The organism is Neobacillus sp. SuZ13 (genome assembly GCF_030123365.1).
GTDB lineage: Bacteria > Bacillota > Bacilli > Bacillales > Cytobacillaceae > Neobacillus.
The window spans coordinates 300,172-355,000 of record NZ_CP126107.1; the positions used below are offsets into that span (position 1 = coordinate 300,172).

At 40.9% G+C, this 54,829-nt stretch carries 39 protein-coding genes, 4 rRNA genes and 2 riboswitches (2 of these 45 running past the window's edge); all 43 genes read left to right on the top strand.

Annotation, left to right across the window (positions count from 1 at the left end):
- Window positions 1–289, top strand: the final stretch of a protein-coding gene (gene celB, locus QNH17_RS01590; protein ID WP_283877083.1) for a PTS cellobiose transporter subunit IIC. The gene continues 1,052 nt to the left of window position 1, outside the view; only the last 289 of its 1,341 coding nucleotides appear in the window; its start codon lies off the left edge, out of view; its stop codon occupies window positions 287–289.
- 95 nt (window positions 290–384) lie between these two features.
- Window positions 385–705: a PTS sugar transporter subunit IIA gene (locus tag QNH17_RS01595; RefSeq protein ID WP_283877084.1), complete on the top strand. Its 321-nt coding sequence runs from the start codon at window positions 385–387 to the stop codon at window positions 703–705.
- 207 nt (window positions 706–912) lie between these two features.
- Window positions 913–2,406 (top strand): family 1 glycosylhydrolase, encoded by a 1,494-nt coding sequence (locus tag QNH17_RS01600; protein WP_283877085.1) that lies wholly within the window; start codon window positions 913–915, stop codon window positions 2,404–2,406.
- A 169-nt stretch (window positions 2,407–2,575) separates the two neighbouring features.
- Window positions 2,576–3,571 (top strand): LacI family DNA-binding transcriptional regulator, encoded by a 996-nt coding sequence (locus tag QNH17_RS01605; protein WP_283877086.1) that lies wholly within the window; start codon window positions 2,576–2,578, stop codon window positions 3,569–3,571.
- Between the two features lie 182 nt (window positions 3,572–3,753).
- The gene (locus QNH17_RS01610; protein WP_283877087.1) at window positions 3,754–5,205 is read left to right on the top strand and encodes a sucrose-specific PTS transporter subunit IIBC; all 1,452 of its coding nucleotides are present in this window, start codon (window positions 3,754–3,756) and stop codon (window positions 5,203–5,205) included.
- A gap of 58 nt (window positions 5,206–5,263) precedes the next feature.
- Window positions 5,264–6,739 (top strand): glycoside hydrolase family 32 protein, encoded by a 1,476-nt coding sequence (locus tag QNH17_RS01615; RefSeq protein ID WP_283877088.1) that lies wholly within the window; start codon window positions 5,264–5,266, stop codon window positions 6,737–6,739.
- 31 nt (window positions 6,740–6,770) lie between these two features.
- A complete protein-coding gene (locus QNH17_RS01620) occupies window positions 6,771–7,736 on the top strand; it encodes a carbohydrate kinase family protein (RefSeq protein WP_283877089.1) in 966 nt (321 codons plus the stop codon).
- 665 nt (window positions 7,737–8,401) lie between these two features.
- Window positions 8,402–9,373 carry a D-allose transporter substrate-binding protein gene (alsB, locus tag QNH17_RS01625; protein WP_283877090.1) on the top strand — a complete coding sequence of 324 codons (972 nt, stop codon included), beginning with the start codon at window positions 8,402–8,404 and terminating at the stop codon, window positions 9,371–9,373.
- A gap of 66 nt (window positions 9,374–9,439) precedes the next feature.
- Window positions 9,440–10,957 carry a sugar ABC transporter ATP-binding protein gene (locus QNH17_RS01630; protein ID WP_283877091.1) on the top strand — a complete coding sequence of 506 codons (1,518 nt, stop codon included), beginning with the start codon at window positions 9,440–9,442 and terminating at the stop codon, window positions 10,955–10,957.
- Window positions 10,958–10,975: 18 nt separating this feature from the next.
- Window positions 10,976–11,977, top strand: coding sequence for a D-allose ABC transporter permease (alsC, locus tag QNH17_RS01635; protein ID WP_283877092.1), 1,002 nt, complete (start codon window positions 10,976–10,978; stop codon window positions 11,975–11,977).
- 15 nt (window positions 11,978–11,992) lie between these two features.
- Window positions 11,993–12,682 (top strand): D-allulose 6-phosphate 3-epimerase, encoded by a 690-nt coding sequence (alsE, locus tag QNH17_RS01640; protein WP_283877093.1) that lies wholly within the window; start codon window positions 11,993–11,995, stop codon window positions 12,680–12,682.
- Window positions 12,683–12,775: 93 nt separating this feature from the next.
- Window positions 12,776–13,711: an allose kinase gene (gene alsK, locus QNH17_RS01645; RefSeq protein ID WP_283877094.1), complete on the top strand. Its 936-nt coding sequence runs from the start codon at window positions 12,776–12,778 to the stop codon at window positions 13,709–13,711.
- A gap of 107 nt (window positions 13,712–13,818) precedes the next feature.
- On the top strand, window positions 13,819–14,808 hold the full coding sequence (locus tag QNH17_RS01650; protein WP_283877095.1) for a LacI family DNA-binding transcriptional regulator: 990 nt from the start codon (window positions 13,819–13,821) through the stop codon (window positions 14,806–14,808).
- An 85-nt stretch (window positions 14,809–14,893) separates the two neighbouring features.
- The gene (rpiB, locus tag QNH17_RS01655) at window positions 14,894–15,352 is read left to right on the top strand and encodes a ribose 5-phosphate isomerase B (RefSeq protein ID WP_283877096.1); all 459 of its coding nucleotides are present in this window, start codon (window positions 14,894–14,896) and stop codon (window positions 15,350–15,352) included.
- Window positions 15,353–15,403: 51 nt separating this feature from the next.
- Window positions 15,404–17,428 (top strand): transketolase, encoded by a 2,025-nt coding sequence (gene tkt, locus QNH17_RS01660; protein WP_283877097.1) that lies wholly within the window; start codon window positions 15,404–15,406, stop codon window positions 17,426–17,428.
- Window positions 17,412–18,080, top strand: a complete 669-nt coding sequence (fsa, locus tag QNH17_RS01665; protein ID WP_283877098.1) for a fructose-6-phosphate aldolase — start codon at window positions 17,412–17,414, stop codon at window positions 18,078–18,080. Before tkt ends, fsa begins: the two co-directional genes overlap by 17 nt.
- A gap of 403 nt (window positions 18,081–18,483) precedes the next feature.
- On the top strand, window positions 18,484–19,479 hold the full coding sequence (locus QNH17_RS01670) for an ABC transporter substrate-binding protein (RefSeq protein ID WP_283877099.1): 996 nt from the start codon (window positions 18,484–18,486) through the stop codon (window positions 19,477–19,479).
- A gap of 122 nt (window positions 19,480–19,601) precedes the next feature.
- Window positions 19,602–20,309, top strand: coding sequence for an SH3 domain-containing protein (locus tag QNH17_RS01675; RefSeq protein ID WP_283877100.1), 708 nt, complete (start codon window positions 19,602–19,604; stop codon window positions 20,307–20,309).
- A gap of 660 nt (window positions 20,310–20,969) precedes the next feature.
- The gene (locus QNH17_RS01680; protein ID WP_026565218.1) at window positions 20,970–21,266 is read left to right on the top strand and encodes a WXG100 family type VII secretion target; all 297 of its coding nucleotides are present in this window, start codon (window positions 20,970–20,972) and stop codon (window positions 21,264–21,266) included.
- Window positions 21,267–21,481: 215 nt separating this feature from the next.
- The gene (gene esaA, locus QNH17_RS01685; RefSeq protein ID WP_283877101.1) at window positions 21,482–24,850 is read left to right on the top strand and encodes a type VII secretion protein EsaA; all 3,369 of its coding nucleotides are present in this window, start codon (window positions 21,482–21,484) and stop codon (window positions 24,848–24,850) included.
- The gene (gene essA / locus QNH17_RS01690; RefSeq protein WP_283877102.1) at window positions 24,825–25,337 is read left to right on the top strand and encodes a type VII secretion protein EssA; all 513 of its coding nucleotides are present in this window, start codon (window positions 24,825–24,827) and stop codon (window positions 25,335–25,337) included. Before esaA ends, essA begins: the two co-directional genes overlap by 26 nt.
- A 12-nt stretch (window positions 25,338–25,349) precedes the next feature.
- Window positions 25,350–25,601, top strand: a complete 252-nt coding sequence (locus QNH17_RS01695) for an EsaB/YukD family protein (protein ID WP_283877103.1) — start codon at window positions 25,350–25,352, stop codon at window positions 25,599–25,601.
- 65 nt (window positions 25,602–25,666) lie between these two features.
- Complete coding sequence (gene essB / locus QNH17_RS01700) at window positions 25,667–26,848, top strand: type VII secretion protein EssB (RefSeq protein ID WP_283877104.1); 1,182 nt, start codon at window positions 25,667–25,669, stop codon at window positions 26,846–26,848.
- An 11-nt stretch (window positions 26,849–26,859) separates the two neighbouring features.
- Entirely contained in the window at window positions 26,860–31,398 is a 4,539-nt protein-coding gene (gene essC, locus QNH17_RS01705; protein ID WP_283877105.1) for a type VII secretion protein EssC, read from the top strand.
- The gene (locus tag QNH17_RS01710; protein ID WP_283877106.1) at window positions 31,385–31,795 is read left to right on the top strand and encodes a chorismate synthase; all 411 of its coding nucleotides are present in this window, start codon (window positions 31,385–31,387) and stop codon (window positions 31,793–31,795) included. Before essC ends, QNH17_RS01710 begins: the two co-directional genes overlap by 14 nt.
- The gene (locus QNH17_RS01715; protein ID WP_283877107.1) at window positions 31,782–32,081 is read left to right on the top strand and encodes a WXG100 family type VII secretion target; all 300 of its coding nucleotides are present in this window, start codon (window positions 31,782–31,784) and stop codon (window positions 32,079–32,081) included. The genes QNH17_RS01710 and QNH17_RS01715 overlap by 14 nt, the downstream gene beginning before the upstream one ends.
- Window positions 32,078–32,788 (top strand): DUF5081 family protein, encoded by a 711-nt coding sequence (locus tag QNH17_RS01720; RefSeq protein WP_283877108.1) that lies wholly within the window; start codon window positions 32,078–32,080, stop codon window positions 32,786–32,788. Before QNH17_RS01715 ends, QNH17_RS01720 begins: the two co-directional genes overlap by 4 nt.
- Window positions 32,781–33,107 carry a hypothetical protein gene (locus QNH17_RS01725; protein ID WP_283877109.1) on the top strand — a complete coding sequence of 109 codons (327 nt, stop codon included), beginning with the start codon at window positions 32,781–32,783 and terminating at the stop codon, window positions 33,105–33,107. Before QNH17_RS01720 ends, QNH17_RS01725 begins: the two co-directional genes overlap by 8 nt.
- Window positions 33,108–33,111: 4 nt before the next feature.
- A complete protein-coding gene (locus QNH17_RS01730; protein WP_283877110.1) occupies window positions 33,112–35,052 on the top strand; it encodes a hypothetical protein in 1,941 nt (646 codons plus the stop codon).
- 15 nt (window positions 35,053–35,067) lie between these two features.
- Entirely contained in the window at window positions 35,068–35,532 is a 465-nt protein-coding gene (locus tag QNH17_RS01735; RefSeq protein ID WP_283877111.1) for a hypothetical protein, read from the top strand.
- A 14-nt stretch (window positions 35,533–35,546) separates the two neighbouring features.
- Window positions 35,547–36,362, top strand: a complete 816-nt coding sequence (locus tag QNH17_RS01740) for a hypothetical protein (RefSeq protein WP_283877112.1) — start codon at window positions 35,547–35,549, stop codon at window positions 36,360–36,362.
- A gap of 201 nt (window positions 36,363–36,563) precedes the next feature.
- Complete coding sequence (locus QNH17_RS01745) at window positions 36,564–37,070, top strand: DUF6241 domain-containing protein (RefSeq protein ID WP_283877113.1); 507 nt, start codon at window positions 36,564–36,566, stop codon at window positions 37,068–37,070.
- Window positions 37,071–37,293: 223 nt separating this feature from the next.
- Window positions 37,294–38,250, top strand: coding sequence for an AAA family ATPase (locus QNH17_RS01750; protein ID WP_283877114.1), 957 nt, complete (start codon window positions 37,294–37,296; stop codon window positions 38,248–38,250).
- Complete coding sequence (locus QNH17_RS01755; RefSeq protein WP_283877115.1) at window positions 38,251–39,471, top strand: DUF58 domain-containing protein; 1,221 nt, start codon at window positions 38,251–38,253, stop codon at window positions 39,469–39,471.
- Complete coding sequence (locus tag QNH17_RS01760) at window positions 39,468–41,681, top strand: transglutaminase TgpA family protein (RefSeq protein WP_283877116.1); 2,214 nt, start codon at window positions 39,468–39,470, stop codon at window positions 41,679–41,681. The genes QNH17_RS01755 and QNH17_RS01760 overlap by 4 nt, the downstream gene beginning before the upstream one ends.
- An 80-nt stretch (window positions 41,682–41,761) precedes the next feature.
- Window positions 41,762–41,864, top strand: a riboswitch (purine riboswitch).
- Window positions 41,865–42,014: 150 nt separating this feature from the next.
- Complete coding sequence (guaA, locus tag QNH17_RS01765) at window positions 42,015–43,535, top strand: glutamine-hydrolyzing GMP synthase (protein ID WP_283879403.1); 1,521 nt, start codon at window positions 42,015–42,017, stop codon at window positions 43,533–43,535.
- A 244-nt stretch (window positions 43,536–43,779) separates the two neighbouring features.
- A riboswitch (purine riboswitch) is annotated at window positions 43,780–43,881 on the top strand.
- 114 nt (window positions 43,882–43,995) lie between these two features.
- Window positions 43,996–45,324, top strand: a complete 1,329-nt coding sequence (locus QNH17_RS01770) for an NCS2 family permease (protein ID WP_283877117.1) — start codon at window positions 43,996–43,998, stop codon at window positions 45,322–45,324.
- Window positions 45,325–45,498: 174 nt separating this feature from the next.
- Window positions 45,499–46,341, top strand: a complete 843-nt coding sequence (gene glcT / locus QNH17_RS01775; RefSeq protein WP_283877118.1) for a glucose PTS transporter transcription antiterminator GlcT — start codon at window positions 45,499–45,501, stop codon at window positions 46,339–46,341.
- A gap of 187 nt (window positions 46,342–46,528) precedes the next feature.
- A complete protein-coding gene (ptsG, locus tag QNH17_RS01780) occupies window positions 46,529–48,595 on the top strand; it encodes a glucose-specific PTS transporter subunit IIBC (protein WP_283877119.1) in 2,067 nt (688 codons plus the stop codon).
- Between the two features lie 343 nt (window positions 48,596–48,938).
- Window positions 48,939–50,476: ribosomal RNA gene (locus tag QNH17_RS01785) — 16S ribosomal RNA — on the top strand.
- A 205-nt stretch (window positions 50,477–50,681) separates the two neighbouring features.
- Window positions 50,682–53,616, top strand: a 23S ribosomal RNA gene (locus tag QNH17_RS01790).
- Between the two features lie 76 nt (window positions 53,617–53,692).
- Window positions 53,693–53,809, top strand: a 5S ribosomal RNA gene (gene rrf / locus QNH17_RS01795).
- A 324-nt stretch (window positions 53,810–54,133) separates the two neighbouring features.
- Window positions 54,134–54,829: ribosomal RNA gene (locus QNH17_RS01800) — 16S ribosomal RNA — on the top strand; it runs 842 nt beyond the window's last position.
- The 16S, 23S and 5S rRNA genes sit together here, the layout of an rRNA operon.

The following is a 54,829-nucleotide window of genomic DNA, read 5'->3' on the forward strand; positions in this document are numbered from 1 at the left end:
GATCATTCCATTCGTCCTAACTTCAATAGTTACCGTTATTGTAACATTCCTAGGAATGGATATGGGATTGGTCGCAAAACCAACAGGTATTGCAGTGCCTTGGACCATGCCGCCCATTATCTCAGGATATCTTGCATCTGGTGGACATATTTCAGGTGCCATCATGAATGTAGTTAACATTGTTATTTCTTTTGTAATTTATCTTCCATTCTTCAAAATATATGATAAAGCGAAGAAGAGAGAAGAAGATGCGATGAACAAAGGTGAAACAAAGGAAATTATCGCCTAAGAAAATGACTGGGCATTAGTTTTGGAACCCAAAATTGACAGGAAAGGAAAGGAGAATGTTCCTTTCCTAGTAAATTATATGAAAGGCTGTTATTCATGAATAAAGAGGAACTTTACAATCATGCATTTCAATTAATCCTTCATGCAGGAAATGCAAAAAGCTTAGCAATGGAAGCGATGTATGCAGCTAGAGAAGGCAATTTCGATGAAGCGGAAGCAAAACTAATCGAAGCAGATTCTGCATTCAATGAAGCACATCATGTTCAAACTGATTTAATCCAAAAGGAAGCAGGCGGAGATGAATTCAATCTTCCTCTTATTATGATTCATGCACAAGATCATTTGATGAACTCATTAATCTTAAAAGATTTAGCTAGAGAAATAATAGAATTGCATAAACTTATCAAAAAGGCTTAAAACAAAATCCTCTTTCAGCAGGACTTATAAAAGATAACCAATGTTGACAACTTTGCAAAGCGCATGGTTGAAAGATCAAATTCAATGGGTTTGTCAGAAGGCCATTACAAACTGATAAAATGTCTGTCATTTTTTAATTGCCCAATACTGGGCTTTTTTTATTCAAGATTATTTCGCATACTCATTCTTAGAAAGGAATGAAATTAAATGAAAAAAACATTCCCAGAAAATTTTTTATGGGGTGGAGCTACAGCTGCAAACCAATATGAAGGTGGGTACAATGAAGGCGGAAGAGGGCTTGCAACAAGCGACTTCATAACAAATGGTACTGCTGACCGTCCAAGAAAAATTACGATTAAGTTAAATGATGGTACAAAAACAATGGTAAACCGACGACCTACAGGGGACCCAAAAATTGATACGATACCAGAAGGCGCATCAGGCTATATTGATGAAAATGTTTATTATCCGAGCCATAAAGCAGTTGATTTTTACCACCATTACAAAGAAGATGTTGCCCTTTTTGGAGAAATGGGTTTTAAGTGTTTCCGTCTATCTCTTAGTTGGTCCCGTATTTTTCCAAACGGCGGAATTGAAGGAGAACAACCAGATGAGGAAGGATTAAAATTTTATGAAGATGTTTTTAAGGAGTGCAAAAAATATAATATCGAACCATTAGTCACTCTTTATCATTTTGAAACTCCTGCTTATTTAGCTGAACATTTTAATGGTTGGGGCGGCCGTGAGACGATTGATTGTTTTTTACGAATGTGCAAAGAGGTCTTTACAAGATATAAAGATTTAGTGAAGTATTGGATCACCATTAACGAAATTAATGTATTAAATGGTTACGCCTTTATGGGAACCAGGGAGGCTACTGCACAGGTGCGTTATCAAGCAAAGCATCATATGTTTGTAGCGAGTGCCCTTGCCAATAAGCTTTGTCACGAGATCATTCCAGACGCTAAGATTGGCTGTATGGTTGCATTAAGCTGCATTTACCCGAAAGATTGTAAACCGGAAAATGTATTCGGAGCTTTGGATTATCGAAGAGGTGCCCTAATCTATTCTGATGTTATGATGAGAGGATATTATCCATCTTACGCCGACCATTTTTTTGAAGAGATGGGGGTAACCATTAAAAAGGAACCTGGGGATGACGAAATAATCAGGGCGTATCCTTCGGATTTTTTATCATTTAGTTATTACCGCAGCAGTGTATACCATACTGAAATTGTTCAGAATACCGATACAGGCGGACAAATGGGGGATGTAAATCCTTTCGTAGAAAAAACAGAGTGGGGTTGGGCTATTGACCCAATTGGGCTAAGATACACCTTATCTGAACTTTATGACCGATATCAAAAACCTCTCTTTATTGTTGAAAACGGAATGGGAACCATTGATAAAGCGGATGAGAATGGATATGTGGAGGATGATTATCGGATCCAATACTTCCGGGATCATATTGCAGAAATGAAAAAGGCGGTTACGTTAGATGGTGTTGACTTAATGGGCTATACACCATGGGGCTGCATTGACTTAGTTTCGGCAGGAACTGGCGAGATGAAAAAACGATATGGGTTTATTTATGTAGATATGGACGACGAAGGAAATGGAACATTAAAAAGAACAAAGAAAAAATCATTTGAATGGTACAAGAAAGTGATTGCAACTAACGGTGAAGACCTTAGTTTTTAGATTAAATAAATATCAAGATTTAAAAAATATAAAACAGGTGCTCAGCATCTGTTTTATATTTTCTTTGCACGCTTAAACCATCAAGATTTTGGCTTCAAAATTTAATGCGGTTGACTTTTCATGATACTATAATGATATCTGAATTTGAAATGTAATGAGGTTGAGGATCATGAGTACAATCTTAGATATTGCCAAGCTTGCGGGTGTGGCGAAGAGTACGGTTTCTCGGTTTTTAAATGGCGGCTCTGTTGGGGAAGCGACGAAGAAGAAAATTGAACAAGCGATCAAGGAAACCGGGTATACTCCGAATCCATTTGCGCAGAGCTTGAAAGCGAAGAAAACGAATATTATTGGCACGATTGTCCCGCGGCTTGATTCCTACGCTTCTTCGCAAACGTTAATTGGTATTGATGAGCAATTAAAGCAGATGAATTATCAAATGCTGATCTCCAATACAAGTCAAAATCTGGAGCGAGAGATTGAAAGCATTTATAGCTTTGCCAATCAAAAGATGGCGGGGATTATTTTGCTTGCTACCGAAATCACGGATCAGCATATCGAGGCATTTGAAACCGTTAAAGTTCCTGTTCTGCTAATAGGACAAGAGCATGAGGATTTTTATAGTCTAATTCATGATGATTTTTGCGCTGGTTATGAAATGGGCCGGTATGTCCTTGAAAAGGGATATCGGAAAATTGCTTATCTAGGCGTAACGGAACGGGATATTTCAGTTGGGGTGAAGCGAAAGCAGGGCTTTAAAATGGCGATTCAAGAAGTAGAGGATTGTAAGGTTCGCTTCTATGAGACATTGTTCAAGATTCCAGCTGCGCAAGCTAGTGCAATGGAAATCATCCATGAATTTCAGCCTTCCATCATTGTTTGTGCGACCGATAATATTGCCCTTGGGGTGATGAAGGCAGCGTATTCAGCGGGGCTAACGATTCCAAAAGATATAGCGTTAACGGGGTTTGGTGGATATGATGTGACAGAAATCATGCATCCGGGCTTGACGACGGCGAAGTTTTTTTACAAAGAAGCAGGGGAAACGGCTGCAAAACATATGGTAGAGTTAGTTAATGAGCGCCCTGTCGAAAAAGTAACCATTTCTAAATTTGAAATTATTGAGCGAGAAAGCGTTGACAATTTCTTTAATCGTCCACTATAATGAAAACAACGAAACCGGTTCCAATCAAGAGAACCTTTTCACTTGGTAACATTCGAATTCGGTTTCTCTTTTAATCATTTATTTTTTTAGTATATTTTGGAACCGGTTCCGCGGAAAGGGATTTTATTTTTTATCGAAAAATGGAACCGGTTCCTAAATCAAAGGAAAAGAGAGGGATTAAGATGGATCATAAAAAAATTGCACGGGAAGTCCTTAATGCCATTGGTGGTCAGGAAAACGTATCAGCTGCAGCGCATTGCGCCACACGCTTACGTCTAGTTTTACATGATGAATCAATCGTTAATCAAGCAGCATTGGATAACATGGATGTTGTGAAAGGGACCTTCTCAACGGGTGGTCAGTTTCAAATTATCTTAGGTTCTGGAACAGTGAACGAGGTCTATAAGCACTTGGCGGAGATGTCCGGTCAAACGGAAATGTCAACGAGTGATGTGAAAGACGCGGCAGCGAAGAAACTGAATCCGATTCAGCAATTCGTTAAAATGCTGTCAGACATTTTCGTTCCGATTATCCCAGCAATCGTCGCTGGTGGTTTACTAATGGGAATCAACAATGTCCTAACGGCTCCAGACTTATTTATCGAAGGAAAATCTTTAGTGGATGCCAATCCAGAAATGGCGGATTTAGCAGCACTTATTAATACATTTGCCAATGCAGCCTTTGTCTTTTTACCGATTTTAATTGGTTTTTCAGCAACGAAACGGTTCGGAGGGAATCCTTTCCTTGGGGCCACACTTGGAATGCTAATGGTTCATCCGGACTTATTAAATGGGTATGGTTACGGTGCTGCATTACTGAAAAATGAAGTCCCGGTTTGGAATCTTTTTGGCTTAGAAATCGAAAAGGTAGGCTATCAGGGATCCGTACTTCCTGTTCTTGCCGCGTCTTTTATTCTAGCAAAAATCGAAACGTCTTTACGGAAGGTTGTTCCCTCTGCTTTAGACAATCTATTAACACCGTTATTGTCTATCTTTATTACCGGAGTTTTAACGTTTACCTTGGTAGGACCGCTGACTCGCTCTGCTGGTAATCTATTAACAGATGGTATTGTCTGGTTATATGACACAACAGGTGTCATTGGCGGAATCATCTTTGGTTTAGTTTATGCGCCAATTGTTATTACAGGTATGCACCATAGCTTTATCGCAGTAGAAACGCAATTGCTTGCTGATGTTGCGAAAACGGGTGGATCGTTTATCTTTGTCATTGCGGCAATGTCAAACATTGCGCAAGGAGCAGCGACACTTGCTGTGCTAAAGACAACGAAAAATGCCAAGATCAAAGGAACTGCTTCTGCAGCCGGGATCTCTGCCTTATTAGGAATTACGGAACCAGCGATGTTTGGGGTTAACTTGAAATTACGCTACCCCTTTATCGGTGCCATTACTGGTTCTGCTGTGGGATCTGGCTTTGTTACGGTGTTCAAGGTTAAAGCGACTGCGTTAGGGGCAGCGGGTATACCAGGAATTATCTCGATTCGCCCAGATACAATTATTTCTTATGTGATCGGTATGGCCATTGCGTTTGCCGTAGCATTTATCGTTACGATTGTTTTAGCAAAGAGAGAAGAAAAAATAGCAGTTAAAAAATCATCTGGTCAAGCAGCAGCATAATAAAAGACTGAAAAGGGGAATCCAATGATTCTCCTTTCTGTATTAGGAGTGAATCAGCATGGAATGGACAACTGAACAACGATACAGAAGCATAGACGACGTGACTGAAGAGGAAATTCAAGCGTTAGCTAAACTTGTGAATCAATGTCCATGGCGGCAGTCTTTTCATATTCAGCCGCTAACAGGATTGTTAAATGACCCGAATGGCTTTAGTTATTTTAATGGAGAATATCATTTATTCTATCAATGGTTTCCGCTTGGACCTGTTCATGGATTGAAGCATTGGTATCACACGAGGTCAAAAGACCTTGTTCATTGGGAAAATGTTGGAATGGGCATTGAGCCGTCGAATGAATTTGATAGTCATGGGGCGTATTCCGGAAGTGGAATTGAGCATGATGGAAAATTATATTTAATGTACACTGGCAATACACGCGATGAAAATTGGAATCGACACCCGTATCAATGTTTGGCTGTACTGAATCCGGATGGAAGCCTTGTGAAAATGGATGCACCGGTAATTGCAGATATTCCAAATGGCTATACCGATCATTTTCGTGATCCAAAGGTTTGGCAGCATGGGGATCATTTCTACGCGGTAATTGGTGCTCAAAGGAAAAATGAGACAGGAAGTGCCGTTTTATATCGCTCTGGTGATCTAAAGGATTGGCAGTTTGCGGGTGAATTGAAGACTGGTTTAGGTGAAGATTTCGGTTATATGTGGGAATGTCCGGATTATTTTGAGCTGGACGAGCAAGGAGTGTTCCTTTTCTCCCCACAAGGGTTAAAAGCGGAAGGCGACCACTATCAAAACATTTATCAATCAGGGTATGTAATTGGAAGTCCAATAGATTTAGAGAATATCGAATTAAAGCATGGTGCATTTCATGAGTTGGATCGCGGGTTTGATTTTTACGCACCACAATCGACGCTGGATCATCAGGGGAGACGTATTTTAGTCGGCTGGATGGGATTACCGGAGATTGACTATCCTACTGATAAAAATGGGTGGGCACACTGTTTAACACTTCCTCGGGAGCTATCTGTTAAAGATGGAAAGCTGATTCAGCAGCCAGTACCTGAGCTAGTATCTCTTCGCGGGGAAAAGGTGGAGACCAGTCAAGCAGTTGATGATGAAAATGTTAGTTTGGATGACTTCGAGGGAGACGTGTATGAGCTTCTTGTGGAATTCTCTGATAGTACAGCAGAGGAGTTTGGTTTAGAGCTTCGGGTCGGAGAAATAGAGAAAACCGTGATTAAATATGATGCGGTTGCGAAAAAGGTTGTATTTGACCGGACGCACTCGGGCGAATCCTTTGCTGAGGAGTTTGGTACCGTACGGAAATGTAGATTGGACGCTGGAAAAATTTCGTTCCGAATCTTTGTGGATGTCTCCTCTATCGAAGTTTTTGTAAATAATGGGGAAGAAGTATTTACGGGACGGATTTTTCCTGGTAAAAATAGTAATGGAATCCGTGTGTTTGCTCGTGGCGGCCAAACGAAGGTAAAGGCTGTTAAATGGGATATCATATAAACTTATTATTAGACTTACTTGAGGTGACAGAATGGGAAAGCTTTTTTCGATTGGTGAAGTGTTAATTGATTTTATTCCACTTCAAAAAGGGGTGGCCTTAAAGGATGTTTTTTCTTTTGAGAGAGCTCCTGGCGGGGCACCGGCAAATGTGGCTGCGGCCGTTGCGAAATACGGGCAGAAAGCAGCGATGATTTCTAAATTAGGAAACGATGCGTTTGGTGACTTTTTAGTCGAGCAACTTGTCGAGGCTGGTGTTGAGATGGACAAAGTATACCGGACTGGGGAAGCGAATACGGCTTTGGCTTTTGTCTCGTTAAAAGAAAACGGGGAACGTGATTTTTCATTTTACCGTAATCCTTCCGCTGATTTGCTGTTAAGTGAGGAGGAAATCGAGCCAGCATGGTTCCAAGCAGGAGATATTCTCCACTTTTGCTCGGTTGATCTTGTGGAAAGCCCGATGAAACAGGCGCATAAAAAAGCTATCGCGGCTGTCTCAGATGCGGGTGGCTTGGTCAGCTTTGACCCAAATGTGCGGCTTCCGCTTTGGGAGGATCCAGAAGACTGTCGTAGGGCGATTCTCGAATTTCTACCGACTGTGGATATCGTAAAGGTTTCTGATGAAGAGCTAAATTTTATTACGGGAATAAAAGAAGAGTCTTATGCTATTCAATCGTTGTTTGTTGGAAAAGTGAAGGCAGTTGTCTACACAAAGGGAGCTGCAGGTGCGGATTTGTTTTTAAAGGATGAAAAGATTGAATCGAGAGGATACTCAGTTAAACCTGTGGACACAACCGGAGCAGGTGACGCGTTCATGGGCGGATTTTTATATCAATTGCTAGAATTAAAAGCAAACCCGGCTAACATCGAGGAAGTATTACGGGGCAATCAAACAGAAATATTGCAATTTGCCAATGCAAGTGGTGCTCTCACCACAACAGGAAAAGGCGCAATCTCTGCTCTTCCGACTAAGGGGGAAGTTGAGGAGCTTATAGGTTAGTGTTTCAATCTTTTTAAAGATTATTTAGAAGAACTAAGAAAATAGATATGAAGAATAATATAAAGAATAGACTACTTCCTAAAGAACAAGGAGGTAGTCTTTTTAAAGATTTTTTAGATGACAGGAGTTTAAAAAATTCATGTAGCCTTGTATTGAATGAAAAAAGGCAAAAATTTAAGTAAAAACTTTAAAAAAACGTTTACAAAATAAAAAAGACAGATTATTATATAAAATATAAAAACTAGTAGAATTTGTTCGGTGGTGGTCAATGTATATAAACTTATTATGAGTGGTTAATCGATTTCTCATCAAAATGAGATAATAAAAAGTAGTTTTGATAAATTAGGTCAAATAAATTTTATTGCTTTCAATTATGTAACCGCTATATTCGCTTAATTGGTTAATCGATTACCTATTCGCTTTTCGTTTTAGATTTAAAATTTGTGTCTTCTGTAACCGATTTGACTGGTTAATCGATTTCTAAATTTAATTAAAAATATTAGAATTTTCAAATATGTAACCGTTTATATTCTTATTTGGTTAATCGATTACCTATAAAAAGTTTATAGTCTCAAATGTGTAATAAGTATACTATTTTTTAATTGGTTAATCGATTACCTACAAAGATCTACTAATATTGATATTTCTAAGGAGGAAATTATTGTATGAAAAAACTTTTAACGTCAGCTATATTAATTGGTGCTTTGTCCATAGGAGCAGTTGGCTGCAGCTCGCAATCTAGTTCTTCTGATTCTGGTAAAAGTTCATCAGGTTCCGAGAAACCACGTTATGCCATGATTTTAAAAACGTTATCAAATCCTTTCTGGGTATCAATGAAAGATGGTATTGAAAAAGAAGCGAAAAAACTTGGTGTTGAGGTTGATATTCAAACGGCATCTTCAGAGAGTGATACACAAGGACAATTAAAAGTATTCGAAGATTTATTAAATAAGAATTATTCGGGTATCGGATTTGCTCCATTATCACCAGTAAACTTAATTCCAGAGGTAGTACAAGCGAACTCAAAAGGAATTCAAACGGTGAATGTCGATGAGCAGGTAGATATGAAAGAACTCAAAAATGCTGGTGGAAGTGTTTACGCGTTCATTACAACTGATAACAAAAAGGTTGGAGCTAAAGGAGCTCAGTATATTGTTGATCAATTAAAAGATGGCGGCCAAGTAGCGATTATCGAAGGTGTTGCTGGTAACGTATCCGGTGAAGATAGAAAAGATGGAGCAACAGAAGTTTTTAAATCTGCCAGTGGAATTAAATTAGTTGCAAGCCAGCCTGCTGATTGGGATCGCAGTAAGGCCCTTGATGTAGCAGCCAACCTCATTCAAAGATACCCTAAATTGAAAGCGATTTATGCAGCCAATGATACGATGGCATTAGGTGCCGTTGAAGCGGTTAAAAATGCGGGTAAGGAAATTATGGTTGTGGGTACAGACGGAGCTCCTGAAGCTTTAGAATCTATTAAAGCCGGAGAATTAGATGCAACAGTAGCACAAGATTCTGCAAAAATTGGAGCAACGGCTTTAGATAAGCTTGTCGAAGCAGTAGACAAAAAAGCAAAAATCTCAAAAGACGCTGAACCAGAAAAGGTTGCAGTTGATTCATACTTAGTGACCGAGTAAAAAAAGAATGGTTTTATCATCCCTGATGTTGATCGGGGATGATAAAACTTCAAAGGAGGTTTGAAGATGCAGCCACTAGTAGAGATGAGGAAGATCACCAAACGCTTTCCTGGTGTAACAGCATTGGAGAATATCAATTTTGATATTTTAAGTGGAGAAGTTCATGTATTACTTGGTGAGAACGGTGCCGGTAAATCCACATTGATGAAAATCTTAAGTGGAATCTATGAACCTTCTGAAGGAAAGATCGTTTTATCTGGTAAAGAGTACAGCAAATTAACCCCTACAGATTCTGCCGAACATAAAATTAGTATTATCTATCAAGAGTTAAGTTTGATTGACGAATTATCCATTGCAGAAAATTTATTTGTTGGTAAATTACCAACCAAGAAAGTATTGGGACTTAAAGTAGTAGATCATGATTTCATCAATAAGAAAACAATCGAACTTCTAAAAAGAGTTGGTTTAAATAGAGAACCATCTACCATGGTCGAAGACATTTCAATTTCAGAAAAGCAGCAAGTGGAAATTGCAAAAGCCTTAGCAGCTGATGCAAAAGTGATTATTATGGATGAGCCAACATCTTCCTTAACTGATGAAGAAGTAGATAAATTATTTGCAGTCATTAAACAACTCAAAAAAGAGGGCGTTGGGATCGTTTATATCTCACATAAATTAAAAGAGTTACCAATTATCGGGGACCGCGTTACTGTGTTAAAGGACGGCACCTATGTGGGAACAAGGGACATGAACGATGTTACGACCGACATGCTTGTTTCTATGATGGTTGGGAGAGAGCTATCTGGTAAATACCTGAAACCGGAAACCACGGCGAAAGAAGAAGAAACCATTTTAAAGGTGGAAGGGTTAACCAGAAAAGACCAAAAAGTAAAAGATATCCATTTTGAATTGAAAAAAGGTGAGATTCTTGGGTTTGCCGGTTTGATTGGTTCTGGCCGGACGGAACTAATGGAAGCTATTTTTGGAGCTGCTCCGTTATCATCCGGTCAAATCACGATGTTTGGCGAACCACTAAAATTAAAAAATCCGTATGAAGCAGTTAAGAAGGGAATGGCTTTAATTACGGAAAACCGAAGAGAAACGGGCTTTTTTGACAACTTTGAAATTTGGAGAAACATCTCTGCATCCCCTCTGGTACGAAAATCGAAGTGGGGCGGAATTGGCGGACTTGTGAATGAAAAACTGGAACAAGAGGAAGCGGAAAAGCACGCAAAAGCACTGCGGGTGAAATGTTCTTCCATCCAACAGAATATAACCGAATTATCCGGAGGTAACCAACAAAAGGTTATCATTGCAAAATGGCTTGCTGCAAAGTCGAATCTGATGATCTTTGATGAGCCTACAAGAGGGATTGATATTGGAGCGAAAAGTGAAATCTATCATATTATGCGCCATCTTGCAACGGAAGGAAAAGGAGTATTGATGGTATCCTCTGAACTTCCGGAATTATTATCCGTGTGTGATCGTATCGTTGTCTTTAGGGAAGGGAAAATAAGCGGGATTATCAACAATGAAGACGCAACAGAAGAAAAAATCATGCTATTAGCAACGGCTGATATATAGGAAAGGAGCTCGATCAAAATGATAGATACAGCAAAAGAAACTGCGAAACCAGTAAAAACAGGAAAAAGTGAGAAAAAACCGTTTAATGCAAGGGCTGTGTGGCAAAAATATGGAATTTTCGGGATATTTATTATTATCGTTGCTCTATTAGGGATTATGTCCCCTCAATATTTCTTAACAACCAATAACCTTACACAAGTTGTGCTGCAGAGTTCGATTACCATCTTAATTGCTTGTGGAGAGTTTTTTGCCATTCTGATTGCAGGAATTGACCTGTCAGTAGGTTCGGTAATTGCACTTACAGGAGTAGTCACAGCAAAATTGCTGATGGCGGGTACTCCAGTAATCTTAGCTATTTTAATTGGCGGAATTCTTGTCGGTGCTTTACTGGGAGCGATTAACGGTGGTCTTGTTAATTTGACAGGATTACATCCATTTATCATTACCTTGGGTACAATGGCCATCTTCCGCGGTGTTACGTTAATTATTTCAGATGCTTCACCAATCTTTGGTTTTCCACAGTCTTTTAAAGACGGAGTAGCTGGATGGTTGTTTGGTATTCCAATTCCTGTGTTGATTGCTCTGGTGGTGGCCTTGGTTCTGCACTTTATTACCAAGAAAACAATCGTTGGCAGAAATATCTATGCTTTAGGTGGAAACACGAAATCAGCTTGGTTTTCTGGAATCAATATTAAAAAGCATACATTGATCGTTTTCATCATCTCAGGTATTTGTGCTGGAATTGCTGGTGTCGTAACAACAGCACGCTTAGGTTCAGCAGAGCCCCTTGCAGGTCAAGGATTTGAAACTTTTGCGATTGCTTCAGCCATTATTGGCGGTACTAGCTTCTTCGGAGGTAAAGGATACATTCCAGGTGTCGTTATGGGTGGATTAATCATTGGTGTTATTAATAACGGACTAAATATTTTGAATATCTCTACGTATTATCAACAAATTGTAATGGGCTGTCTAATTATTGCAGCAGTAACACTAGACAAATTACTAAGTGCTAAAAAATAAGGAGAGTGTACAGACATGACATACAAATTTTCACCTTCATTAATGTGTATGGATTTATCAAAATTTAAGGAACAAGTGACAGCATTAAATGAAAGAGCTGACTTCTATCATGTCGATATCATGGATGGTCACTTTGTTAAAAATATTACTCTATCACCATTTTTTATCGAGCAATTAAAAAAGATGTCCACCTTACCGATTGATGCCCATCTCATGGTTGAAAAACCTTCTGATTTTGTAGATATGGTTATTGATGCGGGTGCAGACTATATTAGTCTACATGCCGAAACTATTAACGGAGATGCCTTCAGATTAATTAACCATATTAAAGATAAAGGGAAAAAATTCGGTGTGGTCTTAAATCCAGCTACACCTATAGAGTCCATCAGACATTATATCCACCATGTGGATAAGCTGACAATCATGACTGTAGATCCAGGATTTGCCGGCCAAAGATTTGTCACTGAAATGATTGATAAGATTAAAGAGGCCAAGGAATTAAAGGAAAAAAATCAATATAAATACCTAATTACGATTGACGGTTCTTGTAATGAAAGAACGTTTAAGCAGTTGACCGACGCAGGAGCAGAAGTGTTAATTGTCGGAACTTCCGGATTATTTAACCTTGATGAGGATGTCTCTAAGGCATGGGATTTAATGATGGAAACCTTCGAAAAAGAAGTAAACAATATCGCAGTAAATTAATTTTATGAGTGTAAAACTATCAACTTTAGAAACTTGCTATCTACTACGCTAATGGATGCTCTGTTGAAAGGGCAGTAAAGTGAGGACAACCATATGAAGATTGAGACACAAAAATACGTTATTGGTGTAGATATTGGTGGAACGCATCTCAGAATTGGAGCAGTGAATACAGATAAGGAACTTTTCTTTTTCCAAAAGAACAAGATTGCAGATATTCTTGATTCAGGGAACCCCATAAAGTCACTAGCTGATTTTCTAAACGGTTATATCGAGGAGCACGTTGGGGTGGCAAATGTTCTTGCGATAGGTATGGGTTTTCCGTCGGTGATCAGTAAGGATAAGAAGGGAATTCATTCGACGCCCAACCTGGAATGTCTTAGCAATATCAATATTGTTGATCCCATTCAGGAATATATCCACGTTCCAGTTTATATTGAAAATGACGTGAATTATTTATTGCAGTATGAAATTTCCCAAAGGAAAATCGATAAGGATGAAATTGTTCTTGGATTCTATATTGGCACGGGTTATGGAAATTCCATCTATTTATTTAACCAGTTTTTGAACGGGAAAAATGGAGCAGCTGGGGAGCTTGGTCATATTCCAGCGTTAGGAAATGAGATGGTATGTGGCTGCGGCAATATCGGCTGTATCGAAACCTATGCATCTGGAAAAAGATTGGTGGCTTTGCATCAGGAATTTTTCTCAGATGTACCATTCGAGGAGATTTTCACTAAGTATTCGACTACACCAGAAATCATTCAATTTGTACAAACATTGGCCATACCAATTGTAACAGAAATTAATATTTTCGATCCTCATCTTGTGATTATCGGGGGAGGAGTTGTGGGAATGAAAGGCTTTCCAAAAAGAATGTTGGAGGAAGCGATTCTTCAAAAATGCAGAAAGCCATTCCCAGCTAATAATTTAGTCATTGAATATGCAGAAGATACCAATGCAGCAGGTGTGTTAGGCGCATCTATGAATATTTTTGAAAAAATTGCGCAGACAGAAATAACAGTTGGATAACGCGAAGTTTTGATAGATCTAGTCATTTCTTGACCTGCTTTCATTGATTTACAAAAGAAGGCGCTTTATACTTTTATAGGTAGGTAGAGGAAAGTTGGGAAATTGAAATGAAGTTGACTATAAAAAAAATTGCTGAATTGACTGGGGTTTCCACAGCTACAGTCTCTAAGGTTTTAAATAATACAGGCCGTTATTCGGAGGAAACGAAGAAAAGGATTCTTGATCTCGTTGAAAAATACGATTATAAGCCGAATGCGGTTGCCAAGAGTTTAAGAACAAGCCGCTCTAAGACAATTGGGGTGATTGTGCCGGATATCACAAATGAGTTTTTTGCACAGATTGTCCTTGCCATTGATAATTATTGTTCACCAAATGGCTACTCTGTTTTTATCTGTAATTCTGGTGAAAATGAAGAGAAGGATATTCAATTCTTTAAAGAGCTAGAGTTAAAGGGAGTAGATGGGCTAATCTATTTGTCTGCAAGTGAAGAACTGTTTGCGATGAAAACGAAACTGCCAATTGTATGTATTGATCGGACACCACATTTGCACAATTTTGCTGCGATTACCTCGGACAACTTTAAAGGGGGACAAATTGCAGCGGAAGAGTTAGTGAAAAAGAATTGTAAGAATATCCTGGTTATTACCGATTATCGGGATGTCCCGGCAACAACCGAAAGGGTAAGAGGGTTTCAATCCGTGTTGGAGAAAATAGGGATGCCCTACGGTGAGGACAATTTATTAACAGCCGTGGTAGGTATTGAGCCGAGCAAAGAGGCTGTAAATTCTTTGATACAATCTGGTAAGTTTAACTATGATGGTATTTTTGCCATCAATGATTCAATGGCCTTCGGTGCCATGATTGCTCTTAAGGAAAATGGTTTTAAAGTTCCTGAGGATGTCAAGATTATTGGTTGCGATAATATCAGTCTTTCGAAGTACAACTCGATTACTTCTATCCATCAGGATAAAGACCAACTTGGACAAAGGGCCGCTGAACTCTTGATTAATAGGATTGAACGTGGAATTTACACCAAAGAGATCATTAAGCTGCCAGTGAAATTGATTGAACGGGATTCAACGAGGAATTGCGAATGATTTTGGTTGATTTTGAATGATTGTATTGTGATTAAATTTTTATTTTCTTTGGTTAATCGATTACTCAAAAAAGGAGTTAGTTCTTATGAAGGTTGCGATTGCATCAGATCATACAGCATTACCAATGAAAGAAGAAATCAAGCTTGAATTGAAAGAGTTAGGCATTGAATTTACGGATTTAGGAGCTTACTCCGATGAAAGGGTAGATTATCCGGATTATGCCTTAAAAGTATCCGAACAGGTGGTACAGGGTGTTGTGGATAGAGGGATTTTGATTTGCGGTACAGGCATTGGGATGTCGATCACAGCGAATAAAGTGAGAGGCATCCGCTGTGCCCTTGCCCATGATACCTTTAGTGCGAAATTCACCAGATTGCATAATGATAGCAATGTTTTGGCATTAGGACAACGAGTCTTGGGTCATGGTTTAGCGAGGGAGATTGTCAAGGTTTGGCTTGAAACGGAATATGAAGGCGGTCGTCATCAAAGACGTATTGATAAGATTGCTGAATATGAAAAATCCTCATGCTCGTATGTTAATTGATTATTGGAAAAATGGCTTCTTTCGAGTTCGAAATGAAAGGAAAATAAATTAATGAATATTGAAACATTAGCAGTTAACACAATTCGCACTTTATCCATAGATGCCATTAATCGAGCTAATTCCGGGCATTCGGGTCTTCCCATGGGAGCAGCTCCAATGGCTTATGCTATGTGGGCTAATCACTTGCAGCATAATCCGAAAAATGCCAAATGGTTTAACCGGGATCGTTTCGTCCTTTCGGCCGGGCATGGCTCCAGCATGTTATATAGCTTGCTTCATCTAGCCGGGTACGATGTGTCATTAGAGGACTTGAAAAGCTTCCGGAAGTTACATAGCAAAACACCAGGTCATCCTGAATTTGGCCACACCGATGGGGTCGAAGTTACAACGGGTCCTTTAGGACAAGGGATTGCTAATGCGGTAGGAATGGCGATGGCAGAAGCCCATTTGGCAGCAAAGTTTAACCAAAACGATTTCCCAGTCATTGACCATTACACATATGCTTTAGTTGGCGATGGTGATTTAATGGAGGGTATCTCCTATGAAGCTATGTCTCTTGCAGGTCATATGAAGTTAGGAAAATTAGTTGTATTATATGACTCCAATGATATCTCTTTGGATGGTTCCTTAAACCTTTCTTTTTCAGAGAATATACAAAAACGAGTAGAATCAGCAAATTGGCAATATTTACGTGTGGAAGACGGAAATAGTGTGGCGGATATCACAAACGCAATTGAATTAGCCAAACAGAACACGGACCAACCGACACTGATCGAAATTAGAACGATTATCGGGTACGGCAGTCCAAAAGTGGCCGGGACCAATAATGCCCATGGAAACCCGCTGGGTGTTGAAGAGGCTAAAGCCACAAAGCAAGCGTACGGCTGGCATTATGAAGAGGATTTCTTTGTACCAGAAGAAGTAAAAGCCCACTTTGAAGAGCTCAAACAAAGAGGGATAGATAAAGAACAACGATGGAATGAATTATTCGATTCGTACCGGGGGGCTTATCCTTCATTAGCTAGCGAGTTACATGTTGCCATTAAAGGAGAAGCTGTTATCCAAGATCAGGACATTTTAACGTTTAATACGGAAAAAGCCGTTTCGACTAGGGTAGCTAGTGGAGAAGCCATTAATTATTATGCAAAAATCATTCCTGCTATTTTTGGAGGAAGTGCAGATCTTTCCCATTCCACGATGACATATATAAAAAATGAAGCCGCATATGCAGTCGAATCATTTGCCAGTCGAAATGTGTACTTTGGCGTTCGTGAACATGCGATGGGAGCTGCTGGTAATGGAGTCGCTCTTCATGGGGGACTGAAGCCTTTTGTAAGTACATTCTTTGTGTTCAATGATTACCTTCGACCGTCTATTCGTCTGGCTGCCCTGCAAAAGTTGCCGATCACCTATGTGTTTACACATGATTCGATTGCTGTAGGAGAAGATGGGCCAACTCACGAACCAATCGAGCACCTAGTTTCGCTTCGTGCCATTCCGGGACTTACTGTCATTCGTCCAACTGACGCGAATGAAACAGCGAGTGCCTGGGCTTATGCATTGCAACAAACAGAAGGCCCGGTTGCCTTAGTTCTAAGCCGTCAAAACTTGCCGGTGTTTGAAGAGACAAAAGCAAATATCGAAAACCTTTCTAAGGGAGCCTATGTTTTAACACAAACAGATGAGAATCCAGATGTTATTTTGCTGGCTACAGGCTCGGAAGTGTCTTTGGCGGTAGAAGCGAAAGCTGAATTAGAGAAGGAAGAGATATCGGTTCGAGTGGTGGCTATACCAAGCTGGGAACTGTTCATTCGGCAGTCGAAAGAGTATCAAGAGTATGTTCTTCCATCTTCTGTTGCAAAGCGTGTGGCACTTGAAATGGGAATTTCGCTAGGTTGGGAACGATTTGTAGGATTAGAAGGAAAAGTGTTATCGATTGAAACCTTCGGTGCTTCTGGAACTGGCGCTGAGGTCATGGAGTTATTTGGATTTACGGTGAAAAATGTGGTCGAAACGACTAGAAATCTATTAAATTCTGAAAAAGTGAAGGAGCTTAGTTATGAAACTATTCATTGATACAGCTAATCTAACGGACATAAAGAAAGCCTATAGAATCGGTGTGTTAGCAGGTGTTACAACGAACCCTTCCTTAGTAGCTAAAGAAGGTGTGAAATTTGAAGATCGCATCGCTGAAATCTGTCAATCCGTCCCAGAGGTCGAATCCGTTTCAGCGGAAGTCACTCCTGATGCGGTGACGGCTGAAGAAATGATTGCACAGGCAGAAGAGCTGATTACCATTAATGGCGGAGACTCGAAGGTAACGATTAAACTACCGATGACGTTAGAAGGTTTAGAAGCATGCCGCTATCTTGCAAACAAAGGCGTTAAAACGAACGTTACACTTATCTTTACGGTAAACCAAGCATTATTAGCTGCTCGAGCTGGTGCAACTTATGTTTCTCCATTTTTAGGCCGTTTAGATGATATTTCTGAAGATGGTGTCCAATTGGTCGAGAGAATCGCTCAGTTATTACGTGTACATAACTTGGATACACAAATCATAGCTGCATCTGTTCGACACCCAGACCATGTCACTCGTGTCGCTATGGCCGGGGCACACATCGCAACCATTCCTTACAGCGTCATCGAACAGCTTGCCAAGCACCCACTTACGAATGAGGGTATAGAAAAGTTCGCTGCTGATTGGGAAAAAACTCTTAAAAACTAAAATATTACGATAAATAGCATGAAGGTCCGACTTGCTACAATTAGTTAGGCGGGCCTTTTTATGGGCATCAATAGCAAAAACCACTTCCTATAATAATAAGGGAGTGGTTTTTTGTGTCGTTAAAATTCATCCATGTTTTTATCAAAGTAAATTACTATTCCAATAATCAGTTAATTATTATTCCATAGGGTGTGGTTTGGGCGGGGATACTTTTTTATCAAGTATATGAAAAATTAACTAACAAGGCATTACAGTGTTTTTACTATTGTCTCACACTCAGTGTATGTGTTAGAATCTGAATATTATAAATTTTCCAAAGTTTATATCGATAAAGGAAATCGCTTTCTTTGTTGTTCATCAAGAGGATACATAAATAGTAGATTAATTTCGGGAGGATTTACAGATGAGAAAGGGTTTAGCGTTAGCATTGAGTGGAGCATTATTATTGCTTTCAGCATGCGGAGGGGGAAGTAAGGAAACTGGAGGAGAGGGAAAAGAAAAAGTAGTTAAAATAGGCATTACACAAATTGTGGAACATCCTTCTCTTGATGCTGCACGAGAGGGTTTTATCGCGGCTCTGAAGGATGCCGGCTATGAAGAAGGAAAGAACTTTAAACTTGATTACCAGAATGCCCAAGGAGATATGAACAATAACACATCCATTGCACAAAATTTGGTTGCAGACAAGAATGACCTTATTTTAGCTATTGCCACACCTAGTGCGCAGGCGGTGGTGAACCAAACAAAGGATATTCCAATATTGTTTACTGCCATTACGGATCCAGTCGGGGCTGAGCTTGTTCAAAGTTTGGAAAAGCCAGGTGGAAATGTGACAGGCACATCTGATACACATCCAGATGCGATAAAAAATACGATTGCTGCCATTAAAACTTTTCTTCCCGATGCGAAGAAGGTAGGCATCATCTATAACAACGGTGAGCCCAACTCTGTGGTAAATGTTAAACATGCGAAGACAGCTATAGAGGCTGCAGGACTTGAGGCAGTTGAAACCACAATCACAGCTAGTTCCGAAGTAAAGCAGGCAGCTGAGTCAATGGTAGGACGTGCGGACGTATTATACATTCCAAAGGATAACACTGTTGTTGCTGCCCTAGAATCGGTAATTACTGTAGCTAATGCCAAAGATATCCCAACGTTTGTCGGTGAAGGTGATTCTGTAAAAAGAGGAACTTTTGCTTCTTATGGATTTGACTACAAGGATCTAGGATACACTACTGGTAAAATGGCAGTGGAAATTCTCAAAGGAAAAAAACCAAGCGAAATTCCTGTCGGCTTCCCTGAAAACCTTGAGTTGATCATCAACAAAAAAGCAGCACAAGAGGAAGGAGTCTCCTTAACAGACGAGATGCTGAAGGACGCAAAAATAGTGGGAGAATAAAATCTCAACTTAAAATAGCCTGCCTAAAAACGGCAGGTTCATTTTTTGTTGCATATCGCATGGCGATATAGCTTGCAAATAAACCAAAAAACCTTCATATTTAATAGAAAAGGAGGTTCGATATGCGACGTGATATACAACCGAATGAACGTGCTTTCTCTTCCAAAGAAGCTGCAGAAGAAGTAGGGATTGCAACCCCCACTGTTCGCAAGTATGGCCAAATCCTAGAGCGGAATGGATATGAGTTTTTGAAGGATGGCGATCGGCGTATCTTTGTTCAATCTGATATCGGAGCGCTTATAGCGCTACGCGATACGGACAAGCCCCTAGACGATACAGCTAAAGACCTTGTGTATCAGCAAAAAGAAAGATTAGAAGAATCCAATGAAGTAGAACTTACGATACCTGTTACATATGATAATTTACCCCAAGACCCCAACCAATTAAAAGAAATTTTAATGGTTTTGGTCAATGAACTTGCAGCAACGCGTGAAATGAATGCCCAACTGACAAACGATATGTCACAGCTGAAATTATCGGTTTCCCGGCTCCAGCAAGATCACCATGTAATAAGTTCAAGTATTGCTAATTCCGCGCAAAAAACACAAGCAAAAATTGAAAAATTAACTGAACAACAAAATACTCATTACGCAACATTGCTGGAACAAGAACAAGAAAAAAGTGAATCCTTACAAAAGGAGATACAAAATATACGATACGAGCTGGAAAAAGAATGGCGTTCACAAAATGATTTTAATAAACGCTTAGAAGAAGCGATACAAAAGCCTAAAGAAAAATGGGGGAAGATCTTCTCTATGTTCCGAAAATAAGGTCCCTGTTATGGGCTTTTTTTTTACTGTTTCATATCGCCAGGCGATATAATTATGTAATATGAAAGATGTTGATCGGCATAGTATTCCTCAATCCGACATTGATCTGTCCTATAGCGTTACGCGATACGGACTCACCTCCAAAATTCAACAAATTCCCGGGAAATATCTACAAATTCTGAGTAGGTATCGACAAAATTAGGTGCCTACATAAAAAAACATAAAGAGGATCCTCATTAATCTAATTTTTGAGAAGCCTCTTTTTTCATTCTTAACATCAATATGCCAACCTCTTACATTGTCTTGTCAAGTAAAGTTTGTGTATTTGGAACTGTGCAGGGAACCCAATTCAACCCTGAAAACAGGAAAAAAGTTCTATAACTTTTAATCTTCCCTTAATTTTTACCTAAAAACCATCCCGTTGTCTTGCTGAGAAAGAATCATATTTTTCACATATTCCTCCTAAAAAATCCTAGTTTTAAAAATAAATAGAAAGAAAGTACTAGAAAAAATCTTCCTCTTTTCCAGGTGGATTTGAATGTTCGATGAACCTATGATAAAAAATATATAGGAATTTACTTCCAATGTAGTGATAGTGGTCTGGGAAAAAGCGATGAATCAATTCCAGGGCAAACTATAGGTAGAGGAGATGGAGAACAAGTGGCTGGACAAATTCGTATGACCCCAGCGGAGTTAAAGGCAAAAGCGACTCGCTATGGGCAAAGTTCACAACAAATTGAGCAAATTTTAAGAGACTTAACTAATTTACAAAATGAACTTCGTGGTGAGTGGGAAGGCCGTGCCTTCCAAAGATTTGATGATCAGTTTAACCAATTGAAGCCGAAGGTACAAAATTTTGCTCAATTGATGCAAGAGATTAACACACAATTGAACAAGACAGCGGATGCAGTTGCTCAGCAAGATGAGCAATTATCGCAGAATTTTGGGCTTAATTAATCCGATTGCCTACCAACTGGATGATTAACATGGGATCAGTGGAATAAGTCATTCGGGACTATGTTCCCAATAAAACAAAAGCCACGCGACAATTGTTGTGTGGCTTTTATTCTTTGTTTGCCATAGCAGGGATTCTCCTAACATAGTAAGAGTTTCTTATAAAAATAGAAATTATTACTTTTTTACATACTACTAAATTTTCAGGGGTTGAGTGAATGAAAAAGATTGAGCGAGGTGTCATATTATTTCTAGTTCTGATCCTTGCGCTATCTTCAGGAATCTCTTATCTGGCATTGAATCAAGTATCCGAAAGCAAGGCCAACAATGATGATGAGAAAATGACAGTAGCATTGGTCAATGAAGATCAAGGTGCACAATTTAATGATAAGAACTATGAATTTGGTGCCGAATTTATAAAGAACATTGAAAAAGATGATACCCATGACTGGTATGTTGTCAGTCGTGGTGTTGCGGAAAGCGGCCTATCGCGGAATGTCTACAATATGATGATTGTTATTCCGAATGATTTTACCGAAAAGGCATTATCAATAGATTCGAAATCTCCAGAGCGGGTAGTTTTAAACTACAAAATAAATGCCTCCGATAACGGCAATTTGAAAGCGAAGGCGGAGAAAACAGCGAGTGCCATCTTAGGTGATTTTAATCGCCAAATCATTGATGTTTATTTTGCCAGTGTCATCGGCAATTTACATGATGCTCAAGACAATATCGGTACATTAGTCAATAAGGAGCAAGTATATACAAACTTCTATAATCATACTATCCATCGTCCATTAGCAGGTTACACCGCTCAGTTTGGAGCAGTGGAAAGTAACACAAAGATATCAAGAGATAACTTTACCGGCTTACAGGATCTATTAAAAGGATTTGAAACTAGCCTGGGTGAGGATGTAGCAGCAAGCAATACCTATCAATCCAGCTTTTTGGATTACACGAAAATGCATGCGGCTAATGGTCTTTTAACAAAAGGTTTCTCTGGTCAGCTTAACCTGTTAGACCGCGAAATGAACAATGATGATGTCATGCAGCAATTATATTTTTTAATTTCCGCCAATAATGCCATCAATGATCAATTTCATCAAAAGGATCATCAATCGGCTACAATTTTATCAGAATCGGCAGCCCTTCAAGAGTATCTGACGAACACGAAGGAAAAAATGGATAAATTGGATACAGAGTTGTCGGAAACGTTGGCATCAGATATGCAGCAAGCAATTACCGACAAGCTTAAAAAGGAGATACAAAATACCTCAGGGCAAGAGCAAAGTGTATCGATGAATCATATTTTTGCCGTTCCAGATAACAATGCCCGGTCTGCATTGCAAAAGCAAATTGATCTACTGCCTTCCATAAATGGTAATGACTTAGATGGCTTAGGATTAAGTGATAAAACAGTCACACAGCTAAAAAATGTCATAGCTGTCACCAATAAATACAATCAAGAGTTTGCTTATATCCCTAATCGCGAAGCCAATAGTATTCCTTTGTCAGAAAAAGTAAAACAAGTGAAAAATGATTTAAGAACCAATGGAGTAACCCTAACAGATAGTGTCCAATTGGAGAAAAATAAAAAGAATGGGCAGGAATTTACACTTTCGATTCCAAAAGAATTTGAGATTAAGAGAGTGTTATTATCATTACCAAATAGCGAAGAAATGGATTATACGGAGCCATTTCTTCATAACGATAAGATTAAACTGCCTTCAACAGATAAAGGGCAATTCACTGTAAAAGTTGATGTGATTCTTCATAACATGGATGCAATCCTTGATGTGTTCCAGCCGGTTACATGGAATTGGGAACTTGATCAAAAGGATATTACCGATGTAGATCAACCAGAACAGCCAGAACAACCGGTTCAACCTGCGCAACCAGAACAACCAGAACAGCCACAAACAACAGCAGCAAATTCAGCTGATCTTGATAAGGAAACAAATCCATCCTTATTGTCTAACGAAAGTAATCAATCGGCAGCAGCTGAAGAATTGAGCGAGGATGCAAAGGACGAAAAATCAATCGAACCACAGAACTCGATTCAACCCGATGACAACGCAAGTATTATTGAGAGATTGGAAATTTTAAATAACCATATTGCGCATCAAGTGATGTCGCCTCTTACCGGGGACTCGACAAGTGTATTAATCAATGCTTCCAGCGATACCGTCAGTAATTTTCATAAGTTAATGACGCTGTTTAATCTATACTTTGGCATTGGAATAGATCAATTTAATCGTCCGGACCTCATAAATGATTTGAATCAAACCAAACTGACCGAAATGGCAACAGAGGATTCTCTTTATTATTTATTTAATAAACAAGACATTGTTGATGTATTAGCTGCTTACGTTGCGGAACAAATCACAGAGGAAATAAGACAACAGACGGCAGATGTAAAAGGCAAAATAGATGAATATACACAGCTTGTTAACGATGCCAATCAAAATGCAGCCCAAATGTCGAAGAGGATTAAGGAAACAACGGCACAAGCTGAAACTTTAAATACGAACCTTTCTGACACATTAAAAGATTTGGAAGCATGGCGTGAAGCAAGTCTTAAACTCCAAAGTGAACAAGCAAAAGTTTTAATGAATGGGGAAGAAGAACAACAGGTTGTTCTATCCATAGGCAATGAATTCAACTCGCTGCTAGTTTCAAGTCAATCTCTAGCGGATCAGTCGAAAACTAATTTGAATTCTGCGGATACGGTTTATCAAACCTTCGATGCCATCGATCGTCAAGCCAAGGAAATTCAAGCTAGTGGAACGACTTTAGTACAGCAGGCAGGGGACCTTTCCAATAATCTAATGAATAAATTGGCGGAGGATCAAAACTTCTCTGAAAATTTTGCAGGCGTGCTCGCTAATAGCCGCGTTGGTGACCGGCCGAATGAAGAGTTGTTAAGCTTTCTTTCGAAACCAGTCGAAACCAAGAATGCTGGGGTTATCACTGCAGGTGATACCTTTACTCCTTACTTTGTTGTCTTGATCTGTTTCATTGTAGCGTTATTTACTGCTTATGTTCTCTCTAATAACGAGAGGAAACGACTGCAAAAGGATACATTTGCTGGTGAAGGAACCATAGTCGCCACTAATACACCGATCACGATTATAACTGTAAGCATTGGTCTAATCGAGGGGCTGGTGATCGGGCTGATGTCTGGCAAGATGCTGCAAATGAGTGAAGGCAAGTTCCTGCAATGGACTACATTAATTATCTTAATCATGGTCACGCTGCTGGTAGTAGCAACCTATTTACTACGTCAGTTAAAAATGGCTGGTATGTTCATTCTATTGGTGATTCTAAGCCTCTATTTATTCTTAACGGAAGCACTTGGACGTCATTTTGACCAATTCTCTGCGGCTGCTAAATTAAGAGACTATTCACCGTTGCAATATATTGAGACATTATTAATGAAGTTTGGCAGTGGAGCATCTGATACGAAGTGGATTATAGCGGGCCTAGCAGCCTTGACGGTTGTTAGTCTTACAGGCAATTTGTTTGTCTCGAATCGTTTTGCAAAAAGCGAGGAGGTTAATCATGAAGGAATTAGTGAAGCTCTTTAGTGTAATTACTGTTTTTATAGGATTCCTTTTTATGTTTTCATTCCAGCCTTTGGCGGACGAAACCCTAGATCATAGCGGGAAAATCCAATTGCAAACGGACCGGATTGGCCAAGATGCAATCGATAGGGAAAAATTGGAAACGCAAGGCGATCAAGTAACGGAATTGGAAAAATTGGCGCCCGGCCTGTTTAAGGAACAAACACAGGATGCCCTCAAGACGAAACAATTAGAACTGGAACAATCTACGTTAGATTTACAACAAGGCCTTTTTGTTGCGCCAAGTAAGCCTGATATTACACTGAAAAATACCGAAAAGGTACTGTTTTCTAGTAATTATACAGTTCAACAGACTCCAGCTCCCACCCAGAACGAGCCTGAGAATCAACCAGGTGATTTTTTAAACGCCAAAACCATAACGACATTCTTAGGGATGGTCGTCCTGGGGTGTGGCGGAATCTTTACAATGATGAGAAAAACGCTTGGGTAAAGGAGGAGCAATATGCCTAGTCAAACACATGTTAACGTGACAGTTGATTTTAGCAGATGGGGCAAAGGGCAATATGACGTAAGAATCCCTGCTCACCAACCGATTAAACAACTACTGGTGAACTTGTCCGAATCCTTAAATCTGGATCTTACAATGGCACCTCTTTTTGCAGTAAAGCTTTCAAAAAAAGAACTCTTATTGGCAGATGATGACCGGCTTATCGATTATCCAGTAACCAATGGAGACCTTTTACGAGTTTTATAAGTATTATAGAAACAGGCCTATCCAATGTGAGGATAGCGCCTGTCTTTTAAAAGGAGTCAGAACACATGAATGAAAAAAGCATCCAATTGGAGTCCATGACATACAAGTTTCTCATTCTTAATAATAAATGGCAGCTGGACTTGCCGAAATCACAAACACAAGTAAAAGATGTACGCCAATTGGCTTTAATTAACCATGACTCAGATTTATTCGTACCTGCAATCGTTGAAGAAGGAGACGACAAGTTTACCTTCTCATTTGAAGTCAATCCAAGGGCTCACACATGGGATGACGTACAAAAGCTAAGCAGAAAAGAAAAACTACGCCTTTTGTGTAATCTTGCTCGACTCAGAACAATCCTAACCACACGCATGACCTTCTTCTTACATCCCGACAATCTGATTTTTGATGAGAATCTTTTACCATCAATCGTGTTTCGCGGTATCCGGGAGTTAATTCCCCCCTATGAACTGAATGAAGATAAATTTATTCTCCAATATAAATGTATCATTGTCGCAATATTTTCCAAAAAGTATACCTTTGATGACCTCTATTCGGGTTCATTAGCAAATGCCAAGGATACCGCATTTGAACGTCAAGTGGGTGAACTTCAGGAATTCGCTGCTTTAGTCAATTTTTTGGAAGAACAGTACTTAAAGGAAAAACAAGAGTTAGAAAAAACTATAGTAAATGTACCGAAAAAGAGATTCCGTCTTTTTAAACAACTAACCTTTATCATGATGGCACTTGTTGTTATTTTAGCAGTGCCGCTCGTTTATCTGACTTTTGTCAAAACACCTTTTCAAGCGCATCTCCTCGAAGCGGATCGTCACTTTTTATCTTTAGATTATGGAAATGTGATTACTGATTTAGAAAATCAAACTCCAGAAAAATTGCCGAATACCAGTAAGTATGTACTTGCTTATTCATTCATTGAAACAGAGAAGCTTTCTGATGATCAAAAAGAAGTAATCTTGAAAAATATCAGTATAAAAAGTGATCCGAACTATTTATTGTATTGGATTTACAATGGTCGAGGCGATTTTGCCAGAACCATCGACCTTGCCAAGTATATTGATGATCCTCAATTAATCATGTATGGGCTAATCAAACAAATTGAACAGGCGAAAAATGACCCTGATTTAAGTGGGACAGAGCGTGAAAAGAAAGTTCAAAAATTTCAGGAACAATATGATTCATATGCTGACAAATATGGTCTGGAATCCATATTAAACCCGCAGAACTGAGGGAGAGAAAAATGACACAACGATTATTACTTCTGAGCTATAAAGGTCAATTGCATAAATGTCATTTAATAATAGGCGAACCAAAAACAATTACAGTCGGGAATGATCAGTCGAACACGATTACATTTATCGATTTTCATTCAGAAATATCAATTATGTGGGATGGTACTGCATGTACAATCGGTACACAGCAGCTGCGGGTAAATGAATGCCTTTCGTTAAACACGCATGATGAGATTCTTCAGATTTATATCATGGAAGAAACTGAGCGTTGTGTGTACGATACAACACAAAACTTTAGTATTACATTTGGTGCTAATGATTTTGATGATGTAAGAATCGAGAACTCCACCCTGGATTTTGTACTTATTCGCGAGAAGTTAGGAGATCCTTTTAAACTTGAAGTCTTTGAAGGTGAGGTTTACCACAATTATGTTCGGACAACGGGTGTGGTAGAGCTAGAACCAGGAGACCAGCTTTTTTTTGAAGGAATGATGATGAAGCTTGGCCAGGACGAACTCGAAATTCTGGGAGCACAATCAATCATCGCAACGAACTTAATTCGTTTATTTGGCATTCACAATAATTTCGGCAGTCATTACCCCGATTATCATCGTTCACCAAGAATTATCTATCGTGAGCCTGAGGAAAAACAAAAAATTGCAAAACCCTCTAATAAACCTGGAAAACCAAGTGAACAGCTTGCACGGGTGATCGTTCCGCCGCTAGTGATGATTGCAGCAATGATCCTGGTCTCATTGTTTATGTCGAATGGGTTTTATATCATCATTATGCTTGCCATGACAGTAACCACGGTCATTTTTTCCATTACATCCTATCTAAAAAGCCTGAAACAATACCGCTTGGACATTAAGGAACGGGATACAAGCTACCGAGAATACTTGAAACAGAAAACACAGCAATTATATCAAGTAAGTCAGGAACAGCGGCATGCATTGGATTATCATTTTCCAGATGTAGAGCAATTACGGGTTATGGCGATGAAAGTCGATTCTCGGATTTATGAGAAGACCAATTTACATCATGACTTCCTTAAGTACCGTCTTGGATTAGGGCGTGTTGATTCGAGCTTCGAGGTCGAATTTACGATCGAGGAGTTTACCCTTGTGAAGGATGAACTGATAGATGCTGCTCGCAATCTTCGGGCTCAGTATCTCACATTAGACGATGTACCAGCACCAACATCATTGATCAATGGACCTGTTGGATATATTGGGCACCGTTCTCTTGTACTTGAACAGTTACAAATGCTGGTGATGCAGACGTCTCTATTTCATAGTTACCATGATGTGCAGTTTGTCACGATCTTTCCTGAAGAAGAAAAGGGAAAGTGGGAATGGATGCGCTGGCTCCCACATGCTAGTTTACGAGAAATAAACGTAAGGGGATTTGTTTATCACGAACGGTCACGGGATCAAGTTCTAAACTCACTTTATCAGATATTAAAAGCTCGAAGGCTTGCTATCAATGAGAAAAGTAATAAAAGTGAAAAAATGTATTTTACCCCTCATTTTGTTGTGCTAATCACCGATGAAAAAATGATATTGGATCATTCTGTGATGGAATACTTTAATGAGGACCCAAGTGAATTAGGAGTTTCCCTTGTATTCGTGCAAGATGTCATGCAGTCTCTTCCTGAACATGTGAAAACGGTGATTGATATTCGTGATGCCTCAACTGGAATGATGATCCTTGAGAAGGGTGAATTAGTTAATCGAAGATTCACACCGGATCAATTTCCGGAAGGTTTTAATAAAGAAGACTTCTCTCGCGCGCTGGCATCGCTTAATCACCTGCAAAGTTTAAAAAATTCGATTCCAGAAAGCGTGACTTTTCTTGAAATGTACGGTGTAGAGAAAGTGGAGGAGCTCGGTATTGAGTGGCGGTGGCCTCGAAATGAAACCTATAAAAGCCTTGCTGTTCCACTGGGATTGCGGGGGAAAGAGGATCTTGTCAATTTAAACCTCCATGAAAAAGCACATGGACCACATGGATTAATCGCTGGGACAACTGGTTCTGGTAAATCAGAAATTATACAATCGTATATTCTTTCGCTTGCGGTAAACTTTCATCCGCATGAAGCTGCTTTTTTGCTCATTGATTATAAAGGCGGAGGAATGGCAAATTTATTTAAAGATCTCCCGCATTTATTAGGAACGATTACAAATTTAGACGGTACGCAATCGATGCGTGCGCTTGCCTCGATTAAAGCAGAATTACAAAAGCGCCAGCGTGTTTTTGGCGAGTATGATGTCAACCACATCAATCAATATCAAAAACTCTATAAATTAGGTGAGGCTCGTGAACCGATGCCCCATTTATTCCTAATTTCAGATGAATTTGCTGAACTCAAATCCGAACAGCCTGAATTTATGAAGGAACTGGTTTCGACAGCCCGTATTGGACGGTCTCTGGGGATTCATCTGATTCTAGCTACCCAGAAGCCCAGTGGTGTTGTCGATGACCAAATATGGTCCAACTCTAAATTTAAGCTTGCATTAAAAGTTCAAAACGCCAGTGATTCGACGGAGATCTTGAAAACGCAGGATGCTGCGAATATCACGCTGCCAGGTCGTGCTTACTTACAAGTCGGCAACAATGAAATCTATGAACTTTTTCAAAGTGCATGGAGCGGTGCCGATTATATCCCAGATAAAAATGAACAAGACTTACTGGACACAACTATTTATGCCATTAATGATCTTGGACAATACGACATCATATCGGATGATTTAAGTGGTCTATCAACTAAGAAGGAAATAACCAAGGTTCCAACCCAACTGGATGCAGTCGTGGATTATATACATGCCTATGCAGCCGAACAACGTATCGCGGATCTGCCTAGACCATGGCTGCCGCCGTTAGAAGAGCGGATTTTCCTTCCAGATCTAGATGACATGAATTATCAAGAGGACTGGTACGGAAGGAAAAAACCGTTGGAAGTGACCTTCGGCTTTCTAGATCTTCCAGAAATGCAAGTCCAAAAACCACTAACATTGAATCTTACCAAGGATGGTCATATTGCTGTCTTTTCTAGTCCAGGGTATGGGAAGTCCACCTTTTTACAAACTGTTGCGATGAATATCGCTAGACAACATAGCCCTAAACGAGTCCATTTCTATTTGATAGACCTTGGCACAAACGGGTTACTGCCATTGAGGGAACTTCCTCATACAGCAGATATAATTATGGGGGATGAAGAAATAAAACTAGGAAAGCTTTTCCGCCGCCTGCAGCATGAATTGAAAGAGCGTAAGCAACGATTAAGTAAATATGGTGTCGCCAATATTCAGATGTATGAACAAGTAAGTGGGGAAGAAGTCCCTGTTATTCTTTTAATCATCGATACGTTCGATTCCATTAGTGATGCTTTCTACCGAGACGATTTTGAAAAAATGGCTGCGCAAATTGCCAGGGAGGGTGTTAGTGTCGGCATCCATATGGTTATAAGTGCAGGACGCCAAAGTGTGTTGAGAGCTCCGGTTCTCGCCAATATTAAACATCAAATCTCCTTATTTATGATTGATGGAATGGAGCCAAGAAATATTGTCGGTAGAACGGATTTACTCATTGAAGAAGTTCCTGGCAGAGGCTTGGTTAAATTAGAGCAGCCAACATTATTTCAAACAGCTTTACCTGTCGAAGGAGACGACACGCTCTCGATTATCAATCGAATCCAAGAAGAGAGTAAAGAGATGCGCAATGCCTGGCATGGGGAGCTGCCATCACCCATTCCAATGGTTCCAGATGTCATTGAGTTTGCTCCTTTTATTGAAAAACAAGAGACGAAGGCGATCGTAAGGAATGGCGGTATCCCGTTTGCCGTCGATTTTGAAAATGTAGAGCCAATGGAGTTAACTGTCATGAAAGATCAAACCACATTAATCTTAAGTGATCTTATGGATGCGGTTGAACAAACGTATCTAACACTGATTGCCAGTATTTCTGTTAATCATCACATTGATGTGGGTTTAATCGATAATGTTTCTTCCAGATTTAGAGTTTATAAGGAAAATGTGAATCTTTATGCGGACCATGCTGAAACAATGGATGTGTTTGTAGAACAGCTCCAGCAGCTATTTGAAACAAGGCAAGATGCCTTCCGTCAAGTACAATCAGCTACGGGCGGGAGAGCGACTAGGAATGATTTTCTGAAGGAAGTCCGCCCAATGGTTGTCTTCATCACAGATGTATCTTTCATTATTGAATCGATGTCGTTTACTAGTCAATCGACGCTGGCTAATCTGATCGAAACGGGTGCGAGAACAGGAATTTATTTTGTAATTGGAGCACTCCATGGTGCATTAGAAAGACAATACGATGATATTGCCACAACAGTGAAGAAGCAAAAGGCGGGAGTCTTAATTGGAAGAATTACGGATCAGAGCATACTTGAGGTCTTAAATCGACCTTATAAAGAGCAAAACTTACATCCCTATGAAGCCTACTACATTAGACAGGGCAAAGCAGAAAAAATCAAAATTGCTGCTCCTTACGTAAATAGAGAGGAAGTGAATGTCCATGTTTGATTGGTTTAAAAGTGACTCGGAGAAAAAAAGAGATGAGTATTATGAGCTGTATGAAAAGCTCAAGAGTGCCATCTCGGAACATGACCATAAGGTATCAGAAGCAAATGCAGCGTACAGTTCCTATCTAGGTACGATTCCGAATCTATCAAATTCAAAAATACCTTCAAATGATTTTGAAACGAGCAGGGAAGAAATAACGGAGAAATTAAAACAATATTTTCAAGCAGATCAAGAAAACCGGGGTTCTCTGGTTTCAGCGAAAAATAAGGCATATGAACGATATGTCCATTATAAGGATTTGGCCATTAAAGAGGCGGAAGCGGAAAGAGTAAGAAGAGAAAAGGAATTGAAAGACCTACAAGAAAGATTGGAGCGATTGATCAGTGGGGAGCGTTAGAATAGACGTGGATAAAGTAAATGAAGCGAAAGCCGCGGCGAAGGCATTAGAGCAATCGATTGAACAAACTTATGAATCTTGTGAACAACTAATTTCTTATCTTCATTCGGCAAAATGGAGCGGCAAGTCTCGAGATTCCTTTTTAAGTTATCTGGAAATCATTCAGAAGTATCACTATGATATGAAGTCCGCTGTGGCAAAACAAACAAAGGCGTTAAATAATCTAGATGGTTATATAGATGACTTCCTTCAAGACGGTTCCGTGAGGGAAGTGAAGAATTTATGATGGAACGTTCAACAGATACGTTTTCAGCGGCTGAATTATACCTTTTAGCGGCAGCCTTTGGTGGGAATGTTCTTTTTGGCTTACCTGAGAAAGAAGTTTACCAATTAAAAGGCGAAGAAGTCTTTAAAGAGGCGCATAACCGGCTGATTGAGAAGAAAATCATTACACCAGAGGGAAAGATAACAAGCTCAGGGGCACTAATCATCCAGACCATTGAATTTTATCATCAAAGCCAGAAATACGTTCGTATCAATAATCTTCTCTTTGCCTTCCGTGAACGTGAAAGAGATGAGGTCATTGTGCTGGTAGAGTTGGAGAGACAAGGGTCTTATCAGTTACGTATCACCTCTAAAGCAACACTTCTAAAAATGTTAAGTGAACAATTTCCAGTGATGGTAAGAGAACCGGTTGAAATGGAAAAAGCGTTCCTAAAAAAGGAATTATCCAATCAAGAAAGACGCGAAACAGAGAGCTTTGAGCCGGAAGAGATGTTGATGAATTTAGAATTCTTCCATCTAAATGAGGAACATAAAGACGGATTTAATTGGCACTATTATCAGCAGTGGCTCATCTTTACGAAAGACGAAAAGTTAATCATGGTCGATACTGTAAATAAAAAATATTACCATGCTAGTCAATATTGGTTTTTGAAGGTTCTATTTGACGAAATGGATTTCCCTTATAAGGAGGTTAAGTCTTATGCTTAAAGCTGATGGGGGCGGTTCTAGCCTACTCATCAATGTTAATCCTGATGAGATGACAACAATTTTCACCTTTTTACAGGCAATTATTACGGAACTGGAAACCAATGCCACCCCGAATATTGAAAAGCTGGGAAGTATTGATTATTACACAGAAGGAAAAGCAAAAAAGGCCATGGAAGTTTATGCAGAGGCGAATCAGAAGGTAATGGATTTATATGACAATTACTCCCGAGCGGCAACTTTGGTAATTGATATCCTAAATACGATGATGCAGGCAGACGAAGCAATCGCCGAGCAAATCATTGCGAAACTGGGGGTATAGCGTGATGGATGTAAAATATATCCCGTCAGACTGGGAAAAGATGAAAGACGGCATTGGCGATTTAATTGGCCTTGGCCGCTGGGGCAAAGGCATGATTGATACCCTAAAGGATCTAAGTGATAATTTAGAGGATGCTGAGTCTGATATAGCGAACTATGATAGTGACGGGGTCATAACCTTTCATCACACCAGTCAAAAAGGCAAGTACCAGGGATTATTTGAAGACTTCGAGATTTTACACAACTTTACCGGGAAGGTCGGAGAGATTGTTGACCGCACAATTGATCAGCCATTCTATGAAGATATGGATGCGTTTGTCGAGGCAATGCGGGATTTAACGATTTCCAGCTATACAACGACGAATCGAGTCGGGGCGACAGAGACTCAGTATGTTTACGCGGGTTACGGTCCTGCGCAATCATTTGAAGTGCCTAAAACAGAAGTGGGTTTGGATGACTTGTTTAGCGGAGATAATTACTATGCAAGTCAAATGAAGCTTGAATACGATGCCTGGAAAGAACTTAATCCAGACCAGGATTTCTCACAAGAAGAATATCAACAAGGCGTTTTAAATACTCGTGCCTTTGAGTACGAATCGATTCGTAACCAACAAGAAGACAAGGAATTTTGGATTCAGATCGGGGCGTTGGTTGTTATTGTAGGGGCGACGCTCATCTGCCCGCCGGCAGGGTTGGCCTTAGGGGCTGCGTATGGTGCGATGGAGTTAAGCTCGGCTGTTTCTGGCAAGGATTGGGTATCTGGCCGGGAGCTTGGGACTGGGGAACGCTGGTTTCGCGGCCTATTAGCTCCATTGGATATTGTTCCTGGGGTGAGTGGGTTAACGAAATTCTCAAGCACGGTACGTCTCGCACATCTTGGCGAGAATATCGGGGGCATGGGGCTGCGGACAGGAGTGAAAGGAAGTATCCAACAAGGAATTAATCACATTGATCATATGGTGAAAATCGCAGGCCAGCAATCGGTCACACGTTTGAAGAATGCCTCATCGGCAATAATAGATACAACCAATGCGATGAAAAATAAAATCGCAAAAGATACACTGGAAGCAGGAAGATTAGTAGACTCTGCAGTGACACAAATGAAAAATATTACCCCGTCTCGGCGGATGGGCTTAGCTGCAGTTGATTTGGGTGAAACTGGGAAGGTTCGAATGCCTGTTGAGAATACCCATACGGTGGAAAATAAGCTGAAAGATGTGTTGAGCAGGATTGATGGAGTTAACCTTGGAAGTGGAAGCGTTAAGGGTGCAGACCAGACCGATGGAAGAATCTCAGAAAACATCTTAAAGGTATTACAGGAAAATAATATCAGTGTTGAGGAATTTCAACGAATTAAGCTGACCCCAGTATCAGAATTATCAGACCGCGAAATGAATTTAATCTTTTACCTTAGGGAATCTGTAGAAAAACCAACAGAAGACACATTAATGAGTAAGGTGGTACCTATTGACTCTATTGATGGCTACCTAAGAGCAGAAAATCCATATACAACCGTTGCGGGTTATGTGGCTAAGTATGAAGATGTCGCAAATGTAACAAGTGATTACAAGGAAACCCTTGAGACGTTACGTTTAGATTATACGTACGAAAAAGACGGGGTTGTCATTAGAACGTATCCGGATGATGGTGATTCTTATGCGGTTATTCGCTTTAAATACAGTGATGTGTCGGACGATTTGATTCAAATACCATATGGAACAGAATTTTATGGTTCCACTACTGATGCATATCCTTGTACCCATAATGGCTTTTTAGGTGGTCGAAATGAAACCATCGTTCCAGAGTGGCAAGTAAAGGATTATGTAAGAGCAAACATTCAAGAAGGAGCGGAAATGTTTAGGGTTGTAGATGGTAAGGAAGAAAGAATTGCTATCTTTAAGAACGGCCGTTTTGAACCAATAGACTTTTCGGTAAATACTAATTAGAAATGTGGGAGTATTATGGATAGATGCGTTGCTTTATACAACAATAAAAGATATAAGGCCTTTGCAGCAAGAGTTAAAGGCCAAATAACGACCATTAAATTATTTCTGCACCGAAACGAACCTGGTTTCACATCTGCTATGTCTGCATACGATAAAGATTTACATGAAAGAGAAGTAAAAAAGGAAGAGGTTTCGGAGTTATATCGGGAATATTTTATCGCCCGATACAAAAATCATGAATTTTTTGTTACCCGTATTTTCCAGGATGATAAAGAGATAGAAATTGTGACGGCGGATCCCAATTTAGGCAAAGAGTGTAATCTCGATTATCAAGATAGAGATCTGTATATGAAAAGACTAGGATCTGTTGATGACTTTCAACTTTTTTATGTAAAGGAAGATTATCTGAGCAAGAACACGATTCGAAGAGAAGTTACTATAGAGGAGTGTTTTAAAATAGAAACTGAGCATTTTGAATAAGGGGGGCTGGATCGATGACAGAAAGTCTTGTACAGGAAAAGATTGCTTTATTAAATAGATACGAAGAATCATCAGAACAATTTCAGTCCTGTTATGAACAAATTATCTTCGATATCGTCAAAACAAAAGACTTGTTTACGGTGGTAAGGAAGGAATCATCAGTAGAAAGCATTAAGGATAGGACGGCTCCCATTTTCTGCGGTATAGGCTATAACGATATTCCGAGCGTTTGGTTATTTACGGAGGAATCGATTGCCAAGGAATATACGAACCGTTACAACTTAAAAAATGATGAGATTGGTTTATATAAGAAAGTAGCCATTGAGGAATTAACGGTTTTTTTATTTAATGCGATGTTTTCTGGGGTCAGTGGATTAATTGTGGATGAAGGGAAAAATACGCTGACCACCAATGTATATGATTTAGTCAATACCTCATTACTAGCAATGCAGCGCCAGCCTGTTTTAGAAAAACAAGAATACAAGATTATGACTCTGTTTAATCAAATGAAATTTGGGTCAAAAAAATTATGGATCATACCTGCAAAAGAGACAACAGGGGAAGAGCTAATCTTTAATCAGTTTTCTCCCCTGCAATTTGAAAAAACTATTAAAATTTATACAAACCAGGATGAAAGTAAAAAAGAGTCTTTGAAGCATGGTTACAAAAGTGAATTTTCAGCATCCGTCGATATAAAAAGTCTGTATCAAGTATTAAACCATTCTATCAACAAGGGGATAGAGGAAGTACTTTTCGTTGGCAATGATTATGAAGTGAGAATGAGTTTTATAAAAGTATTAAATATATTGGCACGAATGAACGGTCAATAGATCATCCCATGTAACTAAATAGAGAAGGAACTAATGGTAAGTCTACTCTTTATAGAGTAGGCTTTTTTTATGATAGATTTCCAATATTCAAGAGGTTTTAAAGGAAAATATAGGGGGAATGTGGAATTATTAAATCTAAGCCTATCTTGGAGGGATGGAGTGATACTCTAGACCCTCTCACTTTGAGGAGCAGGGGAAACGATGAAAAAAATACCTAAAAAAATATGGATATCCGTTATACTTGCGTGTGTTTTGATAGGGGGTTATTTATATTTTGATAAGGAAAATGTCTCTGTTAGCGTAGGAACTGCACCAAAGGGTGAAAAAGTAGTTCAAGTTCATGAACAAACTAAAAAGGTTAATCGTGAGTTTCCGTTTAGTATGAGTGAAAACAATGTCCAGCAAGCCATACATAATATGTCACACCAAAAGGTTCTAGCAGACAAAAAGTGGGGCGCACTGCCTTTAACGCCTGAGCGGGTGAAAAGATTACTACAAGTGGTCGAAGCCAATAAAAAAGATTATGAAAATGCTGATGTTTATTTAACTATATTAAAATCTTGGGATAAAGGCGATTTCGATTACGTGGTTATGAATCACAATGCCATTTGGGAGCTGCAGGGCGGCACGGTTGGAAAAGCCAATGGCATAGCTTCACCTGAAGAAGAAATGGAATTTATCCATGAGAACTATGATGTAGAGCAGTGAAATCCATAATATAGCACGTACCCAATCCTAAAATTATTTAGTCTGCTTCTTTTGCTGAAGTAGGCTTTTTTGGTTAGAGGAACCTTTTTTATAGCATCTACGTCTAATTTTTACCTAGTCTTGAATTTTGTGTGTCTATATATAAAGGAATATTTTAGGAATATATAGAATACTTAAATGGAATGCCCGAAAATAGGTATAATCCGCCCGAGGAGGAATCACCTTGTCTTTTGATCAAAAGAATCCCACAATAGAGAAAATCCTAGTAAACATAGAAAAGGTTATGATTGGAAAGAGGGACGTTGCTGAACTTAGCCTGGTTGCCCTTTTAGCTGGGGGCCATGTACTCTTAGAAGACGTACCAGGCGTTGGGAAAACGATGATGGTCCGTGCGTTGGCTAAGTCAGTGAATGCCAATTTCCGTAGAATTCAATTCACTCCGGATCTTTTGCCATCCGATGTAACCGGAGTCTCCATATATAATCCAAAAGAGATGGAGTTTCAATTTCGTCCCGGTCCGTTAATGGGGAATATTATTCTCGCCGATGAAATTAACCGTACTTCCCCGAAAACCCAGTCAGCACTATTAGAAGGGATGGAGGAAGCAAGTGTTACCATTGATGGAATAACCCATCAACTGAACAAGCCATTCTTTGTTATGGCAACCCAAAATCCAATCGAGTATGAAGGGACCTATCCACTTCCCGAGGCACAGCTTGATCGCTTTTTATTAAAAATGAGAATGGGTTATCCTGACTTACAAGAGGAAATGGAAGTGTTGAATAGAGCACAAAAGAACCCGCCGATTGAGGAGTTAACTCCCGTCATTGAACTTGATGGCCTTCTTGATTTACAAAAGGAAATCAAAGATGTGTTTGTCGATGATACGATGAAACGTTACATAGTCGATATCGTTAACCGTACAAGGGGCCATGGCAGTGTCTACCTTGGGGCAAGCCCAAGGGGATCCATCGCCCTGATGAAAGCGGCGCAGGCTTATGCGTATATGTATGGCCGTGATTATGTTCTCCCGGATGATATTCAATATTTAGCTCGATTTGTCTTATCCCACCGGATAATTTTAAAGTCGGAGGCAAAGTTCGAAGGGATTTCAGCTGAAGATTTAGTGAACCAGGTGGTTGCCAGAGTTCCGGTCCCAGTTCAAAGGTTAGTGAAATAAATGAAAAAAACTTGGATGATATTGAAAAAAGTATGGAAGTTTATCCTGCTGCTTTTTTTAATTTTATTAGCTTTCTCCTATGCCATGTTTCAAGGGGGATTTGTAAGTTGGTTTTTATTTTACAGCTTTCTTCCCTTTGCCATTTATTGTGTCGCGATCTCTTTTTACTCCTTAAATGAACTTGAAGTAAAAAGATTTTTGCCAAAAACAGATTTTAATGCCGGAGAACCTTTAAAGGTGACCGTTACAGTGAAAAGAGCAAAATCATTTCCCCTCTTTTATTTACTGATTGAGGATCAGTTAGATGAATCCTTGAAATTTGCTCCTCAGCAAAAGAGAGCGAAAGCCCTTCTTCTTCCGGGTTTGAAAAAGGAATTTTCTTATGAATATATCATTGATGAGCTGCCGCGTGGTGAACATTTTTTTGAATCTTTTACCTTGAGAATTGGTGACCCGCTCGGCTTATTTGAAAAAGAAAAAAAGGCTGCCTTGGAGGGCAAAATCATTGTCTATCCGGCGTATACAGAATTATTATACCGCTCATTTGAAAATCAATATGATTCTGGTCTGACGGCTTCCAGGGAACGAGTCCAGCGCGATACATCCATGGCGACTGGGGTGAGGGATTACCAGCCAGGTGACCGCTTCTCGTGGATTAACTGGAAAGCATCAGCCAAACGAAATATCCTTATGACAAAGGAATTTGAACAGCGGCAATCACATGATGTCTTTGTGGTCATGGATTGTGTCCCAACGAAGCAGTTTGAGCCTGTTGTCTCCTTTACAGCATCATTATTGCGGGCTATTTTGAAAAAAGGAGCCCAGACGGGTCTATTAACGATTAGCAACGAACGTGCCTCTTTCCCCATACGCGGCGGAGAACAGCATCTTCAGCAGCTTTTTTATCATCTGGCAAAAATAGAGGCGAAATGTATTTCACCATTTGAAAAGGTGTTAGATACCGATGGTCTTCTCATCCAGCAGACGGTTTCGTTTATGTTAGTCACCGGGCAAATTACGAAACCTCTGATTGAAAAAGCAAGCTTCCTCGGTCAGCGAAAAGGTGGAACGATGACGCTTTTTCTGATTAAAGGGGAGAAAGAAGCGCCGACAAATGAGGAACGCTCGCTTATGGCAATCGCCAATGCCCGTGGAGTCCGGGTTGTCTTGGTTCAGGAAGGCGAATTCACAGCGGCCTTTTCGGAGGTGAACTTCCGTTGATCAAAAGAGATTTTTCATCATTTCTGTTATATACCTTTAGCTTTTTATTATTAAGTGAATGGCTGCGTCCCATTGAACAATTAACAGAAACCGATCATATTGAGATGTTTTTTATCTTTATTGTGATTTCGTTTGCATCATCTTACTTTCATTTGAAATGGATTTGGAACTATAGTATCAAAACGCTCTTTATTTTATATGCCATTAACCAGCTTCACTATGATGAAGGGCTCTTTGATTCAACATGGATGTCAGCCTTCTTTAGAGATATTATGGATAACTTTGGTCTGATTAAAGCAAGGAATTGGAATGGCTTATCCAACGAATTTAGGACATTATTATTTTTTGTCTTGCTATGGCTAATGGTGTACTTAATTAATTACTGGATTTTAAACCGTAAGCGGATCTTCATATTTTTCTTTATGACCTTAGTCTATATTACAGTTTTAGATACATTTACGCCGTATATTGCCAAATTCGCCATTGTCAGAACGGTGGTGGCTGGTTTTGCAGTGATGGGTATGCTGACATTTTACCGAATCGTTCAAAAAGAAAATGTCAGCACCGAACCGACCTATCTGCGAAAGTGGATGGTGCCGCTGGCTGTTATGATTTCATTAAGTGTTGTAGCTGGCATAGCTGCGCCGAAAGCCGCACCGATTTGGCCAGATCCAGTTCCATATTTTACCGCTAATAATGACAAAGTTCCTGAAGATAAGGCTAGCATTGTTAATCGTATCGGTTATGGAACCAATGATTCTGAATTAGGCGGTCCCTTTATAGGAGATAACAACCGAGTCTTTCAGTATGAAGGGAACGGAAAGAACTATTGGAAGATGGAAACGAAGGACGTGTATACAGGAAAAGGCTGGCTGGCCTCTGGTACCACACCTATAACCTTTCGTCAGGAAGATCTTGTCCCTGTTTTTTCGGTGCCTGACACCGTAGAAACCATTAAAGAGTCTTCGCGGGTGGTGACAAGTCCAGAATATAATTTCAACTTTTTAATGTATCCTGCCGGAATTAGCAAAGTGTTAAAGATGCTTCCTGAGGGCGATCGATTTGAAATCGATACAACCAATGAGCGAATCAGCCTTTTCTCGAAGGATAATGTCCCTGCTGTACCGCAGGTCTTTACAGTAGAATTCGAAAGACCAAAGTACAAGGCTTCAGACTTAGTCCAAACAATTAGCTATGACCCAACCATCATCAACGAGGAATTTTATCAAAGATATACACTCCTGCCGGAGAATCTCCCGCCTAGAGTAAAAGAATTAGCAGAAGAGATTACGGCCGCAAAACCCAATTGGTATGATAAAGCAAAAGCGGTAGAAAGTTATTTTGGAAGATCCGCGTTCACTTATGACCAGAAAAATGTCGCGGTGCCTGACACCGAAGATGACTATGTGGATCAATTTTTGTTTGAGACAAAAAGGGGTTATTGTGACAATTTCTCCACTTCGATGGCTGTAATGCTGCGAACACTCGGGATTCCAACGCGTTGGGTAAAAGGGTTCACAGGCGGAGATTTCCTAAAATATAGTGATGAGACTTCAGGGACACAGATTTACGAGGTAACAAATAATAATGCCCACTCTTGGGTTGAGGTCTATTTTCCAAATCAAGGCTGGGTACCATTTGAGCCAACCAAGGGCTTTTCAAATGAAATTATCATCAACTACGGAGCGAATGGCCAATCATCATCCAATAATCAAGAAACCAGTCCAACGCCTGTGAAGAAGCCTCAGCAGGAAGAGATAGAAGATCCTAATAAAGTAAATGATTCAAAATCATTCTTTGATGTTAAAAGGATCTGGGAAGAGACCACATTGTTTTTGAAAAACAATTGGAAGCGGATAGTTTTCATAATCGTAATAGCAGCTGCAGTGGTTGGTATTCTTTACCGTATTCGCGGTAAGTGGGTTCCGTACAGTCTGTTAGTAATTTACCGATTTAAGAAAAAGGACGAAAACATCAGTGCTGCCTATTTAGCTTTGTTAGAACAGTTTGAACGCTACGGATTAAAGCGGAAGGAAAATCAAACACTAAGAAACTATGCCCGTTACATTGATTCCTTCTTTTCGACAAGAGAAATGTCACAGCTAACGGCAATTTATGAAAATTATCTGTATCATCAGCAATTGCCAAAGGGCACTTGGAAAGAATCGTATGAATTATGGGAAAATTTAATTAAAAAGACAATAGCTTGACCAGAAAAACAACCTATTGTTACAATATGTACTAATTCATGTTCAGCATTAGCACTGTTATAAAAGGTGCTTGTGCTGTTCAAAATATAGTACGTTTCCTTCATATATCCTCGAAAATTTGGTTCGAGAGTCTCTACCGGGTCACCGTATAATGACCTGACTATGAAGGCAGGATTTTTCTGTTGCCTTTTTACGAGAAAACTAGAATTCTGCCTTCCTGAAAATTTTTATGGAGGGGAGAATTCTAGTTTTTTTTATATCCTTAGCTGTAAAGGTTCATAATAACTATAACTTGAGAAAATTGAGGTGGATGCTTTGCAAGGCAAGCATGAGATGATTATTGTATTAGATTTTGGGAGTCAATATAACCAGTTAATTACCCGCAGGATCCGTGAATTTGGGGTATATAGTGAATTACATCCGCATACGATTTCAGCAGAAGAAATCCGCCAATTAAACCCAAAAGGGATTATTTTCTCCGGCGGGCCAAATAGTGTGTACGATGAAAATTCTTTCCGCTGTGATGAAGCCATTTTTGAAATGGGTCTGCCAATACTTGGTATTTGTTACGGGATGCAGTTAATGACCGTCCATTTTAATGGGAAGGTTGAAAAAGCGAAAGAACGTGAATACGGAAAAGCAACGATGACGGTACAACACCCATCAGCGCTATTTAACGGCCTGCCAAATGAGCAGACCGTGTGGATGAGTCATGGTGATCTTGTCGTGGAAGCTCCTGCAGGTTTTACCGTGGATGGCACAAATCCAACATGTCCAATTTCAGCAATGAGTAATGAAGAGAAAAAACTTTATGCTGTTCAGTTCCACCCGGAAGTACGTCATTCCGTTTATGGGAATGAATTGCTAAGGAATTTTGTATTTAACGTGTGTGAATGCAGCGGCGATTGGTCGATGGGTAACTTCATTGAAATGGAAATGGCGAAAATTCGTGAGCAGGTGGGCGATAAAAAAGTTCTTTGTGCTTTAAGCGGCGGGGTGGACTCATCCGTTGTTGCTGTACTGATTCATAAGGCAATCGGTGATCAACTTACTTGTATTTTTGTTGATCATGGCTTACTTCGGAAAAATGAGGCTGACAGTGTGATGAAGACTTTTTCAGAAGGCTTCAACATGAATGTTATCAAAATTGATGCCAAAGAACGTTTCTTATCGAAGTTAGAAGGTGTTTCTGACCCTGAGAAAAAACGAAAAATTATTGGTAATGAATTTATTTATGTATTTGACGATGAAGCAACCAAACTCGAGGGTATTGAGTTTTTAGCCCAAGGCACGCTTTATACTGATATTATTGAAAGTGGTACGGCAACTGCACAAACCATTAAATCCCATCACAATGTGGGTGGTCTGCCGGAAGATATGCAGTTTAAACTGATTGAACCATTGAACACTCTGTTTAAAGATGAAGTCCGTGCGCTTGGAACCGAGCTTGGTATTCCAGATGATATCGTCTGGAGACAGCCATTCCCTGGACCAGGTCTTGGTATTCGTGTGTTAGGAGCTATTTCAGAAGATAAACTGGAAATCGTTCGTGAATCAGATTGGATTCTTCGCGAAGAAATTAAAAAAGCTGGTCTCGACCGAGAAATTTGGCAGTATTTCACAGTGTTACCGGACATTCGCAGTGTCGGTGTAATGGGGGATGCAAGGACCTATGATTACACCATTGGAATTCGTGCGGTGACCTCTATTGACGGAATGACGTCCGATTGGGCAAGAATCCCTTGGGATGTCTTAGAAGTCATTTCAACCAGAATTGTTAACGAAGTAGCACATGTCAACCGGGTGGTTTATGACATTACCAGCAAGCCGCCTGCAACGATTGAGTGGGAATAAGAAAAGCGGAAGCGCCTTGCTCAGGGGCTTATGACCCCGAGCCCCTAGGCGCTGGAGCTGGACAATAAGAAAAACGAAGAACTGGAACCGATACGTGGTTCCAGTTCTTATTTATTTTGGAAAAAGTGACTATTTATTTCAGGAACATCCATATTCACGAACGATGTTAAATTTTTTTTTAATATCGTTCGTATTTTTTGTTTACAAGATGTTTCTTTCCTGCTAAAATAAAAAACGTGTTAAGAGAAGTGAATAAAAATTGCATCGTATAATCTTGGGGATATGGCCCAAAAGTTTCTACCGAGCCACCGTAAATGGCTTGACTACGAGGCAGTGTTTAATATAAGAGGTATGCTTTCTTTTCCTCTATTTATTGCACATGCCTTACGTCAGCTCCGGTAGTATAAGCCGGAGCTTTTTTGCATAAATAATAAAGAAAAGAACCTTAGGGGGAAAAGAAATGCGGAAGTATTTTGAATTTGAAAAACATGGTACAAATTATCGCCGTGAGTTTATTGGGGGACTAACCACCTTCTTAGCAATGGCTTATATATTAGTTGTTAACCCATTGACATTATCGTTAGCATCTATAAAGGACTATCCAGATGCTTTACGAATGGATTATGGTGCAGTATTTGTGGCAACCGCACTTGCGGCAGCAATCGGGTCGATTGTCATGGGGCTTCTTGGGAAGTATCCGCTGGCACTAGCGCCAGGAATGGGCTTGAATGCGTTCTTTGCTTATACAGTAGTATTAGGCAGTGGGATTCCTTGGCAGCATGCACTTGGTGCAGTTCTAATCTCAGGTGTATTTTTCTTCTTATTAACTCTTACCGGCCTGCGAGAAAAAATTATTAACGCGATTCCAGTTGATTTAAAACACGCTGTTGGAGCTGGGATTGGCTTGTTCATTACTTTTATCGGATTACAAAATGCAGGAATTGTGGTTAATAATGATGCAACACTCGTTGGTTTAGGTGATTTGACAGCAGGACCTACTCTGCTTGCTATTTTTGGTATCGTCATAACAGTAATTATGATGACTAAAGGTATTAACGGAGCTGTATTTTATGGGATGGTCATCACGGTAATCGTGGGAATGATCTTTAACTTAATTGATATGCCGACTAAAGTGGTCGATTCTGTGCCGAGCTTAGAGCCTACTTTTGGTGCAGCCTTCTCTTCGTTTGGAGATAGCTCTTTTTATACAACAGCCATGCTTGGTATAGTGCTTACCTTCCTGTTTGTTGATTTCTTTGACAATGCTGGGACCCTTGTCGCAGTAGCGAACCAAGCGGGAATAATGAAAGACAATAAGCTTCCTCGTGCTGGACGCGCACTAATTTCGGATTCTATTGCAACAATTGTCGGTGCTGTACTAGGTACATCTACCACAACGTCTTACATTGAGTCATCTGCAGGGGTTGCCTCTGGTGCTAGAACTGGATTTGCAGCCTTAGTAACAGCAGGATTCTTTATCTTATCGTTATTCTTCTTTCCGTTATTATCGGTTGTTACTGCACCTGTAACAGCACCTGCGTTAATTATTGTTGGGGTGTTAATGGTATCTTCATTAGGAAAAATTGATTGGCAGCGTTTTGAAATTGCTGTTCCAGCATTCTTAACGATGATTGCTATGCCGCTGACATACAGCATTGCAACAGGTATTGCAGTTGGATTTATCTTTTACCCAATCACAATGATCATCAAGGGTCGCACAAAAGAAATCCACCCAGTTATGTACTTCTTCTTTGTAATCTTTGTTCTATATTTCATTTTCTTAAAATAATGTTAAAGGGAACTGTGGGCAGCCACAGTTTCTTTTATTTTTTAAAAAAAATAAAATTCGAATAAATTACCAACTAACACGACATAATGTTGTCGAACTTTGTCGTTGACTTCCTGTTTTCTCTCTTTTATTCTGTAATTAATAAGGTAAAATGGGAGAAATGGGGAAAAGGGTATGGCGCAGCTGACGATTGAGAAGGTTTTAAATAATAATGTATTGATTGCTGAACACCCGTCCTATGGAGAAGTTGTATTGATTGGCAAAGGGATCGGCTTTAATCGCAAATACGGGGATTTAATTGAAAAGGACTCTGCTGAAAAACTCTTTGTCTTGAAAAATGAAAAGGAGCAGCAAAATTATATTAAATTGCTGCCTTTTATTGATAACGAATTTTTAGAGGTTATCATAGCATCAATTGAGTTAATCAAACAACGGACGAATACAACGCTAAATGAACATATTCATGTTGCCCTAACAGACCATCTAATGTTTGCCTTAACGAGGGCCTCCCAAGGGATGGAAATGAAAAATCCTTTTTTAGTGGAGACGAAGGCGCTTTATCGTCATGAGTATGAAGTGGCGAAAGAAGTTGTCCAACTTATTAAGGATAACACTGGGATTAGCTTTCCAATCGGTGAAGTTGGATTTATCGCCTTGCATATTCACAGTGCAATAACCAATAAAGACCTTTCTGATGTAAACCAACATTCCCAGCTCGTCAGCAGACTGGTTGATATGGTTGAAGAACAGTTGGAGATAGAGATAGATAAAGAAGGAATCGATTATATGAGACTTGTTCGCCATCTCCGTTTTGCGATTGAACGGGTAGTAAACGGTGAAAAAGTGGATGAACCAGAAAAAATTTCTTCCCTATTGAAAGATGAATATCCGATATGCTATAATCTCTCATGGAAGCTCATAAAAGTGATGCAACAATCCTTAAAATTGAAAGTCTTTGATGCAGAAGCAGTTTATCTAACGATGCATTTACAACGACTTCAAAAAAAATATAAATAACATTTATTCTTTTACGTGTTACTGATTCGATCAGGCATGAGTAAAAAGTTTAATTGAAATTAAGTTAATGGGGTAGTCTATACCCATAACTATAATCAATTGAACCTTTACTCATGCCTTTTTTGTCGTTAATTCTCTAGATTGTAACCGCTTTATGAGCCATATTAAAAATTAGGAGGTATCCTTTATGTTTAAAAATGCTTTTGGTGTTTTACAGAAAGTCGGTAAAGCATTGATGTTACCAGTTGCAATTCTGCCAGCTGCCGGGATCTTACTAGCAATTGGTAATGCACTTCAAAATCCAACACTAATTGACCTCGCCCCATTCTTAGATAATAGCGGGATTGCGATGGTTGCGAAGATTATGGAACAGGCAGGTAGTGTCATTTTCGGAAACCTATCATTATTATTTGCTGTTGGGGTTGCGATTGGACTAGCAGGAGGAGAAGGTGTAGCTGGACTTGCTGCGATTGTAGGGTTCCTTATTATGAATGCAACAATGGGAACAGCCTTAGGAATTGATGCAGATGCACTTGCGAAGCATCCTCAAAGCTATGCTTCTGTATTAGGTATACCGACACTGCAAACGGGTGTTTTCGGAGGTATCATCGTCGGTCTTATTGCTGCTTATATGTATAATAAATTCTTCGAAATTGAATTGCCGTCATATCTAGGTTTCTTTGCTGGTAAGCGTTTCGTTCCGATTGTAACTGCTGCAAGTACTGTTCTTTTAGGCTTGCTAATGATTCTTATTTGGCCTCCAATTCAATCAGGCTTGAATGCATTCTCTACGAACATGGTTGATGCGAACAGAACGATTGCTGCCTTTATCTTTGGGGTAATTGAACGTTCATTAATACCATTTGGATTGCATCATATTTTCTATGCTCCATTCTGGTATGAATTTGGAAGCTATACAAACGCTGCTGGTGATCTTGTACGTGGTGACCAACGTATTTTCATGGAACAAATTAAAGATGGTGTTCAAAATTTAACTGCAGGTACATTCACAACAGGTAAATACCCATTCATGATGTTTGGACTTCCTGCGGCTGCACTAGCGATTTACCATGAAGCTCGCCCGGAAAAGAAAGTGTTTGTAGGAGGATTAATGGCTTCTGCAGCGTTAACTTCTTTCCTTACTGGTATTACAGAACCAATTGAATTCTCATTCTTATTCGTTGCACCGGTATTATTTGGTATTCACGCAATCTTTGCTGGTTTATCATTTATGACAATGCACTTGTTAAATGTAAAAATCGGGATGACCTTCTCAGGTGGATTAATTGACTATATTCTATTTGGATTAATTAACCCGCAAACAAATGCTTGGATCGTTATTCCGGTAGGTCTTGTCTTTGCGGTTATCTATTACTTCGGTTTCCGTTTTGCGATTCGCAAGTTTAATTTAAAAACTCCGGGTCGTGAACTTGAGGAAGAAGAAGATCAAGCGACAACAGGAAAATCAGGTTCAGGTGATTTAGCAGCTAATATTTTAGATGCTATGGGTGGAAAAGATAATATTGCTCATTTAGATGCATGTATTACACGTCTTCGTGTATCTGTTAATGATATTAAAAACGTGGACAAAGCAGAATTGAAAAAACTTGGTGCGGCGGGTGTCCTAGAAGTAGGAAATAACATTCAAGCAATTTTCGGACCGCGTTCTGAAACAATTAAGGGTCAAATGAAAGATATTATGTCTGGTAAGAGACCTCGTACAACTTCTGTTGATACAGCGGAAAAAAGTCCGGAACAAAGTAATGTAAATTCAGATGCAATTCAAAAAGCACGTGAGAGTGAAGTGTTTGCTGCACCACTTAAAGGTGAAATAAAGCCGATTACTGAAGTGCCTGATCAAGTGTTTGCTGGAAAAATGATGGGCGATGGCTTCGCGATTGTGCCAGCTGAAGGAACAGTTGTTTCACCGGTAAATGGAAAAATCGTAAACCTATTCCCAACTAAACATGCCATTGGTATCTTATCTGATACAGGTCGTGAAATCTTGATTCATGTTGGTATTGATACTGTTAATTTAAAGGGTCAAGGTTTTGAGACATTAGTTTCTGAAGATGACATCATTGAACAGGGTCAGCCATTATTAAAAGTTGATTTAAATTACATTAAAGAACATGCAACATCTACAATTACTCCGATTGTTTTCACGAACTTAGCCGAAGGTGAAAAAGTTGTGCTTAATAAACAAGGCCAAGTAGAATTGAAGCAAGAAGGAATAATTAAGATTACGAAGTAAGAGGAAGCCGGCCCTGGTGATGGGGCTGGCTTTTTATATATAGAAGAAAGTAGGAATGGTAAAAAAAAATTTAGATTTTTGTTGACGTGACCTAGGCGTGGTGGTAGTATATTAAAGCAGTCGTTAATGACAAGTTAATAACTTGTTGGTGTTAAAAACATTGATAAAAAATGTTGACAATGATTTGCTCAAATGATATAGTAATAAAGTTGCTTCAAACGAAGTAATGAGCTTGTTCTTTGAAAACTAAACAAACAAAATCGTGCAAACAAACAATAACAATCATGTTTCTTCTATTAATATGAAGAACATAAGCCAACGTAACAAAATGAGCTAATCAACTTTCTTGGAGAGTTTGATCCTGGCTCAGGACGAACGCTGGCGGCGTGCCTAATACATGCAAGTCGAGCGAGACTCTTCGGAGTCTAGCGGCGGACGGGTGAGTAACACGTGGGCAACCTGCCTGTAAGACTGGGATAACACCGGGAAACCGGTGCTAATACCGGATAATCCTTTTCCTCTCATGAGGAAAAGCTGAAAGTCGGTTTCGGCTGACACTTACAGATGGGCCCGCGGCGCATTAGCTAGTTGGTGAGGTAACGGCTCACCAAGGCGACGATGCGTAGCCGACCTGAGAGGGTGATCGGCCACACTGGGACTGAGACACGGCCCAGACTCCTACGGGAGGCAGCAGTAGGGAATCTTCCACAATGGACGAAAGTCTGATGGAGCAACGCCGCGTGAGCGATGAAGGCCTTCGGGTCGTAAAGCTCTGTTGTTAGGGAAGAACAAGTACCGGAGTAACTGCCGGTACCTTGACGGTACCTAACCAGAAAGCCACGGCTAACTACGTGCCAGCAGCCGCGGTAATACGTAGGTGGCAAGCGTTGTCCGGAATTATTGGGCGTAAAGCGCGCGCAGGCGGTCCTTTAAGTCTGATGTGAAAGCCCACGGCTCAACCGTGGAGGGTCATTGGAAACTGGGGGACTTGAGTGCAGAAGAGGAAAGCGGAATTCCACGTGTAGCGGTGAAATGCGTAGAGATGTGGAGGAACACCAGTGGCGAAGGCGGCTTTCTGGTCTGTAACTGACGCTGAGGCGCGAAAGCGTGGGGAGCAAACAGGATTAGATACCCTGGTAGTCCACGCCGTAAACGATGAGTGCTAAGTGTTAGAGGGTTTCCGCCCTTTAGTGCTGCAGCTAACGCATTAAGCACTCCGCCTGGGGAGTACGGCCGCAAGGCTGAAACTCAAAGGAATTGACGGGGGCCCGCACAAGCGGTGGAGCATGTGGTTTAATTCGAAGCAACGCGAAGAACCTTACCAGGTCTTGACATCCTCTGACACTCCTAGAGATAGGACTTTCCCCTTCGGGGGACAGAGTGACAGGTGGTGCATGGTTGTCGTCAGCTCGTGTCGTGAGATGTTGGGTTAAGTCCCGCAACGAGCGCAACCCTTGATCTTAGTTGCCAGCATTTAGTTGGGCACTCTAAGGTGACTGCCGGTGACAAACCGGAGGAAGGTGGGGATGACGTCAAATCATCATGCCCCTTATGACCTGGGCTACACACGTGCTACAATGGATGGTACAAAGGGCTGCAAGACCGCGAGGTTTAGCCAATCCCATAAAACCATTCTCAGTTCGGATTGCAGGCTGCAACTCGCCTGCATGAAGCCGGAATCGCTAGTAATCGCGGATCAGCATGCCGCGGTGAATACGTTCCCGGGCCTTGTACACACCGCCCGTCACACCACGAGAGTTTGTAACACCCGAAGTCGGTGGGGTAACCGTAAGGAGCCAGCCGCCTAAGGTGGGACAGATGATTGGGGTGAAGTCGTAACAAGGTAGCCGTATCGGAAGGTGCGGCTGGATCACCTCCTTTCTAAGGATAAAGCTGGACCTGTGAGCCAGACAAAACAGTTTGTACACGATCTTTGTTTGTTTAGTTTTGAGAGTGCAATTCTCTCAAAGCTTTTTTTAATCGTTCTTTGAAAACTAGATAATCGTAATGAAGAAGCAAAGTAAACATCGAGTAATCGCCATTTTAGTTTTTCTCTCTTATGTAAGTAAGAGTTATAAACCTTTTAGGTTAAGTTAGAAAGGGCGCACGGTGAATGCCTTGGCACTAGGAGCCGATGAAGGACGGGACTAACACCGATATGCTTCGGGGAGCTGTAAGTAAGCTTTGATCCGGAGATTTCCGAATGGGGAAACCCACTGTTCGTAATGGAACAGTATCTTTACCTGAATACATAGGGTATGGAAGGCATACCCGGGGAACTGAAACATCTAAGTACCCGGAGGAAGAGAAAGCAAACGCGATTCCCTGAGTAGCGGCGAGCGAAACGGGACATAGCCCAAACCAAGAGGCTTGCCTCTTGGGGTTGTAGGACACTCAACATGGAGTTACAAAGGAACGGGGTAGATGAAGCGACCTGGAAAGGTCCGTCAGAGAAGGTAAAAACCCTGTAGTCGAAACTTCGTTCCCTCCTGAGTGGATCCTGAGTACGGCCGGACACGTGAAATCCGGTCGGAAGCAGGGAGGACCATCTCCCAAGGCTAAATACTCCCTAGTGACCGATAGTGAACCAGTACCGTGAGGGAAAGGTGAAAAGCACCCCGGAAGGGGAGTGAAATAGTTCCTGAAACCGTGTGCCTACAAGTAGTCAGAGCCCGTTCATGGGTGATGGCGTGCCTTTTGTAGAATGAACCGGCGAGTTACGATCCCATGCAAGGTTAAGTTGAAGAGACGGAGCCGCAGCGAAAGCGAGTCTGAATAGGGCGTATGAGTATGTGGTCGTAGACCCGAAACCAGGTGATCTACCCATGTCCAGGGTGAAGTCCAGGTAACACTGGATGGAGGCCCGAACCCACGCACGTTGAAAAGTGCGGGGATGAGGTGTGGGTAGCGGAGAAATTCCAATCGAACTTGGAGATAGCTGGTTCTCTCCGAAATAGCTTTAGGGCTAGCCTCACGTAGTAAGAGTCTTGGAGGTAGAGCACTGTTTGGACTAGGGGCCCTCATCGGGTTACCGAATTCAGACAAACTCCGAATGCCAAAGACTTATCCGTGGGAGTCAGACTGCGAGTGATAAGATCCGTAGTCAAAAGGGAAACAGCCCAGACCACCAGCTAAGGTCCCAAAGTATACGTTAAGTGGAAAAGGATGTGGAGTTGCTTAGACAACCAGGATGTTGGCTTAGAAGCAGCCACCATTTAAAGAGTGCGTAATAGCTCACTGGTCGAGTGACTCTGCGCCGAAAATGTACCGGGGCTAAACGTATCACCGAAGCTGTGGATTGACATCTTTGATGTCAGTGGTAGGAGAGCGTTCTAAGGGCGTTGAAGCTAGACCGTAAGGACTGGTGGAGCGCTTAGAAGTGAGAATGCCGGTATGAGTAGCGAAAGATGAGTGAGAATCTCATCCACCGAATGCCTAAGGTTTCCTGAGGAAGGCTCGTCCGCTCAGGGTTAGTCGGGACCTAAGCCGAGGCCGAAAGGCGTAGGCGATGGATAACAGGTTGATATTCCTGTACCACCTCTTTATCGTTTGAGCAATGGGGGGACGCAGGAGGATAGGGTAAGCGCGCTGTTGGATATGCGCGTCTAAGCAGTTAGGCTGAGAGGTAGGCAAATCCGCCTCTCGCGAAGGCTGAGCTGTGATAGCGAGGGAAATTTAGTACCGAAGTTCCTGATTCCACACTGCCAAGAAAAGCCTCTAGCGAGATAAAAGGTGCCCGTACCGCAAACCGACACAGGTAGGCGAGGAGAGAATCCTAAGGTGAGCGAGAGAACTCTCGTTAAGGAACTCGGCAAAATGACCCCGTAACTTCGGGAGAAGGGGTGCTTTTTGAGGTGAATAGCCTCGAAGAGCCGCAGTGAATAGGCCCAGGCGACTGTTTAGCAAAAACACAGGTCTCTGCGAAGCCGCAAGGCGAAGTATAGGGGCTGACGCCTGCCCGGTGCTGGAAGGTTAAGAGGAGGGGTTAGCGCAAGCGAAGCTCTGAATCGAAGCCCCAGTAAACGGCGGCCGTAACTATAACGGTCCTAAGGTAGCGAAATTCCTTGTCGGGTAAGTTCCGACCCGCACGAAAGGCGTAACGATCTGGGCACTGTCTCAACGAGAGACTCGGTGAAATTATAGTACCTGTGAAGATGCAGGTTACCCGCGACAGGACGGAAAGACCCCGTGGAGCTTTACTGTAGCCTGATATTGAATTTTGGTACAGCTTGTACAGGATAGGTAGGAGCCTGAGAAGCCGGAGCGCTAGCTTCGGTGGAGGCGTCGGTGGGATACTACCCTGGCTGTATTGAAATTCTAACCCGCACCCCTGATCGGGGTGGGAGACAGTGTCAGGTGGGCAGTTTGACTGGGGCGGTCGCCTCCTAAAAAGTAACGGAGGCGCCCAAAGGTTCCCTCAGAATGGTTGGAAATCATTCGCAGAGTGTAAAGGCACAAGGGAGCTTGACTGCGAGACCTACAAGTCGAGCAGGGACGAAAGTCGGGCTTAGTGATCCGGTGGTTCCGCATGGAAGGGCCATCGCTCAACGGATAAAAGCTACCCCGGGGATAACAGGCTTATCTCCCCCAAGAGTCCACATCGACGGGGAGGTTTGGCACCTCGATGTCGGCTCATCGCATCCTGGGGCTGTAGTCGGTCCCAAGGGTTGGGCTGTTCGCCCATTAAAGCGGTACGCGAGCTGGGTTCAGAACGTCGTGAGACAGTTCGGTCCCTATCCGTCGTGGGCGCAGGAAATTTGAGAGGAGCTGTCCTTAGTACGAGAGGACCGGGATGGACGCACCGCTGGTGTACCAGTTGTTCTGCCAAGAGCATCGCTGGGTAGCTATGTGCGGACGGGATAAGTGCTGAAAGCATCTAAGCATGAAGCCCCCCTCAAGATGAGATTTCCCATAGCGCAAGCTAGTAAGAACCCTGAAAGATGATCAGGTTGATAGGTCAGAGGTGGAAGCGTGGTAACATGTGGAGCTGACTGATACTAATCGTTCGAGGACTTAACCATTTTTAAGGTGAACTCAAAGTTTACAAACTTCTTCTGCATTATCTAGTTTTGAGGGAATGAAACCTCAATTAAATAGTCTGGCAGCAATGGCGAGAAGGTCACACCCGTTCCCATACCGAACACGGAAGTTAAGCTTCTCAGCGCCGATGGTAGTTGGGACACGCGTCCCTGTGAGAGTAGGACGTTGCCAGGCGAAGACAGAAATTTTTGTTTCTGTCTTTTTTATTCCCTATTTCGGGAATTGGAAAAAACTTTCTGTTGTCTAATAACACCGATGGTGTTATGATAGGAAAGTCGCTCTTGGAAAGAGAGTGAACAAATCATTCTCAATTGGAAATAATTGATGATTGATAGAAATAAAGAAAAGCGGTATGATAGATTTTGTCGCTTCTTTAAAAAGTGAGCTTGTTCTTTGAAAACTAAACAAACAAAATCGTGCAAACAAACAATATTAATCATGTTTCTTCTATATAATATGAAGAACATGAGCCAACGTAACAAAATGAGCTAATCAACTTTCTTGGAGAGTTTGATCCTGGCTCAGGACGAACGCTGGCGGCGTGCCTAATACATGCAAGTCGAGCGAGACTCTTCGGAGTCTAGCGGCGGACGGGTGAGTAACACGTGGGCAACCTGCCTGTAAGACTGGGATAACACCGGGAAACCGGTGCTAATACCGGATAATCCTTTTCCTCTCATGAGGAAAAGCTGAAAGTCGGTTTCGGCTGACACTTACAGATGGGCCCGCGGCGCATTAGCTAGTTGGTGAGGTAACGGCTCACCAAGGCGACGATGCGTAGCCGACCTGAGAGGGTGATCGGCCACACTGGGACTGAGACACGGCCCAGACTCCTACGGGAGGCAGCAGTAGGGAATCTTCCACAATGGACGAAAGTCTGATGGAGCAACGCCGCGTGAGCGATGAAGGCCTTCGGGTCGTAAAGCTCTGTTGTTAGGGAAGAACAAGTACCGGAGTAACTGCCGGTACCTTGACGGTACCTAACCAGAAAGCCACGGCTAACTACGTGCCAGCAGCCGCGGTAATACGTAGGTGGCAAGCGTTGTCCGGAATTATTGGGCGTAAAGCGCGCGCAGGCGGTCCTTTAAGTCTGATGTGAAAGCCCACGGCTCAACCGTGGAGGGTCATTGGAAACTGGGGGACTTGAGTGCAGAAGAGGAAAGCGGAATTCCACGTGTAGCGGTGAAATGCGTA

Coding starts and splice junctions, on each gene's coding strand:
- QNH17_RS01595 (WP_283877084.1), top strand. CDS start 385: ATGAATAAAGAGGAACTTTACAATCATGCATTTCAATTAATCCTTCAT.
- QNH17_RS01600 (WP_283877085.1), top strand. CDS start 913: ATGAAAAAAACATTCCCAGAAAATTTTTTATGGGGTGGAGCTACAGCT.
- QNH17_RS01605 (WP_283877086.1), top strand. CDS start 2,576: ATGAGTACAATCTTAGATATTGCCAAGCTTGCGGGTGTGGCGAAGAGT.
- QNH17_RS01610 (WP_283877087.1), top strand. CDS start 3,754: ATGGATCATAAAAAAATTGCACGGGAAGTCCTTAATGCCATTGGTGGT.
- QNH17_RS01615 (WP_283877088.1), top strand. CDS start 5,264: ATGGAATGGACAACTGAACAACGATACAGAAGCATAGACGACGTGACT.
- QNH17_RS01620 (WP_283877089.1), top strand. CDS start 6,771: ATGGGAAAGCTTTTTTCGATTGGTGAAGTGTTAATTGATTTTATTCCA.
- alsB (WP_283877090.1), top strand. CDS start 8,402: ATGAAAAAACTTTTAACGTCAGCTATATTAATTGGTGCTTTGTCCATA.
- QNH17_RS01630 (WP_283877091.1), top strand. CDS start 9,440: ATGCAGCCACTAGTAGAGATGAGGAAGATCACCAAACGCTTTCCTGGT.
- alsC (WP_283877092.1), top strand. CDS start 10,976: ATGATAGATACAGCAAAAGAAACTGCGAAACCAGTAAAAACAGGAAAA.
- alsE (WP_283877093.1), top strand. CDS start 11,993: ATGACATACAAATTTTCACCTTCATTAATGTGTATGGATTTATCAAAA.
- alsK (WP_283877094.1), top strand. CDS start 12,776: ATGAAGATTGAGACACAAAAATACGTTATTGGTGTAGATATTGGTGGA.
- QNH17_RS01650 (WP_283877095.1), top strand. CDS start 13,819: ATGAAGTTGACTATAAAAAAAATTGCTGAATTGACTGGGGTTTCCACA.
- rpiB (WP_283877096.1), top strand. CDS start 14,894: ATGAAGGTTGCGATTGCATCAGATCATACAGCATTACCAATGAAAGAA.
- tkt (WP_283877097.1), top strand. CDS start 15,404: ATGAATATTGAAACATTAGCAGTTAACACAATTCGCACTTTATCCATA.
- fsa (WP_283877098.1), top strand. CDS start 17,412: ATGAAACTATTCATTGATACAGCTAATCTAACGGACATAAAGAAAGCC.
- QNH17_RS01670 (WP_283877099.1), top strand. CDS start 18,484: ATGAGAAAGGGTTTAGCGTTAGCATTGAGTGGAGCATTATTATTGCTT.
- QNH17_RS01675 (WP_283877100.1), top strand. CDS start 19,602: ATGCGACGTGATATACAACCGAATGAACGTGCTTTCTCTTCCAAAGAA.
- esaA (WP_283877101.1), top strand. CDS start 21,482: ATGAAAAAGATTGAGCGAGGTGTCATATTATTTCTAGTTCTGATCCTT.
- essA (WP_283877102.1), top strand. CDS start 24,825: ATGAAGGAATTAGTGAAGCTCTTTAGTGTAATTACTGTTTTTATAGGA.
- QNH17_RS01695 (WP_283877103.1), top strand. CDS start 25,350: ATGCCTAGTCAAACACATGTTAACGTGACAGTTGATTTTAGCAGATGG.
- essB (WP_283877104.1), top strand. CDS start 25,667: ATGAATGAAAAAAGCATCCAATTGGAGTCCATGACATACAAGTTTCTC.
- essC (WP_283877105.1), top strand. CDS start 26,860: ATGACACAACGATTATTACTTCTGAGCTATAAAGGTCAATTGCATAAA.
- QNH17_RS01710 (WP_283877106.1), top strand. CDS start 31,385: ATGTCCATGTTTGATTGGTTTAAAAGTGACTCGGAGAAAAAAAGAGAT.
- QNH17_RS01720 (WP_283877108.1), top strand. CDS start 32,078: ATGATGGAACGTTCAACAGATACGTTTTCAGCGGCTGAATTATACCTT.
- QNH17_RS01725 (WP_283877109.1), top strand. CDS start 32,781: ATGCTTAAAGCTGATGGGGGCGGTTCTAGCCTACTCATCAATGTTAAT.
- QNH17_RS01730 (WP_283877110.1), top strand. CDS start 33,112: ATGGATGTAAAATATATCCCGTCAGACTGGGAAAAGATGAAAGACGGC.
- QNH17_RS01735 (WP_283877111.1), top strand. CDS start 35,068: ATGGATAGATGCGTTGCTTTATACAACAATAAAAGATATAAGGCCTTT.
- QNH17_RS01740 (WP_283877112.1), top strand. CDS start 35,547: ATGACAGAAAGTCTTGTACAGGAAAAGATTGCTTTATTAAATAGATAC.
- QNH17_RS01745 (WP_283877113.1), top strand. CDS start 36,564: ATGAAAAAAATACCTAAAAAAATATGGATATCCGTTATACTTGCGTGT.
- QNH17_RS01755 (WP_283877115.1), top strand. CDS start 38,251: ATGAAAAAAACTTGGATGATATTGAAAAAAGTATGGAAGTTTATCCTG.
- guaA (WP_283879403.1), top strand. CDS start 42,015: ATGATTATTGTATTAGATTTTGGGAGTCAATATAACCAGTTAATTACC.
- QNH17_RS01770 (WP_283877117.1), top strand. CDS start 43,996: ATGCGGAAGTATTTTGAATTTGAAAAACATGGTACAAATTATCGCCGT.
- glcT (WP_283877118.1), top strand. CDS start 45,499: ATGGCGCAGCTGACGATTGAGAAGGTTTTAAATAATAATGTATTGATT.
- ptsG (WP_283877119.1), top strand. CDS start 46,529: ATGTTTAAAAATGCTTTTGGTGTTTTACAGAAAGTCGGTAAAGCATTG.